Below are 52830 nucleotides of genomic sequence, written 5' to 3'. Positions count from 1 at the left end.
TAGCTCTAGAGTCGAGTTACTCAGGTCAACGGTAGAGGAGACAGTGTTACCGTCCATTATCCAGAGTTGGTTATCTCCAGAACTATTGCGCCAAAGAACATCATCTTTGTTGTCAGCGTTGAAGTCAGCCGTAGCAGCAACTGTCCAGGTGGTGTCTTGGCTTTCAAGAGCAGCAGGGTTAGCAGGGGTGACCGGTTCTATTCCCTCGGCATTAAGATTAAGCTGGTAGGATGCATCGGTACCCGATGAATAGACTCGCAGATAATAATCTCCCGCCTCCAAATCACCAGAAAGGGTCACCGTTTTATTGTAAGTAGAGGCATTGTTTCCACCAACAATAACATTTACTCCTCCAGTAGTCTGAGTTTGAGTCTGGGTAACCGTCTGACTGCTAGACCCTCCACTATTTTGATTGTTATTCTGATTTTGATTCTGGGTGACAGAATAGTTTATTCCGCCATTATTGTTGCCAACAATCTGATTCGCACCAACTTGAATTTGACTCTGGTGATTAACCAGAGAACCTCCACCACTCTGACTATTGTTGAGGTTAACGTTTTGGCTGACTGAAGAGTTAACAATGCCACTATTATTAGTATTGCTATTCTGACTCCCATTAATGACAACACTTGCGCTCAGTCCACTACTATTAGTGATGGTATTGCCATTGACATCGGAAGATAGCAATGTTTCTCCCGCATCGATCTGCCCATTGTTATTCACATCGCGGTAGAACTCAAAACCATACTGACCGCCTTCAATGGTTAGGTTGAAATCCTTGGTTGTATCAAGATCGAAACGATAATAATCATCCGAGTCAGTTGAGCCGACCAGATCGTTAAAAACCCTCGATCCATCAAGAGTACCAAGATCGAGTGCCGTGTTGAGAGTATTGTCAGTTCCATTTGAACCGTTATTTTGTAACGTATCAACGGTTCTATCTGAAAATTGCAGCGTTTCAATATTTTCTAGGGTATCTGTTCCTAATGAACCGGTTACCGTGACCATTGTTCCATCAATAGTAATGGAGTAGTCATTGTAATTTCCGTCATAGATTGCTAGGTCATATCCAGTTCCACCATTTACGGAATTTTGGGAATTGAATCCGTCGCCAATATTTATTGTGTCGTCACCATCACCTGTGTCTATAGAATTGACTCCATTGCCAACCGTTATCACGTCATTACCATTACCTGTATCTATAGACTTTACTCCATGTCCAACCGTTATAATGTTATTACCATCACCGGCATCTATAAACGTGACTCCATCGCCGACCGTTATAATGTTATTACCATTACCGGCATCTATAAAACTGACTCCATTGCCAACAGTTATAACGTTATTACCATCACCGGCATCTATACGATCGGTTCCACTACCAGCATTAATTGTATCATTACCTTTATAGCCAAAGATTGTATCATTACCAGCAGTTCCATTGAGAAGATCGTCCCCATCAGTCCCATGAATATTGTTTGTACCTCCAGAACCTGGTGTTGCTTCAGCACCAAGATTAAGTTGGTATGATGCATTACTACCAGACGAATACACTTGCAGATAGTAATTTCCTTCTCCTAAATTTCCCGCGAGATTGAGTGTTTTTCGAGAAGTCTGCACGCCGTTAATGCTACTATTGCTATTACTCAGTGAAGTGCTCAATCCACTAGATGTCAGAGACCCATTTTCTAGAGAGACGATCCTCTCCCCAGCATCTGTCTGTCCATTGTTGTTAGCATCTCGATATAGCCCAAGATTATAATTTCCTCCATCAATTTTTAAATCAAAACTGCTATTTGATTCCAGGTTAAAGCGATAGTAGTCATTCGGGTCACTTGGCCCTACAAAGTCATTGAATTGTCGAGATGTACTCAAATTTCCTAAATCTCGTGCTGTGCTTGGAGTATTGTCAGTCATAATGAAAATTCCTCATATCTCAGAGTATCCAAAACAATTCTGAGCTTTAGCTCTAGTTGGAAGTTGGATACTGTGATTTAATCAAATACCAATTAGTTTATCCACTCATATCTCATTGGTATTTTTTGGAAGCCAACCTAGTTTTTGTAGGTTGGAATTACAGATGTCCAAAGTATTTCTGAGCTGTAGCTTAAGTTGGATACCGCAATTCAATCACATCCCAATTGATTTATCTACGCATATCTCATGGGTGTTTTGTAGAAATAAACCCAGTTTTCATAGGTTATAATTACGGGTATACTGAGTTTCAGTTCAATCAGAGTGCAAGCTCATACAAAACCTAGTCTTATGCTTTCTGCCTGTCAAGAAGCCATTAATGCACAACCGACCTTAGATCTCGATGCACTTATCGAACACATGCAGAAGATTAAGGGCAAACCTTTATCTAAAGCCGAGCAAGAATACTTGGGTTGCTTAATTTGTGGATATACTGGATACGAAATGGCGTTTCGTCGTAGATATAAGCGCAACCCAAAGCTTGCAGAAGATTTTGGTCAGAAAGAGATTCATCAAAAATCTAAAACCATCACGAGTGATACAGCATCTAGGTTTATACGTGACGTGCTTAAAGAAATTCTTAATCTTGATTCACAGCAGGAGAGATTACCTAGTAGTAAACACTTAATCGCTTGTCTCAAAGCAGCAGGATTTGAGAAACAAACATCTCAGTCTCTAGAAGATAAAGATAGCCAGATCCTTAATATTATGTTACAAATCCCCCCTGGGGTTACCCTAAGCCGACAGCAGCTTGAAGAGGCTGTAAAACTTCTAGAAAAAATGTTACCTGGAAAATTTATCTGCTTTCTTAAATCACTGGAAATTAAGGAATAAATTACGTTTATGTCTGACCTCAACTCTAACTCTAATGTCAATTCAACGGCTTTGGTCTTCCAAGGCGACAATCGTGCCTATGAGAAACTGCAAGCTCTCTGGCAATCTGGCAAGCTGGAGCAGATGCTCGGTTTTCCTGTTGCTCAAGTCGGACTGTTACCAGAAATTCCCAACCTTAACTCTCAACCTCACAATCTTGGCCAGTGGCTCAAGGGTTCTCTCTTCAGGGATGGTTGGAGAATGGCTCAAGGGACTCTAGTTACTTTGCTCAATCTTTATTCTCCCCTGGCTTCTGCCTACCGCAGTCCAACTCAAGCTCGGCTGAACGAACTTACTTCCAGCCCAGATTCGCCAGCTAATCGAACAGATTTGGAGGAACTTCTTCAGCAAGCTGCATCAGATCGAGTGAAATTGGCGGTTATTGGAAAAATAATCGATCGAGACCCTGAGAATGCAGTAGCTCTAGAAGCTCTTAAGTTACTGTTGGCTAATCGTTCTGAACACATTCGTCGCTTGGCTGCTTTTTATTTAGGGCAATGCACTGATGAAGATTCTGGTATTCTAGAGGCTCTAGTTGAGCAAATTCGGCAAGAAGAGGATAGCGAGGCTTGTTGGCAAATGGCAATGAGTTTGGGTCAAATTGCACCAGAACACCCAGAAGCGGCGATCGCACAAACCAAAGCTATCCAACTTGGCAGTTATCCCCTTGTACTTCTAGTCGCTCTTAAATTGAGCCAAGCACAATCCGATCAAATCGATATATTTCTACAAGTTAAACAACAAGGAGAAGAACCAACCAACTTACCTGAAGGCTTAGAATTAGTGGTGTTAGACAGCAATGGCAATAAAGTCCCCAGAGACTCATCTTCATCAGAATATCTAGAAAAAGTAGCTCTCGCTGATGATATTTGCTTGCCTCTAGAACTTTATGGCTCTCCTGGAGAAGAATTTACAGTCAGTCTCAAGTATCAAGAGGACAGGATCGCTGAAACGTTTATCATCTAGTCTTCCGCAAGGTTCTCCTGCAAGAGTTGTACAATCTCTGGTAACATTCGGTTCAATGCTAGAAAGGTGGGACTATTTTCAGATAATTCCACCATCATTCCTAGCAATTGTCGGACTGCATTTATCGCCAACTTCTGAGCTTGTTCCTCTTGAAGATTTTGTCCCGCAGATGCCAGCATTTGAAGCTTGTCTAAGGCTTCTACACGATCTTCATCATCTAGAGATGGATCGTAGAGGACCGTAGCCTGTAGTTGTTCCAATAGCTCTGTAACTCTAGGTTGACCAACACCTCGAATATCCTGCCAAGTCCAAGGAATTTCAGCAGGATTTTGACAAATTATAGGTAACCAACTGGCACAGAAAAATTGATTGTCTAATTCCCTTAACTTTTCTCTTGCTTGGCGAACCGATAAGTAAAGAGATTCACCCTGAGCAAACGTATCCATAAAATATTGCAGGAATTTATGAGCAACAACATCGGGTACTGGCTCTCGCATCACAATAATTTGCGGGATCTGTAATCTGGCTAATTGTTGAGCTAAACCCAAACCATCACAGGAGTTAAAGATGGCTAACTTTAGACCTTGCTCAATTCCTATTTGCAGTGCATCTTGCAACTGTTCAATCGTTAAACTGTCGGTTGAATTAATGTAGATACATCCCGTATCTCCTTGACTTTCGCTGTGTCCGGCAAAAAAGAGAATATCCCATCCTCTGATATCTTGCAGGGTTTCCTCTAATTCAGATTGCTGAGGTTCAACTAAGCAAACAGTCTCTGCGGTTTCAATGCCTTCTAGTAACCGCCGGTCTCGCTCAAGATCGATACCTTCAGAGTTACCAAGAACAATTAACACTCGAACATTATGCCTTGTATTGGGAGATTTTTCAACGAGATCGTAGGCTGTCGTACTCAGAGCAACTTCAGCCTTTTCATATTTTTCAAACCAGTTCCATAGCTGCCAAGGCAGTTGCCGCAGTAGAGGATCTTCAGTTTGAATCAAGACTCGAATCTCATAGTTATAGGGGAGCTGGGCCTGTAATTTTTCTCGAACTGGAAGAAATGCTTCTGAATTTAGCCATTCATTGATAGCTTGTGATAATCTCTGAGCAGATTCATCTAATTCTCGCTGAAATGAAGTGTTAGGAATTTGTTTTCTCCGGCCACCTAACCTCAAATTTTGTCCGACGGTGCGGTAAGTATCTTGCCAGGTTAATAATGCAGTAGGTAACTCCGCAGAAGGGGGAAGCTGACCAGGCATCTCATTGGAAGGCAGTGCAGCATAATCACCAACTTGCAAGATCAGAGGAAAGCCTGTCTCAAAATTGCCTGCTCCAATCTTCAGCATTACTCGTTTACCTACATAAATTTTATTCTCCAGCACTTGGGAATCTTTAAAAGTTGTTGCGATCATTCCCATGAATACCTGAATTTGACGATCTTTATCAGCAAGTATCGATAAAAGCTTCTGATCTGGAGAAGATTGAAGACGTTTGTACTCTCTAAAGTATTCGGCATGAAGTGGCGATCGGTCAGTACCGTTTGCCACTTTTGCTCTTATAAGAAGGTGATCTTGATTTTTACCTCGCCGTTCGATTGAAACAATTTCAATGTTTGCTTCTGGATGATTATCCATTAATTGATCTAGTGAAATTGCAATTGCCCGTGGATCAATATCCTGACGATGGTAAAGATCGAGAGTCTCTTTGAGAGGAGTGATAAAATCAGCAAAATCGCCGGGTTCAAATCTGTCGTTACGATTATCGGGTTTACGCCCTGTATCCGGGTTATCCTCAGTTGGTAAATGAGTAAAGATAAATTCACATCTTATATTATCTAACTTGGTTTCAGCACTAATACGCCAGTCTTGAATAAAAGCACCGGTCAAACAAGCACCTGTTAAGTCAGCTCGATCGAGTTGAGTTTGCACAAGCTTGGCAAGAGATAGGTCAGCACCCTGTAACAAGGTGTATCCCAAATCAGCACCAATAAAATTTGCCTTTCTAAGATTAGCACCGATTAGGTTAACACCCCTCAAAGACATTCGTTCAAAATTTTTATCTTCCCCATTTCGAGTAACAAGCAACTGTAAAATTATAGGAACATTCAAATAACTTTCACCGACAACAGCATATTCTAATTCTTTAGCATTAGTCCAGTTTGTATGGACTATAGTGGACTGAGTAAACCAAGAATTCTTAAGCTGTGCATAAGAAAAGTTAACACCCGTTAAGTCACTACATTGGAAGCTAGTTCCGCCTAATGATGAAATTGATAAAATCAATTGTCGAACAACGGAAAATTTTGTCGATCCACAAACCGCTTGCCTACCTATGTAGTTACCTAAAACAATTAAAATCGTTAATATTAGAGCAGCAAGTAAGATCGCCCACCCTCTTTCACTTTCAATGACCGTAGCAACTATTGCTCGAGAAAGGTTAAGTGCGCCAAACTGCTGACGGAGTTCAGATACTACAGTATCTAAATCATTGCTATTTTCTATAATATTGGATGAATATCTAACCAGTTGCTGGATGGCTCCAAAGCCAACAAAGCAGCCCAAACTTCCTAAACTAAAACTAATATGGGTAGCATACTTAGAATTTGTAACCACAGCCCCAACTCCTGTAGCGATCGCCTGCAACAAGCTGGCAACTACGATTAATGCAGAAACTAGGGCAGTGGCTCCAACCCCTGGTAGTATTCTCAGAGCTGTACCGACAATGGACAGCACAGTGACAACACTAGCAGCTAATGTGAGAATTCCTGGAATATATCCTCGCCATACTGTAACCACAGAGAACGTTACCAAAACTAACCAAGCAATAACGCCAGATATTAGACGGTAATCTTCAAAGTTAATAAAGTAAGGTTGCAACATGCCTGCTGCGATCGTACCTGTTAAACCACTCACAAGACCTGCTAATATTGCTGTCGCAACTGAAGTGAATAGCCAGAAAATAATCCAATGATTTGGCAGTCCACAAATAACATGGCTAAAGTCAGCTCCATTGAGTTTTGCATTTTTGAAGTTTGCACCACGTAGGTCTGCATGACTAAAATTACTACCTTCTAACTTTCGATCTACGAAGGATTTGCCCTGGAGATTAGCACCACTGAAGTTGTAATTCATATTATCTTTAATTTAAAACGATCGAACATATAGCTAAACACATTTAATAAATAGCTGTAATTATTTTAAATTAAAGTAAGCATCAATATCTTCCAATATCTCGATCGCTTTAGGTGATAATTCAGATTGAGATTGCACCTCTAGAAATATCCCTCTTAACCATTGAACAGATTTTCTCACTTTCCTAACAAAATGTACTTTCCCCAAAATGGCACAGTCTAATATTTCTCTCAATTGAATTATTGCTTCTATTTGGTCAGACTCTGATAGGTCTAGATTAATAATCAATTGTTGAAGTTCTAAGATTAATTGACTTAATCGATTTAAGCTGAACTCATTAGAAGATTCAATTATCATAATTGCCTTTTCCAAATCAGCGTTGGTTGACTCTAAACTTCCATAAACTCCTTGAATCATACTTTCGATGCTCTTAACTCTCTCATTAGGGATGTCTATTAAAACCCTCGGATCGTTATGAGGTAGAGATTTGAGTAAATTATAATCCCGAAAATATTCTTGGCTTAACCTGGAGAAATCAACCCCTTCACTTGTTTTTGCTCTTAATAGCAATTTGCCTTCTCCTTTTCTCTCCATTGCCAGTAGTTCAATGTCCGATTCAGGATGGTTTTCTATTAACTTTTGAAAGGCAAATGCTACGGCACGGGGATCGACTTGCTGGTTGTGATATAGATCTAAAGTTCTGACTAACGGAGCAATGAAATCAGCAAAATCTCCATCTTTAAAATACTCCTCTCGATTGTCCGGTTTACGGAAACAATCGCGATTATCGGGTGTTGGGAGTCTCATATAAATATATTGACACTGAATATTATCTAGCTTAGTGTCAACAGTTATTCCCCAATCTTGAATGTATGCTCCGGTCAAACAAGCACCTGTTAAGTCAGTTTTATCTAAGTCTGCTTGGACTAGTTTGGCATCAGATAAGTTAGCATATCTCAACCATGTATTACTTAAGTCTGCACCAATAAAGCTTGCCTCATGAAGTTCTAAGTTGCATAGATTCAGACCCTGTAAATTCATGCGATCGAAGTTTTCACTTCTGCCTTGGCCTGTCAACAACAAATTTCTAATTTTTGGATTGTCTAAATAACTAGAACCGACGAGTGATGTATTGAGATGTTTAACTTCTAACCAGCAAGTACGATCGATTTTTGCTTGTCTAAAATTACAGTTTCTCAGTACAGATCCTGTTAAATTCGCATTTGATAACTCGGCTTGACTAAAATTTGTACCTCCTAATGCGGCCATTGTTGCTGCCAAACTTCTAATCAATGTAAATCGCTGGTCTTCAGCTATTGTCTTTTGACCAATGTAGCCACCAAGTCCCAAAATTAGACCTGATATAAGAATAGCAGATAGTTGACCTAGTAATGGTTGATTCGTTGCCGTAATTGTAAGAGCTTTCGCGATCGCTCCATCCCCTGATTCTGTAACAGTTTGAGCAATAGACCAAACAACAAAACTGAATATCAATCCAGATATCGAACTCATTACAGCAGTCAGTATCCTTAAGGGTCTAGATCGATCGATTAGAAGACTAATTGCTACAGAAGCTGACATCGTTATGTTGCCCACTAAAAACCAAGCAACAGCAAGAGCTACTGCACCAGTACCTGCAAGAATTGGTTGAAATAAATTACTTAATGGGACTAATGTAGAAATTGTAATAGTTGTTGCTACACCTCCTATAAGTATTCCGGAAGAGAGCGTCATTATTGTAAAAACACTTAGGGAGATTACAATAATGACTGATGGAATCAACGTAAACTCATCTGTAAATCTATTAGTGGCTGTACTCACTATCGTAATTCCTGACTGTATAGCAGCAATCGTGGCTATTGCTGCTAGAGTAATCGAAAAAATGGTGAGACCAATAATCCAACTATATGATTGTCCTGCCTCAACCTTACAAAACTGAGCATTATCTAATCTTGCTTCTTTGAAATTTGTACTACGAATATTAGCACCATTCAAATTTATATCAGGTAACCCTTGGCTGGCTAGGGATTGACCCACCAGATTAATGCCCTGAAAATTTCTTCTTCCTAATGAATATAACTTGATCAATTCTTTAGCTTTCATCTCTTATTCAACTCAGGGTTGACAATCAACTAGGGTTTCACAAAAATCTAGTAATCGATTCATCCCCCAAAAATGATCTTCTAAATCATTTGTTTTACTAATGTGGCTGATATGCCCACCTTTTTTTGTTAGGATTAGATGAGCATTTCTATTTTGAGCCATTCGCTGTTTCATCTGCGGCCATATGCTGGGTTCAAAGAGAGGGTCATTTTGGGAATAAATAATTAGATAAGGAAGAGCCAACTGATCTAAAAAGTAAAGAGCGCTAGTTTGGTGATAATATTCAAAAATGCTGTTAAATCCGTAGTAGTCAATAACCATTTCCCGATCATAATTATCGATTGAAGTGATGCGTTCTACAGCACCTGGTTTTAAGGTATGGGGAAAAAGTTCTCGGCGTTTTTCCCCTTCAGCGCGGAAGTTACGAACAAAACTCTGCTCAATCTTTCTACCGATTGATGTTTTTCGTAAATGAACCAGAGAAAGGTTAGACTCTAGGTGGGTTGAGAGAGTTGCTGCACCACATATTTTGGAACACTTTGTTTCCATTGCCGCTTTCAATCCCCATAATGCTAATTGTCCTCCCATTGAGACACCAGCGAGAATAACTGGGGCTGGGTAACCCATTTTTGTCAGTTGTTCTGCCAGATGGATTTGGTCTTGTCCTTCTCGCCAGCCGTAGGAGGAAGGAACGGGAGAAAGTTCTGCCGTTTTTCCGTGGCCTCGCCAATCATACAGAAGAATTGCAAAATTGCGGTTGTAAGCTTTGCGAGCAAACAAGTTAGCATACCAGGCTTTTTTGACAATTCCATTGAGACCTGTATTGAAGATGATCGTGCCTTTGGCATGGGTAGGACAACTCCATAATCCCCAGAGGGGAACCCCTTCAGCACCAGTAAATATCTGTTCTTGCCAAGCAGAGATTTGGGGCAGGTGACTTAACCAAGGAACATGATCGCCCCACCGTTGCCAGGTTTTTCCATACCAGTATTCTGTGGCGAGGGTTTGGATTAAACCATCATTGAAATATAGGGGAGGTTGATATTTAATCATTCTCTGTCCTAATTCCATTGTTCTGTTTCTTTTCTCAGATACCACATTGACCAACGCCAAACACGCCTACTCACTACAAGGGAGGCGATCGCTAGAGCATACTGTGGTGCAATCAATCTCATCAGCAGAAGCAAGTACATTGTAGCTTCCTTGCTGGATAGCGATCGCCTGGTCTAGGGGCGAGAGAATCATAAGGAAACACCCGTCTACCTAGCTCAACAATTGGAAAGTGAACAAAGAAAACCGGCCTTAAATCCTCTAAAATGAGGCCAGTCAACGACTACGCCCAAGCCCTGAGTCAGTTCAATTGCAACGCGAAAAGATTACCCTCTCCCAGCTAGAAACCTTTCTATTCAAGGCCGCTGATCTTCTGCGCGGCAACATGGACGCATCTGAATTTAAAGGGCATTTCTATTAATTGACTATAGCCTAAATTTATGAGAGAACCAAATTTGTATTCTAAACTACAAAAAACTAACAAAAAAGCGTGTAATATTCCGTGAGGAAATAATCTAACCTGTCAAACCCTTGGCACAATTATTGTCACTCCCCCATTTTCCGGCTCGCACCCTAAAACTAGACAGTGGCTTAACCCTGATCCATCAGCAAATGTCAGCCACCCCCGCAGTGGTTGCGGATGTGTGGGTAAAAGCAGGGGCAATGCAAGAGCCAGAAGACGCACCTGGACTCGCCCACTTCCTGGAACATATGGTGTTCAAAGGAACAGCTCGCATTGGCCCTGGGATATTTGACCAAGTCATCGAAAATCGAGGTGGTGTCAGTAATGCGGCCACCAGTTATGATTATGCTCATTTCTATATTAATACCGCTGTTCATCATCTGGCTGATACCTTACCCTATTTAGCCCAAATTTTACTCCATCCGGCGATTCCGGAGGAGGAATTTTTGCAAGAACGAGAAGTGGTGATGTCAGAAATAAGACAAGTCCAGGACGATCCAGACTGGCTAGGATTTTCTTCGTTACTGGAAAATTTATATCCCGATCATCCTTATGGACGGTCTGTACTGGGAACGCAAGCGCAAGTCTTAACCCATACTCCGCAACAAATGCAGTCATTCCATCAGCAGTGTTACCAACCCGAGAATATGACTGTGGTGTTAGTTGGAGATATTACTGAAACTGAAGCGATTCATTTAGTCAGTAAAAGTTTTGTGGGGTTTAAAAAAGAAAGGAGCAGTGAGAAAAAAGGGCGATCGCACAAGCAATGGGTCGCATTATCGCCGCACCATCTCACCCCAGACAATGGCAAAAAAAACCGAAAAGTGCCTTTGATTTTTCCTCTAGAAACGATTCGCAGAAAGGAATTCAAGTACCCTCGCTTAGAAGAAGCCAGATTAATGATGGCATGGCTAGGGCCAGGAGTCGATCGCCTCAGTGACGCTTATGCTCTGGATTTAATTTCCGTACTTTTAGCCAGTGGACGGACTTCCCGTCTCGTGAGAGAATTACAACAAGAACAGGGTTTAGCTTATGGGGTTGGCAGTGACTTTTCTCTGCAACAGGATTCTAGCCTGTTTACAATTACAGCTTGGCTAGAGCCGAAATATCTGAACGATGTAGAATTTTTGATTCGCGATCGCCTGGATACCCTCCGCACAACCCCCATCTTGGAGACTGAATTGCGATCGTGCCAGCGTCAACTGTGTAATGATTATGCCTTCTCTACGGAAACCCCTAGTCAATTGGCCGGATTATATGGATATTACAATACCGTCGCTCAAGCCAGGCAAGCGGTGAGTTATCCCCATCGGGTACGATCTCTAACTGCCGAAGAAATTCAGCGTGTAGCTGGAGAATATTTACACCCCGATCGCTATGTTGTCACCCAGTTGAAACCGTTGTGGCGATCGGGGAGTGGGGGAATGGGGGGATAGGGGGACTCGGAGATCGCCCATTACCCATGATTTTTAATTTTTAATTGACATGACAGTTACTCTTCTCTCTTCACTTCAATCGAATCGAGCCTCTCGCTTGCAACTGAGCAATGGTATTGTGCTGTTAGTGGTGGAAAATGCGATCGCCGATATTGTTTCGAGTCGTTGGTTTTTGCGCTCTGGATGCAGTTGCGATCCTCCGGAAAAAGCAGGTATCGCTAACTTAGTCGCCTCCCTGCTCACCAAAGGAACCCCAGACTTTTCTTGGTCAGATATTGCCGAACAAATTGAATCGGTGGGAGCAAGCTGTGGTGCAGATGCAGCCGCAGATTATTTTCTCATGAGTCTGAAAACAGTTTCTGGGGATTTTGTGCCCTTATTTAAGTTAGTCGCCCAGTTGATGCGATCGCCCACTTTTCCCCTAGAGCAAATACAATTAGAAAAGCGCCTGGTTTTACAAAGCATTCGCCAATCCCAAGAACAACCGTTTTCCTTAGCCTTCAAAGGCTTGCGTGAAGCCATGTATGGGGATCATCCCTACGGAAAATCCACCCTGGGAACCCTAGAAAGTGTTGAGCGCATTACCCAAAACGATTTACAAGCCTTCCATAAAGCCTATTTTCGTCCCGATAACTTAGTCATTAGCATCTGTGGACGGATTAATGTATCAGAAGCTGTTTCTCTAGTTGAGGAGATCTTAGGCGATTGGGAAGTCCCAGAAAAACCCATCCCTCAAGCGCCTTTTCCACCCTTGAATCTAGATCGGATGTCTAGAATATCTCCTGTCATTCAACCCCAGGACACCCAACAATCCATCGTTATGGTCGGCTATCCAGGCGCACCAGTCAAGAGTCCAGATTATGCCGTGTTGAAATTGCTCAATACTTATTTAGGTAATGGCTTATCGAGCCGCTTGTTTGTGGAGTTGCGGGAAAAACGGGGATTAGCCTATGATGTTTCCGCCTTTTATCCCACTCGTCAAGATTTATCCCAATTTGTTGTGTATATGGGAACTGCTCCGAGTAATACGGGAATTGCCATTACTTCCCTACAAGAAGAAGTCGAGCGCTTAAGTGAAACGTTCCTAACCTTAGATGACTTGAGTACGAGTAAAAATAAACTGCTGGGGCAATATGCATTAGGCAAACAAACCAATTCCCAGATTGCCCAAATTTTGGGATGGTATGAAACCATTGGGTTAGGAATAGAATTTGATGACCACTTTCAAGAAACGATTGCTCAAGTGACCATTAACCAAGCCCAGGCTATTTCTCAAACTTATCTTACTTCTGGCTGTTTGTCGATTGTTGGCCCTCAAGAAGTCGTGGGTGAACACAAGTTGGGTTAATAGGTTGGAGATCGCGTTTCATTCCCGGTCTGATTTCCAACTCTTCTAATGACTTATGCATTCCCAAATTTTCGGCAATGAAAGCGTCTTTCTTTTGACGGAGGACAAAGTCTACACCTTCTAAGCTGAACCAATCTCCCAACTTATCCCTCTTCTTCCACTCTTGGAAATTCTGAGGAATTTCCGTCATTACAGCCCGCGAACTCCAAGGAAAGAATCAGGGTTTCACCCCCCTTTTTTGGAAAGTGACAGAAGAGGGATTAGCCTTCAAGCTGTACCTCATAGAAGAGAGAACCGCTATAATACTCTTATCATCTTCGCTTAATTTCGTTTCAATCGTAATGCGATTGGGAGCTTTTTTGATTTCTTCAAATGTTTTTCCAGCATGACTTTCATCCAGAGCATCGAGCGCATTAGCCAACCCATTCATAAACACTTGATTAATTTGCCCGTCATAGCATTTCACGGCGGGAATCTCCCCATCTCTTTTTACAATTTTAATGGCTGGGCGTTTTTCGTTAGCTTTGAGGCGATACTTTAAAATTAATAAAGTTCAACATTTTCATTAGACATCTCCTAGAATTAGGCTGAAACCTTAATGCTGTCGTTTAAAAAACGAAGTTTTAGGAGATGTCTATTGTATTCAAACCATACTTTCGCCTGTAACAAGGAGCTTAGAGTAACTGCTCTCTTAAGGTAAGCCCCTTGTCTCTTAAGGAGAGATCCTATCAAGTCCAGTTAGGCAATTTATAATTTATTCAATGAACTTGATATTACCCTAATCCTTCGATCGCCGGATGGAAGAAGAACGCTAGCCCTAAAACTACATAGGTTGCCAGTAACAGAGAGCCTTCCAACCAATCAGAACGACCATCGGAACTAACCGAGTTAGCCAACAGAACAGCGACAACCACGGCGACTAACTCGAAGGGATTGAAATCGAGATCCATGGGTTGGTGAAAGAATACTCCAGCTAAGACCAAAACGGGCGCTACAAACAGGGCAATCTGCAAACTCGAACCCATCGCTACAGAAACCGACAGTTCCATTTTATTTTTCATCGCCACAGTCACTGCGGTGGCATGTTCAGCCGCATTACCAATAATGGGAACTAGAATAACCCCGGTAAATAGAGCGGTTAAGCCTAAATAAGAAGTGGCTTCTTCCAAAGAAGCCACTAATAGCTCTGATTCTACGGCAACCACCAGAGTTGCTGCCAGCAGTACTAGAGACCACAAGGTGATATTGGGCTGTTCATGGGTTTCTTCTTCGCCTTCCTCCTCATTTTCTGCCAAGCCCACATCATAGAGATAGGAATGGGTTTTCATGGAAAAGAGCAATGTGAGTAAATAAACCACAATTAAAACGATGGATACTGCCCCCGATAACGTTTGCATGGTTTCTTCCGCAATCCCATCAGAGGTGACATCGACGGCGGTGGGAACCAAGATGGCAATTACCGCCAAATTCATGGCTGAGGCATTCAGACGCGCTACCACTGAGGTAAAGTTTTGTTCCTTATAACGAATACCGCCTAAAAACATGGCAAACCCCATTACCAGCAGCAAGTTACTGATAATGGAGCCGGTGATACTAGCTTTCACCACATCGACTAAGCCAGCATTTAAGGCAACTAGACCAATAATCAATTCAGTAGCATTACCGAAAGTAGCGTTCATCAAGCCCCCCAAATTGGGGCCCAGCACCACGGCAATTTCTTCGGTTGCCGTTCCCATCCAAGCCGCTAAGGGAATAATGGCCAAAGCAGAAGTAATAAAGATGGTTGTCGATCCCCAGCCCAGAAAGTGGCCGGCAATGGAGATAGGTACAAAGACTAAAAGTAGAGAAATGATCGTATTCGTTTTCAACATGGCGATCGCATCCAGGTTTACACCCTACCCATGCTACTCCCATTTTTAGAAAACTATCTGTTCTCAAAAACTTAGAGCCACTATGACACGTTCTAAACTAAGCTGTACACTGGTTTTCAAACCCCTATATTGGCCATTCAACCTTGACTTATTCTTGTGGTAAATTATTAGTCATTCACGGCAGCCGAGACCCTCGTCCCCATCAGGGTGTTTTGGACTTGGCGCAACAGGTTCGTACCTGTTTAGAGTGCCAACATAGTCGCCCCACTCGAGTAGAAACGGCAACTCTAGAGTTGGGTGAACTAACGTTAGCTGAACAAATTCAACAGTTTGGCGATCGCCTGTTGGCAGAACATATCGATTATCTACAAATCATTCCCCTATTTCTACTTCCTGGAGTGCATGTCATAGAAGACATTCCAGCTCAAGTACAGCAGGCGCAAACCCTCTTGGGAGAAAAGATGACTTTAGAGATCTGTCCCTATTTAGGAAGTCATCCCCAACTGCACAACCGATTAGCAGGAGAAATCAAGACCACCGATCGCGAGATTTGGATCGTTATGGCCCATGGTAGTCGCCGACCTGGTGGCAATCAACCCGTCGAAACCCTAGCCCATCAATTGGGAGTTCTTGATGCCTATTGGTCAGTGATGCCATCCTTAGATTGGAGACTCAGCCAATTAATGGATTTGGGATATCGTCGGATTGGAGTGTTGCCCTATTTCCTCTTTCCTGGCTATATTACTGATGCGATCGCCGAAACCCTAGCTGCAAAACAAGCTGCCGATCCTCAGTTGGACTATATCTTCCGCTCTCCCCTCAATCAAAATCCCCATTTAGCCCAAATGGTACTGGATTTAACAGTATCTTCCTCTCTTTCCACCCTAATCTAAAGTTTACATAACCCAACCGAACCCCTATGACCTCTTCATCCTCTCCCCTCGGTAAAGTCTATCTTGTTGGTGCAGGGCCTGGCGATCCCGGATTAATGACGCTCAAAGGAAAAGACCTGCTTCAGATGGCCGATGTGGTCGTTTATGATGCCTTGGTCAGTCCTCCCATTGTAGAGATGATTAACCCGAAGGCGAAAAAAATCCATGGGGGAAAACGACGCGGAAGACATTCACTCAAGCAGGATGAAATTACCCAAATTTTAATTGAAGAAGCTCAAAATCAGGCGATCGTCGTTCGTCTCAAAGGTGGAGATCCCTTTATCTTTGGGCGCGGTGGGGAAGAAATGGCCGATCTGCTCGCTGAGGGAATTCCAGTAGAGGTGGTGCCCGGTATTACTTCCGGAATTGCCGCTCCAGCCTATGCAGGTATTCCTTTAACCCATCGGGGGTATAGTTCTTCCGTGACGTTTGTAACTGGGCACGAATCCGTTGGCAAATATCGACCGAAAGTGAATTGGCCGGCGATCGCCCAAGGTTCAGAAACCATTGTTATTTATATGGGGATTCATAATTTATCCCAGATTATCCCCCAACTGCTCGAGGCGCAGTTATCTCCCCAAACTCCGATTAGTCTGATCCGTTGGGGAACTTGTCCCGAACAAGAAACCCTAGTGGCAACCTTAGAAACGGTTATTCATGAAGTAGAAGAAAGCGGATTTAGCTCACCGGCGATCGCTGTTATTGGTCACGTTGTGGGAGCTATAGGGGATAGGGAGATAGAGAGATAGGAGGATCTTTCAAGGGAATGATTTTAAGATTCGAGTCAGGAAGACACGGAGAAACGGGGACACGGGGACACGGAGAATAAGATGACTCTATGAAATTTAGGGCACTCTGAGGGTCTATGGATGCACAATCATGAAAATCATTCACTTGTCAGGATAGGGGGATAGCTTGCACCCTATTGCCTATTGCCTATCCCCCACTCCCCATTCCCCATTCCCCATTCCCTCAAAGTGGCCATTGGGTTAAACTTCAATTAAATTCAGCCATTGCCAGAGCTAATCGCTATACTGATGGAATTCAAGGGCAATTATTCAGCATTTAGTTGGTCGAGGATACTGGTGGATATCCCAACATCAACCTCAAAAATCACGAGAACCTATTTTCAACGGCAGCTTCGGAGCTTGCAGCGGGATGTGCTACGGATGGGCGCTCTAGTAGAAAATTCATGCTGCCTAGCTCGTCAAGCCCTATTTGAACAAGACCTAGAAGCAGCCAATCAGATTCAACCCCAAGACAAGCGTATCGATCAACTCTATCGCCAAATTGAACTCGATTGTGTGACCACCATTGCTCTTCAATCACCTGTCACCCAAGATTTAAGATTACTCAGTTCTATGATGCAGTTAGTTAAAGATTTAGAGCGCATTGGGGACTATGCCAAAGACTTAGGAGAGATTGCGATTAAACTCTTTGCCTATCCTCCCCATCCCATGATTGGCGAAGTGCAACTGATGTACGATCGCACTCAATCCATGTTAGCTATGAGTTTAGTTGCCTTATCCAATCTTGATGCTCAGGGAGGCTTAGAGATCAAAATAAAAGATGATGTGGTCGATGCAGACTATGAATATCTGTACCAAAAATTAGCCAATCAACGCCATATTCAAGGGGAAATAGAACCGATTTTATTGCTCGTTTTAATCATTCGTCATTTAGAGCGTATGGCGGATCATTCAACCAACATTGGCCAGCGCGTGGCTTATATTGTGACCGGTGAGCGTCATTAAATCAGCGATCGCCGATCTACTCGATCCCGATTAATGATAAACTCAAAAGAGTCGATTTTATCCTCGGATCAATTGACCAGCAATTCACCAAACGTTAACAGGTGGCAGCAAGTTAAGGGAAATGTACGGGTCTACTCTTTCCGGTTTACCCTAACGCAAGCTTATTCTTCAGAAGAAGGCTTGATCGTGCTCTGATAATCTTTGGGTCTGAGTTGAGACTCTTATCCGCAACTCATCATTTCCGTTAGTGCGGATAAACCTTAGCAAAAGACCATAGGAATATCTACCTGATTCCCGATTGGGTTGCCCTTAGCTCAAGGCTGAATTGTTTCCATACGGGTAAGAGTCTGCATCGCTCGGACTCTTGTTAAGAAACAGCCCCACCCTAAAGGCAAGGATTGGATTAAGATCGTCCCCATAAATTAACCCGATCTAATCCTAATTTGAGAGCTAGGCTGGTTCAATCTCCATGAACCGCCTCGCCCTATCCAGATAGCCAACTGGCTGTAAAGACACAGACAACTAAGGACGTATCGCTACATGGAATTCACGATCGCCAATTTGCTCTCCAATTTCACTGATGATAAACTGATTGCTCCTAAAGTCCTAGAAAAAAAACTGGGACTTTCGAGTGATATCAGTTTACGTCAACTACAAATCGCTCTGGACGCTCTAGAGAAAATGGGGATACTGATCAAAGACCGAGGACGGTATCGCCGGGGTCCAGGAAATGGACTGGTAGAAGGGAAACTGCGCTGTTCGAGTAAAGGATTTTGCTTTGCCATTCAAGATGATGAAGAAGCTGAGGATATCTATATCCGAGAAAGTAATCTATCCACTGCTTGGAATGGAGACCGCGTCTTTGTGCGTGTCCTCAAAGAAGGCTCCAGACGGCGATCGCCAGAAGGAGAAGTTTTCCTGATTATCGACCGTGCCATTACCTCGGTTCTCGCTCGGATCAAATGGCAAGATGGGGACTATAAAGCGGTTCCCCTCGATGACCGTCTACTCTTTGAACTGAGCTTACCCAACAATGGAACCCTAGAATCGGCCATTGAACATTTGGTGCATGTCTCCATTGAGCGCTATCCCCTCGGGCCTTATCCCCCCATCGGAGAAGTCACCCAAGTGCTGGGACTCAACGCTGAAGAAGCAGCCGATACCGAAATTGTTCGCTGCAAACACGACCTTCCCAAGATTTTTTCTCCTGCGGTTCTGGAAGAGGCGGCTAACTTACAACCCCAAGGAATAGGGCCAGATGATCGCCAAGACCTACGCTCGATCTTGACCTTCACCATCAAACCAGGAGAATATGCAGATCAAACCGATACCTTTGATGATGCGATTAGCGTAGAGCCGTGGGAAGGAGGGAATTGGCGCTTAGGCATTCATATTGCCGATGTCTCGGATTGGATTCCCCCCAATTGTGCGATCGATCAAGCGGCTGCCAAACGGGGCGTTTCCGTTTATCTGGGGCACAAAGTGCTACCCATGTTACCCCCAGAAGTAACCCAACACTGCGCCCTGATTCAAGGACAAGAGCGGCGTAGTCTCTCGGTTTTGATCATTCTCGATAGTCAAGGTCAAGTTCAAGAATATACGATTGAACCCACGGTCATTAGCGTAGATCATCATCTCAATTATCAACAAACCCAAGCTCTTCTGGTGGCAGAAGAACCCGTTGAAGACCTACCAGCAGTTCTGGGAGAAACGGTTAAACAGCTCTACCGCCTCACCCAGCAACTGCGCCAGCATCGTCTAGCACGAGGGTCTTTTGAGCTGAACTTACCCGATCAGAAATACCACTACGATGATGAAGGCTCCCTAGGTGCTTTGGTGGTTCCCTTCTCCTTACCGGCTAGAGGAATGGTGACGGAACTGATGATCTTAGCCAATCAACTGGTCGCCAAACATCTCAGAGAGCTACAAGTCCCAGCCCTCTATCGGGTTCATCAAGCCCCCCATGTGGAAGAAATCCATGAACTGATTAAACTGGCTGCTAATCTAGGGATCGGCTTAGAACTCGAAGATGAGGAAGAGGTGAAACCGAGGGATTATCAGAACTTTACTGGGCAGTTTGATGGCACGTCAGCCCAGAAAGTGCTGACCTATTTACTCCTAGGGGCACTCAAACCAGCCTTTTATAGTATTGCGCCCAAACCTCACTTTGGGTTGGCGGTGGATGAAGGGTATACCCACTTTACAGCTCCCTTACATCGATATTCTGACCTGTTAATTCATCGAGTTCTGCATGAAGTGTTTACTCAAGGTCGCGATCGCCGGAATGCTCGTGCTAAAGAAGGAGTAAACTTAACCAGCAGTAGCTGTCATGGCAAAATTAACTGGAATGTACTGCCCCCAGATACGCAAGCCGATTTAGAAGACCACTTTAGCGCCATGGTTGCCCATCTAAGTGAAGCCGAACGCATCGCCCAAGAAGCCATAGACGACTTAGATGGCCTACAAAAAGCTGAGTTCATGAAATCCCACACCGGAGAAATCTTCCACGGAGTGATTACCGGGGTTCAATCCTATGGATTTTTTGTCGAACTCGAAGATGCCTTAGTCGAAGGACTCGTGCATGTCAGCTCCCTGAAAGATGACTGGTATGAATATCGAAGTCGTCAACAAATGCTGATTGGGCGTAAAAATCGCAATCACTATCGCTTAGGCGATCGCGTCGAAGTCCAAGTCAAGAGTGTAGACTACTATCGTCAACAAATTGACTTAGTCGCCATTAGTGGCGGCAGCTATAGCCCCGATAGCTTTGATGATGAGGAGGAAGAAGACGAAGATTACTATAACTAGGGAATGGGTAATGGGTAATGGGTAATGGGTAATGGGTAATAGGGTCTTAGCCTCCCTATCCTCCCCATCCTCCTCTCCCTATCTCCGCGTCCCCGTTTCCCAGCGTCTGGAGTGTCCCCCCATCCCTGTATCCCTGCGTCTGGAATATCCCCCCATCCCCCATCTTGAAATCATGAACTTACCCTTAATCCTGGGGGTCTCTGGAGCCTCTGGCCTCATCTATGCTATCCGCGCCCTTAAGTACCTATTAGCGGCAGAATACACCATTGAGTTAGTCGCCTCCAAAGCGACATATCAAGTTTGGCAAGCCGAACAAGGGATTACAATGCCTGGAGACGGGCAAAAACAAAGTCAATTTTGGCGAGAACAAGCCGGAGAAATGGACAAGGGACAATTAATCTGTCATCCTTGGCAAAATGTGGGGGCGGCGATCGCCAGTGGCTCCTTCCGAACTCAGGGTATGTTAGTGATCCCCTGTAGTATGTCCACAGTCGCTAAACTAGCAGTCGGATTAAGTTCCGATTTACTAGAAAGAGCAGCCGATGTGCAGCTCAAAGAAGGACGAAAACTGGCGATCGTTCCTAGAGAAACTCCCTTAAGCGTCATCCACCTGCGGAACTTAACCACCCTCGCTGAAATTGGGGTTCAAGTTGTACCCGCGATTCCTGCTTGGTATCATAACCCTCAAACCATTGAAGACTTAGTTGATTTTGTTGTCGCGAGGGCACTCGATCAATTTGGTATTGATTGCGTTCCTCTCAACCGTTGGCAGGGCGGGTTAAAATAGGCAGATGAATCAAAAAAATGTGCTATTGGGAGTTCTAGGGATCGGTCTTGTTGCCGTAGCGCAAAATCTGACCCTCTCAATGTCCGTGGTGTTTTTGGGAGGGAAGTTACCCTCTCTGCCCCTGGGCATTTGGCTCTTTATTGCCTTTACCCTAGGACTCATCAGCTCTCGCCTGATTACCATCATTTTACAAAGTTCTGATGGAGTGATCGAATATACAAGCGAGCAAGAAATCTCTTCAACCCGTAAGACTAACGTCGCCTCGAACCCAGTCACTGATAGCAGTCGAAGTGAGCGCAGTCGAAGTGACCGGAGCGGTTCATCTCCAAAGGAAAGTAACCGCTCTCCAGGTAAGAATTTCTTTTCTAAATCTAAACGCTCTGTTGATTCAGAAGACGATTGGGAACAAACCCCTAAACCCCCCAAGGAATGGGAAGAAGAGCGCCTTAATCCAGTAACTTGGGGCAATGGAGAACAAGAGAGCCAGAATACTTATCGTAGTGTCTCAAAACCTCCAGAGCGCCCTACCGAAAAACCGAAGGATACCGTTTATGATGCCGACTACCGGGTGATTATTCCCCCTTATGAAGCATCCGCACCCTCTCCTCCTACTCCGAAGAAAGAGAACGACACAACCGACTGGGATACTCAAGACTCCAACCCTTCAGAAGATCGAGATTGGATTTAGAGTGCCACGCGCTGTAAAGTAATAAGTAATATTTTGTCGTTATAAATCACTTCAGCTGAATTAAGAATCGTTTCGCGACGCAGAATATTATGGCTGTGCATAATAGTTTAAGGATTGGCTGTATCATTCTTATATTGTTAATTGTTAATCCTTTGAGCCATGAACAACACCCTTAAACACTGTAGCCTTTTCCTCGTGGGTATGATGGGGGCTGGTAAAACTACAGTGGGCCAGGGTTTAGCTAAACAGCTCGATTATCGTTTTTTTGATACAGATACGTTGATTGAACGGGTGGCAGGTACTAAGATTCCCCAATTGTTTGCCACTCAGGGGGAGGAAGGCTTTCGGCAACTCGAAACCCAGGTACTAGCCCAATTATCTGCTCAAGTGCGCTCTGTGATTTCGACGGGTGGTGGTATTGTCCTAAAACCGGAGAATTGGGGCTATCTGCGCCATGGGATTGTGGTTTGGCTTGATGTTCCGGTACAAATCCTCTACGATCGCCTAAAAACCGATGATACTCGTCCCCTTTTAAAAACGACCAATCCCCTGGAGACTTTACAGACGTTGTGCGATCGCCGTCAAGATCTCTATGCACAAGCCGATTTACATCTCACTCTAACTGGAGCTGAGTCTCCCAAACAAGTCGCCGATACCGTTCTGAGCCAACTCCCTCGGATTTTGAAATCCGATTCTGTTCACAATTAACAGTTGAGCCACTCGGCTTTCATCCACAATCAGGTGTAGGGTGGACAGGACAATAGAGAAAGCAGTAGCGATCGCGAAGTAGTCCTCACTCGCTACCTGCACGCCAAGCTGAAGGAGTTTAACCCTAGCTTACCTGACAAAGCCTATGATGTTTCTTGGTAAAACCATTCGTAGCACACCAATTGTATATCTTCAGCTTTAATGACTTTCCGGATTGACTCTAAATTCGGCGCATCTAAGTCTTGATAAAGTTCATTTTCAATCAAGAGTTCATCGAGCTTGTAAAGCAAGTCCTTCTCATTTTGATGATTTCGATAATCCTCCCAGAGTTGTTTCGTTTCTCGCTTATAGCTCTGTAACTCTCGATTTTCTAGAACTTGCAAAACCCGATCCTTAGTCTCTTGTTCATCACTTGTCCATTCAGTCCCCAAAGTAGTTTGAATAAGAACTTGATAAATTTTCTGTAAAATCCCTGTGAGCTTTGGCTTAAGCTTTGAACTGGTACTGTGACGTTGGAAATATTGCAGTAGATTTTCAGTTGCACCTTGTACTACATCAAAAATTGAGCGATCAAAGGATACTGGAGCTAGGGTGTCAGGGGGTGGGAAATCTGATTCTTGACACTTCAACCAGTTAAATAGTTTCCTCAGATCAGTTATGAGTAGGTTGGTATCAAGACAAATCTGCCCATCTTGACGGGGATAAAAGTACCAGAAGTGACGATCGCTTGCTTTAAATGCCAGGAAGACCCCACCCTCTCGATATTGTGGATCGTTGATAGTCAAGTATTTGGTGCTGTGAATTCCCATGGGAATTTCTGAGACAACCTCTTGACCAATCCGTTGCATGAATTCCAACAATGGCAGACGCATTTCATCTAGAGAAACTAAATCAGAAACTTGCTCTAGTTCTTCCAGAATCGCTTGCTTTTCGGCTTCACTATCGGCTTGCTTGAGTCTCTGCAACTCTTCTAAAGAACGGTTAGAGATTTCTTCACCTAAGACACTAGCATCTAAGCCCACATTGTTGTCAATATCAGCAATCCGTTTTTGAAGCCGTTCGACTAGGTGTAGCAGGGATTCTAATCCTTCTTCTGGAAAACAGTTATAGATATAGAGTGTTTCATAGTCAGTTCCTAAACGATCAATTCGTCCAGCCCGCTGAATCATTCGTACTGGGTTCCAATGTAGGTCATAGTTGACTAAAATCCCAGCATCTTGCAGGTTCTGACCTTCTGAGAGAACATCGGTACAGATGAGAATATCAATGGGGTGTTGGGCGATCGCTTTTCGCTCTTCTTCTGATTCTGTATTGGCTTTAGGAGCAAAACGCTTAACTTTGATTTCCCGTTGCTTCCCTGGTGTGTTGCCAGTAATCAGGTCAATGGTGGGAAAACCCACGGCTTCACACCAATCCTTATCGTTCTTTAATTGAGCATGGATATAGGTAGCAGTATCTTTGAAATAACTAAAGACTAAAATCTTCTGGTTCTTGAGGGTGAGTAACAAATCTTTGAAGGCAATCAGTTTGCGATCGCTGTCTTTCCCTGCTTCTACAGACTGATGAATTTTTTGGAGGCGCTCTAGGATCTCATTAAGCTTCTGAATATCGGCTTCAATTGCTTCGGTCAATTTGCCAATGTCATAACCTGCTGGATCAATGTCTTCCAACTTATCTATAATGTCTACGAGAACATCTTCTCCATCATCAAGCTGAGTTGCTAGAAGAAATTTACGAAAGTTCTTACTATCAAGTAGTTTGTTTTCTTGGGTCAGCAGTTCATAAAACCTGGTTTGGAATTGGGCTTGGTTCGATACCGTATTCTCAAAAGCAATCAGAGAGCTTTCAAACCGCTTAAAATAGAGAGTTTTCTGTAAAGCAACGAGGGCACGATTACGCTCAACTTCAATCTGCTCCGTTTTCCCAAGACGTTTTTTGTAAGATTTAATATTGTAAGGAGCTAGGTTGAGTTGGTCAATAATATCAGCAATACCAATATAGAGTCCAGCAAAACTTTCTTCAAAGTTATAAGTAAAATTTTTAAGTTCACGCTTAGGAAAGCGAATCAGTTGACCTGCTATTCTGATTTCTTATCCTGCTTCCAGGCGTTTGATTACATCTTGGCGACTACGGCGTACCATGGTCTGAAAGAGTAGGGTAGTAATTTCGTCTTTCCCCTTGACTAAATTCTGAAAATATGTTCTGAGGTTATTAATTCCCCACTCCCGATAGTAAGTATCATTGTTTCGAGTCAGGAGTAGAATTTGATGGTAGAGGTCAAAAAGACTATTGTTAATCGGAGTTGCTGTTAGCAACAAAACTCGTTTGTATCGTTTCCCGCCGCCCAAAAGCTTGGTAAGATTAGCATAACGATTAGTAGCACTGTTTCTGAAGTTGTGAGATTCATCAATGACAATCAAATCGTAGTTTCGGTATTTCGTTCGGTCAAACTCCGAGCGCCCCATTTCTTCATGAGAAATAACATCAGCTTTTAAGCCAAATTCATCAAGTTTTTTGCGCCAAACTAAATCTCGTAACTGAGCTGGACACAAAACTAAGGCTTTAGGCACATAACGGGGACGGCGCAATTTAATCAGGTAGTAGTCAATTACGCGCAATCCAATATAAGTCTTTCCTAAACCTACTGCATCAGCTACCATACAACCGTTATGGCGTTCGAGGAGTTTGATCGCTCTCTCAAATCCTTCTTGTTGGAAACTGGCCAGTTCTAAGGTGGTTTGTTCTCCGTCTCCAACGATTGAGTCATCCTTAAACAGTTCATAGAGAGCCTTGAGAAAGACTTGATAAGGAGTGTAGGCTTTACTGCCAAACTTGGAAGCATTGAGGGCTTCAATTAGTTTAGCCTTATAGTCTGGGTCAACACTGGAATCATTCCAGAACGTCTCAAACCAGTTTTGTCTGAGGTTACTAGCGATCGCCTTATTTTTGTTGACGATGTTCAGTTCCTTATTTTTTCTGATTCCCGGTACAGTAAAGTTACTCGATCCTACAATGCTGTGGGAATCGAAGATATAAGCCTTGGCATGAAGAAACTCTCCTGTGGTCGCTCCGTAGAGTCTAACTTGAATATGTTCCTGCTCCAGATAAGCAATAATTCGGTCAATTTGTTGCTTGTAGCTGAGTGTAAATTGCTTTTGGTTGAGTTCCTCTCGTAAGTCCGTGCGGAAATATTTGAGTAAGTCTAGGCGATCTCTCTCAGCAGGACGGATCGTAGGGTCACGTCCAATGAGAAGCCGCAGGGAAGTAAGACGGTTCATAGCCTCTTCCAATTCTACCCAAGCTTCAATCCGAAAGAATCCAGTAGCGATATCGAGGTTCAGTTGGCGATCGCTAAGGATAAGCTGTTCAAGGACTAATTTAAGGATGTGTTTTTCGTTGTCAATATAGTCGGGGATAGGCATAGCTCAACTAATTATGAGTGGGATTCATCAATTTCTGATACTCTTGTTTTGCTCTGCAAAACTCTGGAGAATCTTCTGGTACTTTCCACAGTATGCTGATGATTCTATCGTCACTAAACCCAGAACACTTGAATATTCTAATTTTCTGGACTTTCAGTTCATCATAAATGAAAGGTAATGAATTGTTATTTGAATCATTTACTTCATTGGTTTTTCTGGATAGGCTGGGTCTTCTTGGTGCTGGTGGTGGTTCTGTTGATGAGATTTTATTTTGGTTCAGACTCTCCGATCTCAAAGAGTCTGAATTTTTCATATACTCATTGGAGTATGCTGACATTAGATGTCTTAATCTAATTAAATTTATGTTCTCAATTTGTCTAATTCTTTCACGGCTTACACCATAAATATTTCCAACTGTTTGCAAAGATTTGTAGTCTCCATCGTCCCAACCAAATCGCTGCTTCAGTATGTCTACTTCCTTTGGTTTCAGTGTAGATAAAGCTTCCTCTAAGTCTTCTCTAATTAGACCTAGATTTAATTCTTCTTCTATTTTTGAATCATAAATCAACTGTTCAAGAGAAGTGTCTTCGCTGTCCCCTACAAATATATTCAATGAAAGTATTGGTTCAAGGTATTGAATGATTTCTTGAATGGATTGAACGCTCTTTTCTAAATAAGCAGCTATGTTCTCCATTGAGCAAGCTATTTCTGCTTCCTTGAATTCAGATATAGTTTTGTCAATCTTTCTCTTGTTATCCCAGATATAAACCGGAAGTCGAATAATGGACGAATAGTTTTGTATCGCTCTTGTAATTGCTTGACGAATCCAGTGGTAAGCATAAGTTGAGAAACGACACCCTTTAGTGGGGTCAAATTTTTCAACTGCTATCATTAAACCTTGGTTGCCTTCTTGAATTAAATCAATTAAATCTAGGCAATAAGAAGATGATTGATATTTCTTGGCAATTTTAACTACAAGCCTTAAGTTAGCTTGAGTGAGTTTATCACGAGCGAATTTACCTAGATAAAATCTTTGATAGAATTCAGGCAAGCTTAAATCTGATTTCTGTGCCCATTCTAAATCAGTTGGTCGAGTTTTATGCTCTTTGAGCCAATCATCATATACTTGTTTTAGTTGAAACCATAACTGAGCTTGTCGAGAATATAATATCTCCTGCTCTGGAGTTAGAAGTTTCGTTTTACCAATTGTATTTAAATATAAGCCTAGAGAGTCTAATTCTGGTTGTTTATCTCTTGTCCTCTGAGATGCAAAGGTATTAAATTTATGGTGGGTTTGATAAAGTTGACGAACATCTTTGCCAGATGCAGCAAGCTTAGTAAATAAATGAACATCAAATAGTTCTGGGGGCTGTAAAAAAACTTGGCTGAGTTTAATGATTTTTTCTAAGCTCATTTTTGTCTTATCAAAATGGGTAAGTGTAGTGACGACAAATAAACGCTCATAGTCGGTAGTTCCTAGAATCAAGAATAAATTCGATCGCTGACTTAGGTTATTAGCAATAGCTTTAATATTTTTCTTTAATACAGTATCTGAGTCCCATTTCAGTTCAAATAAAATCACTTGTAATTGGGTCTCTTGGTATGAAGCGAGTAAATAGGAGCGATAAATTGATTCTTCTAGAACGGGTGATAACTGTAGATTTTCTGTGTTTAATTGACCAAAGCAATTTTCGTAGCCTAGTCTCACAAATAAGTTAGCGAGATCTGTTGCCTCATGAATTTCAGACAAATCATTGAGTTTAAGCATTACTCTCCTCTAATCATCTTCATCTAACGGCTACTGGCTGCACTGGGAGTTTTCCATTTCTGGGGATACAACTCCAGCATAATAGCTGTGTGAGCTAAGAATTCATCCTAAGCCACTAGCAACACTTCAAGTGTTGATAATTCTTAGTTGCCAGTAAATTATTGATCTTGATTCTTTCCTTCAGTATATTGTGTTCAGTCATATTGCCTAGTGGATCTTAGCATTGGTTAACGTTATACTCTACACTCTGATACATAATGAAATAACGCGAATATTATGGTTTATAATATTACATATCTATGAACCTAAGATAACCGTACTGATAGCGATCGCCTATCTGCCTCAATGCATTCTGTAAGAGACAACGATTTGTTGTTGCTGTATCATTACTTATATTATTAGCCGATTGACACCTCACTCTCACTGGAACGGAGTCCTCGAACAAGTAACCGATACCATTCTCACCCAACTGCCTCGGATTTTGAAATCCGATTCTGTTCACAATTAACAGTTGAGCCACTCGGCTTTCATCCACAATCAGACCTTTGTTAAATCAAGGAATCTATTCATGTCTACAGCAGCAACTGACCATCTAGATGAACCCACTCGGGTTCGTGTCTTAAGTGAAGCTCTTCCTTATATCCAGAAATTTGCCGGTCGGACAGTCGTGATTAAATACGGGGGAGCAGCGATGAAAGATAGCACCCTCAAAGACCAAGTCATGCGCGATATTGTGTTTCTTTCCTGTGTGGGAGTGCGTCCGGTGCTAGTCCATGGGGGAGGGCCAGAAATTAACACCTGGCTGGGCAAATTAGGTATCGAACCCCAATTCAAGAATGGATTGCGCGTGACTGATGCACCGACGATGGATGTAGTAGAAATGGTGTTAGTCGGTCGGGTAAATAAGGAAATCGTCTCGTTAATTAACCAAGCTGGGGGCCAGGCGATCGGCCTGTGCGGTAAAGATGGTAACTTGATTACTGCTCGCCCCCAGGGTCAAGAAGGGATTGGATTTGTGGGAGAAGTGAGCAGCATCAATACTAAAGTTCTGAAGCCATTGTTGGAAAATGGTTATATTCCCGTAATCTCTAGTGTTGCCTGCGATCCCCAAGGACAAGCCTATAACATTAATGCCGATACCGTAGCTGGAGAATTGGCTGCGTCCTTATCGGCGGAAAAACTGATCTTGTTAACCGATACAGCCGGTATTTTGAGAAACTATAAAGACCCCTCGACCCTGATCGATAGCCTAGATATTCAGGAAGCTCGCAATCTCATTGAGGTGGGAATTGTCGCTGGAGGAATGATTCCAAAAGTGCAATGCTGTGTCCGAAGTTTAGCTCAAGGAGTCAGAGCGACCCATGTTATTGATGGCCGGGTTCCCCATTCCCTGTTGTTGGAGGTGCTAACTGATGCTGGAATTGGTTCGATGATTGTGGCTTAGGGAGGAAGGATGGAACTGTTGGAAAGAGGTAAACAAGCCTTTGAGCGTGGAGACTATCGGGAGGCGATCGCCGATTTAGAAGCTGCCAAGGGGCAAGTGGCTGGCTCTTCTGCCTTGGGAGGTGAAGTGCAGATTTGGTTAGTCACCGCCTATGAAGCAGCCGGAAAGCGCGACGAAGCCTTATCTTTATGTGAAACCCTGGACAATCATCCCGATTGGCACACTCGCAAACAAGCACGCCGGTTATTAGAGATTTTGAAGGCTCCCCAGCTCAATCGCCGTTCGGAATGGAATACTACGATTCCCGATTTATCTGCTATGGAGGAGAGCGATCGCCTTTATCGTCAAGGAACAGGAACCACCCAAGTTAAGCCTCCAAAGTCCAAAGAGGAGTTAGAACCGATGGATTGGTCCTCCGTAGAAACAGAAGATAATCGGTTTCTTTGGGTGGCTTTAGTGGCGATCGCCTTAATTATTGGCGGGTGGATTGGCTTCGGATAGGGGGATAATGGGAAGGCAGCCAACACGAGATAGACCAAAATCATGGGAAAACATCGATCTAGGGTTCGGATTTTCTGGCCGTTATATTTAATCGTGGCGATCGCCCTCACGGGATGCGTTAAGTATGATGTGGGGGTCAATTTTCAAAGCCAAACCTATGGAGAAATGGTGCAACGGGTGCAAATTTCCGATCGCCTGCACGATTTCAGCCAAGTGGTGGCCGAACAATGGTTAGAAAGCTTGCAAGAACGTACCCGAAAATTGCGAGGCAAAACCCAACGGATTTCCGACCGGGAACTGCTCGTCACCATTCCCTTTTATAATGGTGCAGACTTAGCCTCCAAGTTTAATGAGTTTTTTAACCCCACTCATCTCCAAACCCAAACAGAGGATGAAACCCTACCCCAACTCACCTCCGAACTCAATATTGCTCAAAATAACTTTTGGATCGCCATTCGCAACCGTCTAGAAATGGATGTAGACTTGCGATCGCTCGCCGTTCTCTCCTCCGAAGGCAATGTTCTCGTCAGTCCCGGTTCCCTATTCAATCTAGAATTTGCCCTTACTACCCCCTGGGATGCCCAACCCATTACCGAAGCTGAAAATAGCCTCACTCCCGTCTCAGACCCCGAAAATCATCAATTAATTTGGACACTTGAGGCCGGAGAAATCAATCACTTAGAAGTCATTTTTTGGGTTCCCAGTCCCATTGGTATTGGAGCCTTAATCATCCTAGCTGCTGTTTTTGGTGGCATGACTCTCAAAGATTGGTTACCTCAAAATGGGTAATGGGGAGATGAGGAGATAAGGGGATGGGGAGACACAGAGATATCCTATTCCCTATTCCCTATTCCCGACTCCCCACTCCCCACTCTGTACACTATCGTTTTGTAGAAATCCCTATGGAAGCCTTAAAAGGAAGAAACATATTAAGCGTTGCCGATTTAACCGTTGACGAACTGCATGAGCTATTAACCTTCGCTGCCCAACTCAAATCAGGAGACATCAGTTGGACTTGCCGTAAAGTTCTTGGACTTTTATTTAGCAAAGCTTCAACCCGTACCCGCGTCAGCTTTAGCGTTGCCATGTATCAACTGGGCGGTCAAGTCATTGACCTCAATCCCAGTGTCACCCAAGTCAGTCGTGGCGAACCCGTTACCGATACAGCCAGAGTTTTAGGCCGGTATTTAGATATTTTGGCTGTTCGTACCTTTGAACAAAAAGAATTAGAAAACTATGCCCAATTTTCTGGTATTCCTGTCATCAACGCCCTCACCGACTTAGAGCATCCTTGCCAAATATTCGCTGATTTACTCACTATCCAAGAATGTTTTGGCAGTTGCCAAGGTAAAACCCTATCCTATTTTGGCGATGGCAATAATGTTGCCAATTCCCTCTTACTCGGCTGTGCAATGATGGGCATGAATGTACGCATTGCTGTCCCTTCTGCTGAATATGAACCCAACTCGAAAATTGTCGCCAAAGCCAAAGAATTTGCGGGGGATAAAACAGAAGTGATTGTTACCCACAATGCCCAAGAAGCCGCCAAAGGATGTCATGCTTTATATACTGATGTTTGGGCAAGTATGGGTCAAGAAAAAGAAGCCAGAGAACGGATTCCACTCTTCAAACCTTATCAGGTGAATACAGAGCTATTAAAATTAGCCGATCCTGAAGCTATTATCCTCCATTGTTTACCCGCCCATCGTGGTGAAGAAATTACCGATGAAGTGATGGAATGTCCCCAATCTCGCCTATGGGATCAGGCAGAAAACCGAATGCACGCCCAAAAAGCCCTCTTAGCCAGTATTCTAGGCAAAGATGAATAGACTTCGTGCAGAAGTACTAAGGTGCGTTAGCGACAGCCTAATGCACCCACTCAAAGCTATAGCAGAGAAAGAGTCGGTTAGCACAGTTAGGTTATGGTTTGAGGCAAGAGGCAATAGAAAATGTCCTAACTCTCCTTTTCTTTGCTATAAAAGCACAAAAATTCCTACACCTCTTTTCCTCATCCCTTGAGAAGCGAATCCATCTCCAGTAGGAGAGAGTAAACTTTGTTAGTTTTCATTATTAATTACTATGTCTAATTCCGATCAACTGAATCTCTTCGATGACTCAACTATTGCCGGCAATTCTGGGTTTTCTTCCCTAGAATTAATTCCCAAAGATCCCAAAATTCCCATTCCTCCAGGAACCTATGAAACATTAGAAGCCCTGACCAAACATTGCCAACAGTGTCAGCGCTGCGAATTAGGACAAAACCGTACCCATGTAGTAATTCACCGGGGAAATCCCAAAGCTAGCTTGATGATTGTGGGAGAAGCTCCCGGACAAAATGAAGACGAAAAAGGATTACCATTTGTCGGGAAATCCGGTCAGTTACTCGATAAAATATTGGCATCGGTAAAATTAGATAGCGAGCGTGATGTTTATATTTGTAATGTCAACAAATGCCGCCCTCCAGGAAACCGTAAACCCACGTCCTCAGAAATGGATGCTTGTAAGCCTTATTTATTAGAACAAATCCGTTTAGTGAATCCAAAAATCATTTTATTGACTGGTGCAACAGCCGTTCAAGGGATCTTAGCAGATAAACGAGGCATTACAAAAATTCGCGGTCAGTGGTTTGACTGGCAAGGGCGCTTCTGTATGCCTATTTTTCACCCAGCTTATTTACTGCGAAATCCCTCCCGCGAACCAGGAAAGCCGAAGTGGTTAATGTGGCAGGATATTCAAGAGGTACGGCGCAAGTTAGATGAAATTAGTTAGAGCATATAGAGAAAATTGGGTCATTAACTATAGTTGGGGAAGTCCGTATAACCTTCTCGGTCAAATGAAAACCAAATGTTCATCTCGGCTTCGGGGTTCAGCGGCCAGCTATTAGTAAAACGCTCTACTAAATCGGGATTGCTAATAAATGGTCGCCCAAAGGCAATTAAATCGGCATGTCCCTCTTTAATTGCAACTTCAGCAGTTTCTTGAGTATATCCACAATTTCCCATTAGCGGTGCTGTAAATACTTCTCGAAATTCTGCCAACGTCATCGGTTCTCCTAATTCGTGAAAACCAAAGCCTAAACCATCCATTACATGGAGGTAAGCTAATCCATAAACATTTAACTGTTTAGCAATATACAGAGAGTTTTCGCGAAAGTCTGGCGAACCCATATCATTAAAATTCCCATTTGGGGCGAGTCTAACCCCGACTCGATCTGCTGACCAAACGGTGAGAACGGATTCAACAATTTCTTGGAGAAAGCGATATCGGTTTTCCACACTCCCACCATACCTATCAGTCCGATGGTTGGTTTTAGATTGCAGAAATTGGTCGATTAAATAGCCATTAGCAGCATGAATCTCTACCCCATCAAATCCTGCTTCTTTACCGCGTTCTGCTGCTCGACGATAGTCTTCTACAATTGTGGGGATTTCCTCTGTTTCTAAGGCGCGAGGGGTTTCGTAGGGTTGTTTGCCAATCGGAGTATGAACATATTCTCCATTGAGTTTAATTGCTGAAGGGGCAACGGGTAATTGACCATTTTCCTGAAAACTACTATGGGATGCTCGTCCGCAATGCCAAAGTTGCAGAAAAATGAGTCCTCCTCGAGTATGAACGGCATCAACAACTTGTTTCCAGGCTTCAGTTTGTTCCTCTGAGTAAATCCCAGGTGAATTTACCCATCCGTTAGCCTGTTTAGAAATAACTGTTGCTTCGGTTATAATCAAACCCGCAGAGACCCGTTGAACATAATATTCAGCCATCAAAGCGTTGGGAATGCGTTCTGAACCTGCGCGTGAGCGGGTCATGGGGGCCATAACTACGCGATTTTTTAGGGGCAATTCTCGTAAGCTAAAAGGGCTAAGTAATGTTGGCGATACTGTTGATGAAGTCATCTATTTGTTGCCTCTCAAATGAACGGTTACAACCCAGGATTGGTCTGTAATTCTGATTGCGATTATAGCATCAAAAAATGTTTGCGACAATTGATACTTCTTCAGTGTATGTATCTAGGAAAATGATATAATCATAATGAAAAAAATATCAATGAAGATTTTTGCAGACTACCATCTTATATTTTTAAGTGATGCCAATAACAATGATGATATTTCAGGATACATTTCTGATCATTCTATTAAGGATAAATTAGTATATACATCTAGTAAAATTGCAATTGTTACTGCAAGAAATATGGAAGTGCCTGTGGGCTTGGAAATAAGTGAAAAGAATATTCCTGTATCTTTAGATTCTTGGGATCATATAGTTCAGTGTAGTATTATGATACACTCTGGGAAATTAGCTGTTTTTGGTGCTGTAGATTACCAACCCGATACTTTGCAAATACCAGTTAACCCAGGGATATATCAAGTAACAGTTTTGTATGGAGGACTTGATACTATAAGTAAAGATGGATTAGAAGGAGAAGATTTTTATAAAATATTATTATATCCTACAGATAAATTAGAGGGTACAAAAATTTTAAAGCAAACAGTTGGATAAAAAGCTTCACTATCTTATAATCCTCGCAGGGTTTTGAGTTGGGTGTAAGCTTGCTGGAAGTCGTCACTGGTAATATAGAGTTCGCTAACGGGTTGGTTTAGGGTGCGGAAACGGCGGATCGCTTGCAGGGCGGCTTGGTTGCTCAGAAGAGCTAGATCTGCGCCACTCCATCCGAAGGTGAGTTCGGCGTAGTGGGAGAGGTCAATGCCGGAAAGGGGACGGTTGTGGTTGTGGACTTGGAGAATGGCGAGGCGACTGGGGGTGTCGGGGAGGTCGATTTTCAGTTGCAGATCGAGACGGCCGGAACGCAACAGAGCGGGATCGATCGCCTCCGGACGATTGGTTGCTGCAATCAGAATCAGGTTTTTGGAAACTGATAACCCGTCAATTTCGGTCAGAAGTTGCCCCACCACGCGATCGCCCACTCCAGAATCACCGCTATACTGACCTCGTGCGGGCGCTAGGGTATCGATTTCATCGATAAAAATCACGCAAGGAGCCGCTTGTCTGGCTTTGGCAAACAGTTCTCGCACGGCTTGTTCTGAGGCTCCGACCCAACGACTGAGCAGCTCTGGCCCGGAAATGGCGATAAAGTTCGCCTGTGCTTGGGAGGCGATCGCCTTAGCCAACAGGGTTTTACCCGTTCCTGGTTCTCCCATCAGTAATATGCCTTTGGGCGCTTTCGCTTGCGTTTTTTGATACAGTTCTGGATAGAGCAATTGCCCTTCGACGGACTCTTGCAACAGTTGTTTGGTCTCCTCTAACCCGCCAATATCGTCCCAAGCGACTTGGGGAGATTCCACTTCCACCGAGCGCAATACTGCGGGTTTAATCGCACTTAGCGCTTGCTCAAAATCATCGGAATTAATGGTTAATGGGGCAGTGGGTTGGGTGTCTGGGGTGGGGACTTGGCGACGCAGAGCATGATGGGCGGCTTTTTGACACAGGGCTTTTAAGTCTGCGCCCACAAATCCGACAGAGCGGGAGGCGATCGCCTCCAAATCCACCCCAGACTCTAAGGGCATCCCTTGGCTGAGAATCTGGAGAATCTGTACTCGTTCCTCTATTCTGGGGACTCGAAACACAATTTCGCGATCGAATCTTCCCGGTCGTCGCAAAGCCGGATCGAGGCGGTTGGGCAGGTTGGTGGCGGCTAAAATGACGACTGAATCACTGACCGAAAAGCCATCCATCAGCCCCAAGAGTTGACCAACCACGCGCTTTTCCACTTCTCCTTCCACTTGGGAGCGATCGGGCGCTAAACTATCAATTTCATCAATAAAAATCAAGCAAGGAGCATTACGAGCCGCTTTCTCAAATAAATCCCTTAATCGACCTTCCGATTCTCCATAATATTTCCCCATAATTTCCGGCCCCGTAATGGCGATATAATTCACCCCTAATTCGGCAGCCAGAGAGCGAGCCGTGAGGGTTTTTCCCGTACCAGGGGGCCCCACTAACAATACTCCCCGCGTCGGTTCTAGACCCAATTGCGCCAGTAATTCAGGACGTTTGAGGGGTAGTTCCACCAGTTCTCGCAATTCCTGTTTCACTTCTTCTAAACCGCCAATTTGGTTTAAGGATAAGTTGCCAGAATTTGGCGCAGTTGAAATATTGTCCCCAGTTTCCGATGGTGGCGGCGTAATAATCACCTCTGATGAAGGTTTACTCGGGGCACGTTTGGGAATATTTCCCCCTTGGGGGATATTACTCAAAGAACGAAACTGAATATCGGTTTTCAATTCTCCTTGTTCTGCTTTTTCTTCTAGCCGTTTGGCGAGTTCTAATAGGTCTTCAAATCCTTTAAATAAATCATTCATCATGAAGTATGGATAGTTTTTATGGATCATTATACCCATTCTTAAGGTAAAAGTAGGATATAATTGCATTAGAGAGTCGATTTTACTTTGAGAATTGGGTATCCTCTAGAAAATATTATCATGCCGGCTAAAGATTTGTTTCATCAAGCTGTACGCCATGCTTTAGAAAAAGATGGATGGATAATCACCCATGACCCTCTGATGCTACGATCCGATCTCGGAAAACTTTATGTCGATCTGGGTGCAGAAAAGTTTTTAGCGGCAGAACGAGAAGGAGATAAAATTGCCGTAGAAATTAAAGGCTTTATTCAAAACTCTACGATTTCCGAATTTTATACAGCCCTTGGTCAATTTATTACCTATCTTAGTCTCTTACTCAAACAATATTCAGAGCATATTCTTTATCTCGCCATTACTCTCGAAACCTATAATTATTTTTTAGTATAGAATTAGTTCAAGAAATCATTAACACTCAACAATTGAAGATCATTCTCTATGAACCGAAACAGGAGAGTATTAACCGATGGATAAACTAGATCGCTATCGCCAAGCCATTCAAAATCTCTTAGAAACCTAGGCTCATTTGGGCACCGATCCAGAAGACGGAGTAGACACACAATTAATTTTCGATCTAGTTAGAGATCATTACCAGCTTTTTCATGTGGGTTGGATAGGGGATTACCGGATTTATGGCTCTATTTTACATTTTGATATTAAGGATGGAAAAGTTTGGATACAGCACAATGGGACGGAAAATGATGTGGGTCAAGAATTGCACGATTTAGGTGTGCCGAAAACGGATATAGTCATTGGTTTTCATTCTCCATTTAAACGACAGTTTACTGAGTATGCTGTAGGGTAATTCGTGGCCAGAAATCTAGTTTCTTAATCCCAAAAACCGTAGGGGCAGGTTTACAACAGCGATCGGTGGGCATTGAAGATGTTGGTAAACCTGCCCTCCAACCCTTCGCAGTGGGTTTCCCTGGGGGTGGGGCGGGTTTTGGGAATCGATTTGTGGGTGGCCTAAATTTGGGTTAAACCCGCCCCTACAAACGCCATTGTTCATTGTTCATTGTTAATTATTGTCGAAAAATGCATTTGTTTTAATTTTTCATCCATCTACGAAACTCATTCGCGGCTTCTAAGCGTGACGTTTGTGCCATCAACACGCAGCGAGTGAGCAGTTCTATATCCAAGTCGATCAATTCCGGGATTTCACTGCGAGAAATTTGACTGTAATTTTCCCCTTGCAGTCGATAGAGGCTAAATACACCATCTTCCCAAAACCATACTTCTGGAATACCTAGGACGCGGTAGCGTTGCAGTTCGTTGGGGCTGCCACTGGTAAAGATGACTTCGATGACTAAATCCGGGCTAGGCTTAGATGTACTGAAACAATAGGATTCGTCTGGTTCGGCTGAAGCAGTACCTTCGCGCTCCTGCGTAGTCGAACCAAGGGGTTCAAATTCAATTCCCATTTCCAGACAAAATAACCCAATCAGAAATCCAATTAAGCGACTGAAAAATTCGTGTTCTCGTCCCGGCATGAGAATTTCTACAGTATTTTGGTAGTAAAAAAGCCGCAGATTGCGGCGATCACCAAATCCAGACTGAAGGAGTTTGAATTGCTCCCAAGTAATCCCAGAATGGACAATACGCTGATCCGACGATGGAGACTTGACTTGTTTGGATTGCAGTTGAACCATAGGTCTATCGCGCTTCGTAGGAGAATAAATCCATGTTAACGAACCAATCTGGAATTAATGCAGTTATATCAAGTCCGATTAAACAGTTGTCATTGCGAACGGAACGCAGTGGAGTGAAGCAATCTCATAATCTCGCTAATCTTGGCGATTGCTTCCCTGCGGTCGCAATGACAAATCATAGCTGATTATTCGGACTTGATATTACTCCCATGTTTTGGCTCTCGCCGACATGAACATTGTTAATTGTTCATTGACCTTGACTTTTCCCTCATTCTTTGGTAGCCTAGGAGCTATAGTCAGGGAATGTGTCCGCATATATATAAGAGAAGAACAGACCCCCATTTTTTCAAAAAAATTTCCGCCTTTGGGGGGAGACGGACAACCCGCAGGCCAATGATGCCGTCGTTCCGACTGACGGGACTGTTGAAGCTCCGAATCGCAGAGCGACAGTCCCTAGGAGATCCGATCCAAGAACCACCGCGCAATACTCTTGAATTAATCCATCGCTAGATAGCCATATATTCCCATCTGTAGGAGCTAGATTGTAGTTATCATGCCAATGATCGGCACACCACTCCCACAAGTTGCCGTGCATATCGTAGAGTCCAAACTCGTTCGGCTGAAAACTTCCTACCGGCGTAGTTTTCTCACGATACTCACCCTTGGGGCCATCAGCATATGTAGAGTTCCCGTTATAATTGGCGAGGTCAGTAGTCAGGGTGTCGCCAAAACGGAGTCGTTGTTCCAGCGCGACAGGCATATTCCCACTCTGCCTCAGAAGGCAAGCGATAGGAGTTTCCCGTATACTGGGACAGCCGGGCGCAGAATTCATCGCAATCATACCATGAAACTCGTTCTACGGGCAAGTTATCGCCCTTGAAACGAGACGGATCGGATTTTAGGGTACGATTCACTTGCGGAAACGACGCTATCCTGCGCCATTGAGCCTGCGTAATCAAGAATTTTTCCATATAAAACGGCTGCACCGTCACCGAATGCTGCGGCCCTTCATTATCTCGTCGTTCCTCTTCATCTGGTGGCGACCCCATGAGGAACGTTCCCCCCGGAATAGCCACCATATCTAAAAAGATTCCTGCTCCCAAGTTCTCTTGGAAATATTGCGCTTGCCGATTTTCCCGTGCAATAATTTCTCCCCGTCGGTTCACTGTCACGACTTCAAACCGGAAGATGGGCAGTTGGGGTTCCTCTGGTTCTGGAGGCGGTTCGGGTTCTGGCTGTGGTTCCGGTTCGGGTTCGGGTGGCGCTTCCACTACCGGTTGCGGTTCTGGACTTGGTTGCGGTTCCACCTCTGGAAAGGGTTCTACCGTGGATATATTCCTGAACCAGATAAAATTGTCCTCCTTCTGCCACAAATGCCAACAGGCGCGGGGTTTGATCGTGATTTCCCAATTCTTCTAAAATTTCCCCTTCCTGGTCAAATAACCGTTTCGCCACTTTCAGACCTTGGGGGTTATTAAACTGGAGCTTGAGCTGTTTTACCACACAGAGAGGATGTCCCGGACGGTGGCTATCTCTGGCGAGGTACGTTATGCCAAATCCTCCCTCGCTCAGTTTCCGTTCTATCTGGTGATGACCCGCAAGCACTTGTGGCATGGTTCAATTAAAAATTAAAAATTAAAAATTAAAAATGATTGGGTGGTGGGTGGATATGCCCCACTTTAGTATAGTACCCAGTCCAATTTTGGGGACGGTTGGCGGGGGAAAGAAACCGGGTTTCTGCCTAGGTGCAGGAGACTGACGCAAGGAGAAGGAAGAAACCCGGCTTCTGGTTTCCCCTGGGGGTTTGGGCTATTCTAAAATGTTACGGTATGTAACAAACCTATTCCCCTAGAGGGCAATTTAAGCAACAGTGTTGAACAAACCTATGTTTAACAGGAGTTCTTGATCATGGCTTTATCAGATACTCAAGTATTTGTGGCTCTAGTTCTGGCTTTAATCCCAGGAATCTTAGCTTTCCGCCTCTCTACCGAACTGTATAAGTAAGGTTGAAGTCCCTGTTAATCAAGGGTCTTTGAGAATTCTGGGGGGAATACGGAAAAAACTTTTGAGAATGGGCGGTTAGGGTGAACTCTAAGGTGTATTATCAGGGCATAAATTTTTGTTGCGCTGTAATCCTCTAAAACGCCCATGCTTGCTAGTGAGCCAACCCCCCAGAGACCCCCTCATTCCGTTAATCCATTGGATCGTCGTCGGATGCGGAACCAGCGCCAAAGATCGCGTCGTCGCTCCTCTCCCTTAGCTGCAGCGATCGCCTGGGAAACAATGATGAAGTTAAGTGTGAATCTGGTTTTGGTCGCGATCGCAACTGGGGCAGTGATGCGCCTGATTCCCTATCATCGATCGGTAGAAGAAAAGTTAGAAATTGTCGAGATCCAAGTTCAGCAAACTCAAGACCGAGTCACTCAACTACAACAAGATTTTGACCGATCTTTCGATCCCGAGCAAGCGAAGCAAGTGATGGCTGAACAAAGTCACCGGATCGATCCGCAAAAACGTTCTGTGGTTTGGAAAAAGGAGCGGGTAGATCGATAATTCATTCTGGAAATCCCTTATTCTGCAAGGGGTTTGAGCAGTTGGTCTTTCCAATGCAGAACCCGTTGATATTGGCGTTGTTCGGCTCCTGAGAGCTGGGGAGCATTTTGGAAGGAGTCGATCGCTCTTTGGTAGTCGGCGATCGCCCAATTCCAATCTCCCATCAGATGATAGGTGCGTCCTCGTTCGGCATAAATATAGCCTTCTAAACGACCCAGACGCAGGGCAAAGTCCAGGTTATCGAGAGCAAGTTCATAAATCTGAAGTTGTCTAAAGGTAATGCCTCGGTTAATCCAAGCTTGGATTTTTAAGGGATTTAAATCTAACGTTTGATCGTAGTCGAGCAGAGCAGCGTAGAGATCTCCTAGGCGAGCGTAGGCATTGGCACGATTATTATACGCTCGATCGAGTGTAGGATTCAGTTGGATCGCTTGGCTATAGTCGGCGATCGCCTCTTCCACCTCTCCATCCTGAAAATAGGCATATCCGCGATTATTGTAGTGATCGGCACAAGTGGGATCGGATTCAATCAGACAAGTTAACAGGTCAATCGCTCCTAAATAGTCCCCTTGTTCTAAGCGAGTTTTAGCTTGTTGGCTCAATTTTCGATTAACAGGGGGTCTTTCTGTTATCGGTTTAGGTTGCCTTAGATATAAACCTCCGAAAGAATCAACACTAGAAGTAGAAAGATTGATGCCCATGAACTGTACCTTAATGACTGACTGTACTTTATCTTTGATACCTTCACTGTAAGGGGGAAATCCTGACGGAAAAAGTGCGAATGTACCAGTTACTCAGGTGGCTAATGGTAAGATGCAACATATGGAATAGCGGGGTGCGCCGATCGAGGTCTCTGTTACTTTCGGTTTGGGAGAGCGCTTAAACTCTTGCTTCCTCCTAGTTAGGTTGATATCCAATCCATTGATTTATATCCCTCACCCTTATGACTGCTGAACAAACCTATCCCAATGCCCCCGATGTATCCGGGGATGATTATTTAGTCGTTGGCTTGGCCACTTGCTTTATTAAGGAAGATGGAGAGGTCTATCCGGTCAAAGTAATAGAACCGATCCCTTCAGCCGCTCTAGAAGCTTTATTTAAGGGAATTCCCACCTCCTATGAAATGGCCTTGGGAACCACATTAGGTACGGTACTGATCCATCAGACCCCCCAAAAACCGACCGAGTTCCCAGAGAAGCCCCAGTTCTGTGACGAGTTTGTGGAACGGGCGATCGCCGCTGTTCGCAGTTATAAGGTTCCTAGTCATGAACGTGCTAAAGCTAAAATTCCCATCGGCACTTGTCATCAGGATTTTAACTTTTCCACGGAGCGCAAGCGAGTTTTAAATATGACGAATGTGGTTCGCACAGAAGATAATGTAAAACAACACGAACATACCCATAAGGTACTTTAAGGAATGATCAAACTCTATGGTGGCCCGCGAACTCGTGGAACTTTAGTTCAGTGGTATTTAGAGGAACTGGGTGTTCCCTATGAATTGATTGCTGTGGACATTCAAGGGAAAGAACATAAGAAACCGGACTATTTAGCAATTCATCCCATGGGGAAAGTGCCTGCCCTCGTAGATGGCGACTTTACCATTTGGGAATCTGGGGCAATTTTAATGTATCTGGCTCTCCAGTATGGCAATGCTCAGGGATCGGTGCAAGAGATCGCACAGATGAACCAGTGGACGATCTTTGCCAATGCTAGTTTGGGCCCAGGGGTGTTTATTGAAGCATCCCGCGATCGCGCCTTGGCGGATTTTATGCCTCCCCTGAATCAACGTCTACAAGCTCAACCCTTTTTACTCAGCGATCGGTTTACCGTCGCTGATGTGGCAGTCGGATCGCTTCTCTTCTATATGCCTGTGATGCTCAAGCTTGATTTGAGTGAGTATCCAGCCATTACGGAGTACATCCAGCGTTTATCCCAACGTCCCGCTTTCCAAAATACCCTTGGTAAACGCTAGATGCATAAAAATGAGACAGGCTTAAAACCTGTCTCTAGGGAAATAAATGTTTCTGATATTACATTTATCTTAAACTCTATTTAAACCCAACTGCTGCTTGCCAAACAAAGGCCAGCAGTAAGAAAAAGATAGGAATTACAGGCAAAACATCGATTAGTGGGCTAAAGGCTGAATAGGCTTCAGGTAATTTTGCCAACAGCAGTGCTGCTTCCATAAGTGTGTTTTCCTCTCCAACAGTACGGGGCATGATTTTCAGAATTGAAAAAAATATTAACATATACTGCCGCACCAGGGAATAGGGCATGAAGTCAATGCTCAGGGCTGAATAGCCCATGCAGGAAAAACAATAGTTTTTTTAGATACTATTTCATAATTAAATTTGCTGAGAATGACCAGGTGGCAATCGGCTTTGATATTACCAAAGCCGAATAATCAGTTACAGAAAGTTTTCGCTATTCTGTTTGGCATTACGCTGCCAACACCAGGAACCCCATAATTCCCAGGGATAAGCTCCTTTGCTCAAGATAAAATCGATCGCGAGTCGATATAATCGAAAGTGGGTTGGTGGCGATACTCCTGTGGAGTCGCTTTGTGCGCAAAATTGCCGAATCTGAGTGAAAGAAGGTCGTTTATCTTATGTCCATCACATCACGAAGTTTGCAAAAGCTCCTCCGGGAGAATATATCCGGGACAAAACCCCTTAGCGTTAATCTCGAACAGGCTAAAGATCTAGCAGAAGACTTGTTGGCGCGAGTTGAGCCTCTCGCCGGCGCAGAGCGGCATAATAACTGTCACCATTACCATCGTTTTCAAAGAAGATCAAGTACAGAGCAGACCCCCAGCAATACCCTCTGTTGTTGTATTTTACTCGAAGAATCCAGCGAGCGTTGGTATCGAAATCACACCCATTTACATCTGTTCATGAGTCCGGAGCAACAGCTCTGGGTAGAGTTAGGGGGAGAGCGATCGCCCGCCCCCGTTTCAGACCTGAGTGAGATGGTTGCCCTGATCCAAGCATTTTTCCAGAGGGTTGACCGGCAAAAAGCACAAGCTGCCAAGCGCCAAAAACAGAAAGACTTGAAAGTGCAAGCTATCTTGGCTCAGGTGCGTAAAATTGCTAAGGAAGATCAATTTGACTTTGCCACCGAAGTCGATACCGTTAAGCTCAAGCTGATTATTCGTCTGTCTGACAACAACGACTATTTTGCCATTTTGATTCCCTTTAACCAGTTCAAGGAAGTTTTACCCAAATTGCGAACCGCAATTCAGGCTCTGCGCGAGACTTACAACAGTGGTGTTCGTTTTACAACTCGTCTTAAGCGGGGCTACGGCCGCTCTAGCTGGATTCGTCATCAGGATTTGTAGTGAAAGGGTAAAGGTCGAAGACAATGATTCGTATTGATGCGAGGGAACTCTATCAAGTTCTGGAACTAACTCCACCGGAGCAAAATATCCTCCTGGTGGGCAAGCATGGTATTGGCAAATCGGAAATGATTAGCCATTTCTACAGTCAGCGCCAGAATCTGCCAGTAATCCCGTTCTTTTTGGGTCAAATGAGCGATCCGGGGGATTTGATTGGCTTGTTGCACAAAGACGAGAAAACTGGGCGATCGGTGTTTTTACCGCCCTACTGGTGGCCGGAACCTGATCGCCCCGTGGTGCTCTTCCTAGACGAGCTTAACCGCGCCCGACCCGAAATTTTGCAAGCCGTTCAAGACCTGACTCTGAACAAAACTTTAGCCGGTAGAGCGCTACCTTCTGGCAGTATTGTGATTGCTGCGGTGAATGCGGGAGAAGAATATCAACTGACAGAACTCGATCCGGCGCTGGTGTCGCGGTTTAATCTCTACGAGTTTGCGCCGACAGTGGAAGATTGGCTGCTCTGGGCTTCCGATCGCAATATCGATGCGCGGGTGTTAACCTTTATCCAACAGCATCCAGACTATCTCGATGGCGACAATCCCGATGCGGATATGGCGATCGCCACCGCCGGACTCGTCAAAACCCCCGATCGCCGCGCTTGGGTGAAAGTTGCGAATTTTGTTCGCAATCATACAAAGCTGGAGGACATTCACTTCAAACTGATTGCCGGTATGGTGGGGACTCGCGCCAGTATCACCTTTCGCCAAAGCCTGGCTACCCAAAGGGGTTTGACTCCCGAACAACTGCTGTTGCAGTTTGCTAAACATTCCAAACAGCTTAAAGACCTGGAAATTCAGGATTTTGCCAGTTTGAATGAACGGGTTTTACTCTGGCTCAATGCTGGCCATTGCCCCAACAATAAAGCAGAGAATGCCCGCAAGAATCTGTTGAAATATCTCCAGTATCTCGCCAAAGCCAAACAACGGGAGGCGATCGCTCATTTTTCCTCTCTGGTTCAGGGGCCCAAATTTAGCGATGCCATGGGATTTGTGGCTGAATCGATGGATCTGATTGACTTTTTGTCGGAGTATTTAGAGGCGATCGAGGTTTGAACCCCAATCGTTCGCCAGAAACCCGGTTTCTCCAACCTCTTTTAATCTCTGTACGATCTATTATTATGATGAAACCGATTGCCCGTCACCGTATTGCTCGAATTGTGGAAAAGTGGCTGCTCGTCGAGCCGCTGTTGCTGGCGACTTGGACGAGTCACGCTTTGGTCTCCGAGCCACGCATCCAAACGATTCGCGTGCAACGGGGACGAATTGAGTACAATCCGGAGTTTATTCAGCAGTTGAGCGATCGCCACCTAGAAGCCACCCTGCGCTTTGAAGCCCTACGGATTCTGCTCAAACACCCCTACAGTCGTCGCCAAGCCCACTCCGCAATTAGCTATGCTGCTAGCAATTTAACGCTTCAGGAATACTTGCAAACCGAGTTGCCATTTCCTCGGGCGCGGGATGTCTTTAGCGATCGCAACTATGACCAGCAATTCTTCGAGTTTTATTACCACAAATTGCTCGACCAACAGTCCTCCAATCCACAGGGAGCAGCCTCTGGAGTGCCAGGAGTAGGCATGGGGGAAGCGAATGCTGCACTTGCATCCAGCTCTCCTGGCTCTTCTGAATCTAAACCGACTTCAACCCCCAGCGATCGCCCCTCAAATTTACTCGCGATTTATACTGACACAAACTCGATCGGTGTGGAAAATACTGACCAGTGGGATCGAGATGAATTGTTGAGCGATCGCCTAGACGAGCTAGTGAGAATGGCTCAAGCCAATGACAGTTGGGGCAGCATTGGCGGCAAGTTGCGCGAACGGATTTTGGCGAATCTGCACCCAAAACTCGACTATCGGGCAGTTTTACGCAAGTTTCGCACCTCTATCCTCAGCCAACAGCGCAGGCTAACCCGCATGAAGCCGAATCGCCGGTATGGGTTCGCCTATATGGGTAGTCGTCGCGAGTTTAGCACCCGTTTACTCTTTGCCATTGATGTGAGCGGCTCCATGGGGACAAAGGAGCTACAGCAGGGGTTTTCGGTGGTGAATCGCTTTTTTAACTATGGCGTGCCGGCGATCGATGTGATCCAATTTGATACCAAGATTACCGCCGATGTGATGACGTTCCGCCGCGCCAAAAAGGAAGTGCAATTAACCGGACGAGGCGGGACAAATTTTGACCCAGTTGTGGCGTATCTGGAGGAATATCGGGATTACGATGGACTAATTATTTACACGGATGGTTATGCTCCTTGCCCCTCACCGCCACAGAATCGGCGGACTCGTATTCTGTGGTTATTTGTAAGCGAGGAGAATTACCGGAGTTGTTATCCGAATCTACAGCATTTGGGGCAGGGGGCTTACATTAAGGCTAGTGCTGCGATCGCTTAACCAAAACTGACGTTAACGAGAGTATTTATCTTTTGAGGCAAATACTGTGCAAAGAGAAGAAATGCTGAATAAAGTATATTAACTTTTGTTACGCGATCGCCCTGTTGACCCAAGAGAAATCTTAAACTCGCCTTGATGAGTTGCTCGATAAGAACACCTTTTATGGCTTATTTTTGGTTTAAAGCATTCCACCTGATCGGTGTTGTGGTCTGGTTTGCAGGCTTGTTTTATTTAGTTCGTCTCTTTGTTTACCATGCTGAAGCCTCAGAACGAGATGAACCGGCACAAACCATTCTCAAGGCACAATACGAAATTATGGAAAAGCGCCTCTATCATATTATTACCATGCCTGGAATGGCCGTTACAGTGGCAATGGCGATTGGTTTGATCTCTACAGAACCGGAAATTTTAAAGTCGGGTTGGCTACATATTAAACTAGCTCTGGTTACTGCGTTACTGGCCTATCATTTCTATTGTGGACGCATTATGAAACGGTTAGCATCTGGTGAATGCAACTGGACAGGTCAACAATTTCGCGCTTTAAATGAAGCCCCAACAGTGTTGTTAGTTGTTATCGTTCTTTTGGCTGTATTTAAGGGAAGTTTACCTTTAGATTTAACAACTTGGCTAATTTTTGGGCTGGTTGTGTCGATGGTAGCTGCGATTCAACTTTATGCGAAGAAACGTCGCCAAGATAAGGAAAAAATGTTGGAACGGATTGAACAAAAAACATCGGCTTCATCAGCAGGTTAACCTAATCTTAGATGACCCGAAACCCCCTAAAGACAAGAGATGCCTTGTCTTTAGGGAAATGGGAAGAGGCGATCGCGATCGACGATTGTAATTGACAAAAAACAAACAATGTGATATAACGTGTAAAGCGCTAGAAAATCGATTATGATTGACAATCGTATTAAAAAAGCCAACAAAAAAGCGATGGGTTGGCTTGTTTTTTTATTGTTATCAGGCAGTATTGTTTGTTTTCTCCTGATCAAACGAGGTTATCTTTTTCCGCTCAATAATTTGTGGGGAATTTTGGCTAATGTGGAACATTCTCAACCTCTGCATTCGACTCCTGATTATAGTCAATTATTAAACTATAATCGTACTATCTTTGATATTCTTAATACTGGAACAATCGACACGAGTAAAACCTCAATTCTTATTGAAAAATCTCAAGGCACTCTTACCCTTTATTACGATCGCCAACCCATTAAATCCTATCCCGTTGTTTTGGGGGGTAATCCGACTGGAGATAAGCTTCGAGAAGGCGATCTCAAAACTCCTGAAGGCATTTTTAAGGTACGAGATCTGTATCCTCATTCGGATTGGTCTAAATTCATTTGGTTAGATTATCCTAATGCCAACTCTTGGCGCAAACATTTACAAGCTAAACAACAAGGACTTATCCCAGTTAGCGCCACAATTGGCGGAGAAATTGGTATTCATGGTGTACCATCAGGCCGTGACGATCTCATCGATCGCAAAAATAATTGGACATTAGGCTGCATTTCCCTGAAAAACAAAGATGTTGATGAACTATATCGTGCAATCCAACCTGGAACAACGGTAGAAGTTATACAGTAAAATGAATCCGTATTGCAGAATAATTCCCTCAAGCAGAATAGGTTCTAGAACTTGTGGTCTAACACCGAATTTCTACGTGTAACTCTGTAAATACTAGCATATTTGTCAGATTTGGGTGCAAGATTTGAACCAACAGTTAATTTTTGTTAAGTTACGATACATATCTGTCTTATTCGAGGCAAAACAACATCAATAGTAAAACGCATCTAGTCCGCGATCGCCTTGGATCTATACTTGATTGCCACATCCCATGGCTAACCTCCATTGAGTTAAAACCCATGCGCCCTGTTAATTTCAACAAACCTTACATTCGCGCCACGATCTTTATTTTCATTCTTCTCATGACGGCGATCAGATGCGCTAAACTCAGCGCTGCACAACATTCGCCGATGATCGACTTTCAACCCGGGGCTGCGGCAGTCGCATTGATGCTTGGTTTCGCTATGACAACTCCCCTCAAAATTCATCCAATCCCAATAAACCGCCGCTCGATGTACGCTGGGGTTGGCAATCGACCGATGAAATGAGTGAAATTTACTTGGGAGTTGTCTCGAAAAACTGGCGCGATAGTCCGAACACTCTAGAAGCTGCGCGCTTGTCTTGGTGGCAGTCCGCCACTCGCGATCGCATTCCCGAATCTTGCCGATAATTTCGTGGGAACTGTATCGTACCACTGAAAAATATCAAATGGCCAGAACAAGATCCCAGTAGATAAAGATTCAAGGATGAATTGAGTTAAATTAGCCTTGGTATGCCCCATTTTCACCAAGAACAGCTAGATCATTGGTTAAAAGAAATTCCCAATAATATGATTCAATAACCCATACCCAACCCCGATGAAATATACAGCGCAAAGCGCTGTGATGGGAGGATGGGGGCATAGGGAGAGGGAACAACAGACTCGAGAGCAGCCGATGAGCAAAGTTTAATTAAATCTGTTAAAAGGCTAAAGGGCCTTGCTATAATCAACTGCCGTGACCCTGCCAAAGAAATCGCCATCATGAGCCGTATTATCGTCGTTACATCAGGAAAGGGAGGAGTGGGTAAAACCACTTGTACCGCAAATTTAGGAATGGCTCTGGCTCAACGGGGACGACGAGTCGTCCTGGTTGATGCCGATTTTGGCTTGAGAAATTTGGATTTGCTCTTAGGTTTGGAAAACCGTATTGTCTATACAGCAGTAGAAGTAATAGCTGGAGAGTGCCGTCTAGAACAAGCTTTGGTACGAGATAAGCGCCAGTCAAAGTTGGTGCTGTTACCAGCGGCCCAAAATCGCACCAAAGATGCCATTACTCCCGATCAAATGGCCAAGTTGATTCATCGCTTGAGTCCCAGTTTTGATTATGCGATTGTGGATTGTCCGGCTGGGATTGAAATGGGATTCCAAAATGCGATCGCCGCGGCGCAAGAGGCTCTGATTGTAACGACTCCGGAAATCGCGGCTGTGCGGGATGCTGACCGGGTGATTGGTCTTTTGGAAGCCAATAGTATTCGCAAAATTCGCTTAATTGTCAATCGCATTCGCCCGAATATGGTGGAAGCCAATGACATGATGTCAGTTCAGGATGTGCAAGAAATCCTGGCTATTCCCCTATTGGGTATCATTCCGGATGATGAACGGGTGATTGTCTCTACGAACCGAGGGGAACCCCTAGTACTTTCTGGTGCTGGAGAGTCGTCTTTACCCGGAATCGCCTATGGTAATATTGCTCGCCGTCTAGAAGGTGAAAAAGTACCATTCTTGGATTTGGCTCCCCCCCAAGGAAATTTTTTCAGCCGCTTGTTTCAGATGTTCCGCAAGGGATGAGCTGGGTGAATTTCGGTTTCCCCATTTCCTATTGCCCATTTCCTACTGCCCACTCCCTACTGCCCACTCCCTATGTTAAATGATCTTCTAGAACGCCTTTTCCCCTGGAAAACTCGCCAGTCCAGTCGCGAGGAGGTAAAACAGCGGTTGAAGTTGGTGCTGGCCTATGACCGAGCGGGGATTAGTCCAGGGATGTTGAATGCCATGCGCGATGATATTTTGGCGGTGGTCTCTCGGTATGTGGAGATTGATGACGAACAACTGGAGTTTGCCATTGAAAATAGCGATCGCTCTACAGCTTTGATTGCTAATTTTCCCATTCGCCGGATTAAAAGTACGGCTGACCCGGAACCGGAAACTTATGCCTCAGAGGAACAAAGCGCTCTCATCTTTTCTTCTCAAGAAGAAGAGGCTGAACTCGAGGAGTTATTTGTAGAAAACGCTCCCCTCGAATCTTCTGAACCCCTTGCTAGTTCCTCACCTGCAACGGAAAAGGAGGATAAGGACGTACACTCTTGTGCCCCCCCTCCTCCGAAAGAATCCCCTAAAAAATCTGATTTATCACCAAAATCTAGCCAAAAACCACGAAAAACGACCAAATCTGAGTAAGATAAAGTTAATCGTGTTACTCTGTCTTACGAATGAACTTGGAATCTGATGCTCAAAAACCCACTCCTGACTCCTTAAGTGCTTGTGTCAAGGCACTAGGTCTAACTCAGATTGAGCGCCATGTCTTTATTTGCGCCGATCAGGGCGTTCCTAAATGTTGCGATCGCCAACAGAGCCTTGAATCTTGGGATTATCTCAAAAATCGCTTGAAAGAGTTGAAGTTGGATCAGCCCACTCTAGAACGGCCAATGAGTATTTTTCGCTCTAAGAGTCATTGCCTACGAGTTTGCCAGAAAGGGCCTATTCTAGTCGTTTATCCTGATGGAGTTTGGTATCATAGCTGCACTCCAGATGTGATAGAGCAAATTATTCAGGAGCATCTCCTGGGCAATCAGGTCGTTGAAGACTATGCCTTCCTTGTCCATCCTTTGCCCGGTTCTTCCGTAATTTCATTATGAATTCTCCGAAAATTCTGAGAGACAGAGAAAAAAGATCAGTAAATTCCGAAAATTTTTAATGAGATTCTCTGATTATTTCCGCAAAAGTACGCTATAATCAAAAAAATCCATCCAGCCAATATAAGTATATTCACGAGTGTTCTCCTAGGATACCCTGAGTTTCAGAGCCTCGGAAAACTCTAAGATATTTTGGGACAAGGAGGAAATTAGATTATCCTCCCTATTGATTTTCCAAAAATAGAGGAATATGCTGAAGAAATGGTAGTTTATAGTCAATTCACATAGGGGATACGGATATGACGACCGACCACAAGCAATTACTTCTGATTGACGACGATCCCAACCTGATTCTGTTGGTACAAGATTACTTGGAATTCCGGGGATACGAAGTCACCACTGCTGAAAATGGGCAAAGAGCGCTCGATATCTTGGATGATCAAACTCCAGACATGATTATCTGTGATGTTATGATGCCAGAAATGGACGGTTATGAGTTCGTGCAAAAAGTGCGTGAAGATGAGCAAACCGCCTGGATTCCCGTTCTGTTTTTATCGGCTAAAGGCCAAAGTCAAGACCGAGTGAAGGGATTGAGTAAAGGTGCTGATGTCTATATGGTCAAGCCCTTTGAACCTGAAGAACTGGTAGCTCAAGTAGAATCTTCTCTCAAGCAAGCATCCCGAATGATGCATCATCAGTATAAAGGGGGAAATACCGAAGTGAATTTCCCCAAAGTTCCTGAAGATGTGACCTTAACTCCCACCGAGCGAAAAGTAGTACAAAAAGTGGCCCAAGGCAGCTCTAACCGTGAAATTGCTGAGATCTTAAATGTGAGTCAGCGCACAGTAGAGAGCCATGTTTCCAATATGTTGGGTAAAACCAATTTGCACAACCGCACCGAATTGGCTCGCTGGGCGATGGAAAATAATCTAGCTTAAGAGCGGATCGGGTTCACCAAATTGATTCCATAGGGTTGCATCTTTATTTTAGGTATCTTAGGTGTTCCAAGTAACGTTCGCTCTTGCACTCAATTATTCTACTCCTCAAAACCACTTAGAAACGCTTGCTCTATCAAGATTGTCCTTCTTTTCTGTACTTAGGGCGTGACAAGGAGATATCATTTCTGATATAATATTATCATCTTGAGTATGCTGGTGTAACTCAGTTGGTAGAGTAGCTGATTTGTAATCAGCCTGTCGGGAGTTCGAGTCTCCTCACCAGCTCTTCAAAGAAATACTTATTGTTCGGGACTCGAACTCAGCACAAGCTGATTTGTAATCAGCTATCTGCACACATTCAACACAAACTCACCATAACACCCCAATATGGGGTATGGAGTAAATAGGTCATGCAAATAGAGAAAATCTATCCATGAAAGCATTGCCATAGAATTTCATCAATACATCAATCACATGACCATCACATGACCATCACATGACCATCACATAAGCATTGTCTATGGATAAGTAGAGAACCATAAGGTGTGATAGAATAGATATACATCCAAGCTGGAAACCCAACTAGGGTAACCAAAGAAGATATATATCCATCGGCACTCCATGGGCTGGCATGATCGGAGAAGAAAATTAAGGGTGACAAGCAGGACATATATCAATTGACTCGCATTGACCCGGCATGATCGGAGAAAAAGAGCCAACAGACTCCAGCCAATTGTATTCCTCCAGGGGTCATAACTTTGGTATTACCCTTCCACTCAGAAGGAATATTCTTGACATAAGTGGTTCTATTTTTGTGGCCAGAACCAGGATAGAGAATAGCCACAACATCTGTTGCCACTGTTACGGGTGAAAGGAGTATATGCATAACCAGTGTCACTGTAATTGAGGGTGATGCCGATTATCAGAAAAATGGGTTGAAAACCCCGTCCTAAAAGGACGGCTTTTCTTGCTTTCTAATCTATCGGATTCTCCTATTTTACAATATTTGTGATCTAATGTAAGAAAGAGTTTAACTAAGCTTCACTTC

50 protein-coding genes, 1 tRNA gene and 2 pseudogenes are annotated in these 52830 nt (G+C 44.0%); 35 read left to right on the top strand and 18 right to left on the bottom strand.

The features are described from left to right. A pseudogene (locus tag J7545_RS18770) lies at positions 1-1917 on the bottom strand (hypothetical protein); the annotation flags it as partial. Between the two features lie 348 nt (positions 1918-2265). Here J7545_RS18770 and J7545_RS18765 point away from each other — a divergent pair. Both J7545_RS18765 and J7545_RS18760 read left to right on the top strand, forming a co-directional pair. Then, positions 2266-2808: a hypothetical protein gene (locus J7545_RS18765; RefSeq protein WP_318719994.1), complete on the top strand. Its 543-nt coding sequence runs from the start codon at positions 2266-2268 to the stop codon at positions 2806-2808. 9 nt (positions 2809-2817) lie between these two features. Beyond that, complete coding sequence (locus J7545_RS18760) at positions 2818-3813, top strand: DUF1822 family protein (protein ID WP_318719993.1); 996 nt, start codon at positions 2818-2820, stop codon at positions 3811-3813. Here J7545_RS18760 and J7545_RS18755 read toward each other — a convergent pair. The 4 genes from J7545_RS18755 to J7545_RS18740 form a co-directional block, all read right to left on the bottom strand. Next, on the bottom strand, positions 3810-6944 hold the full coding sequence (locus tag J7545_RS18755; protein WP_318719992.1) for a pentapeptide repeat-containing protein: 3135 nt from the start codon (positions 6942-6944) through the stop codon (positions 3810-3812). The genes J7545_RS18760 and J7545_RS18755 overlap by 4 nt on opposite strands. A 60-nt stretch (positions 6945-7004) precedes the next feature. Continuing rightward, positions 7005-9047: a pentapeptide repeat-containing protein gene (locus J7545_RS18750; RefSeq protein ID WP_318700893.1), complete on the bottom strand. Its 2043-nt coding sequence runs from the start codon at positions 9045-9047 to the stop codon at positions 7005-7007. 12 nt (positions 9048-9059) lie between these two features. Beyond that, positions 9060-10100: a YheT family hydrolase gene (locus tag J7545_RS18745; protein ID WP_318700891.1), complete on the bottom strand. Its 1041-nt coding sequence runs from the start codon at positions 10098-10100 to the stop codon at positions 9060-9062. 66 nt (positions 10101-10166) lie between these two features. Then, positions 10167-10292, bottom strand: coding sequence for a hypothetical protein (locus J7545_RS18740; protein ID WP_318700890.1), 126 nt, complete (start codon positions 10290-10292; stop codon positions 10167-10169). A gap of 336 nt (positions 10293-10628) precedes the next feature. On the opposite strand from J7545_RS18740, the gene J7545_RS18735 reads away from it, so the two are divergent. Next, on the top strand, positions 10629-11996 hold the full coding sequence (locus J7545_RS18735) for a pitrilysin family protein (RefSeq protein ID WP_318700889.1): 1368 nt from the start codon (positions 10629-10631) through the stop codon (positions 11994-11996). A gap of 49 nt (positions 11997-12045) precedes the next feature. Beyond that, the gene (locus tag J7545_RS18730; RefSeq protein WP_318700888.1) at positions 12046-13344 is read left to right on the top strand and encodes a pitrilysin family protein; all 1299 of its coding nucleotides are present in this window, start codon (positions 12046-12048) and stop codon (positions 13342-13344) included. 217 nt (positions 13345-13561) lie between these two features. On the opposite strand, the gene J7545_RS18725 is transcribed toward J7545_RS18730, so the two are convergent. After that, positions 13562-13810, bottom strand: a complete 249-nt coding sequence (locus J7545_RS18725) for a hypothetical protein (protein ID WP_318700887.1) — start codon at positions 13808-13810, stop codon at positions 13562-13564. A gap of 307 nt (positions 13811-14117) precedes the next feature. Beyond that, positions 14118-15215 carry a calcium/proton exchanger gene (cax, locus tag J7545_RS18720; protein ID WP_318700886.1) on the bottom strand — a complete coding sequence of 366 codons (1098 nt, stop codon included), beginning with the start codon at positions 15213-15215 and terminating at the stop codon, positions 14118-14120. Between the two features lie 143 nt (positions 15216-15358). Here cax and J7545_RS18715 point away from each other — a divergent pair, with 143 nt between their 5' ends. From J7545_RS18715 to J7545_RS18685, 7 genes are all read left to right on the top strand, one after another. Continuing rightward, positions 15359-16108: a sirohydrochlorin chelatase gene (locus J7545_RS18715; RefSeq protein WP_318700885.1), complete on the top strand. Its 750-nt coding sequence runs from the start codon at positions 15359-15361 to the stop codon at positions 16106-16108. 26 nt (positions 16109-16134) lie between these two features. Then, on the top strand, positions 16135-16896 hold the full coding sequence (gene cobA, locus J7545_RS18710) for a uroporphyrinogen-III C-methyltransferase (RefSeq protein ID WP_318700884.1): 762 nt from the start codon (positions 16135-16137) through the stop codon (positions 16894-16896). A gap of 333 nt (positions 16897-17229) precedes the next feature. Then, positions 17230-17901 (top strand): phosphate signaling complex protein PhoU, encoded by a 672-nt coding sequence (gene phoU / locus J7545_RS18705; RefSeq protein WP_413038668.1) that lies wholly within the window; start codon positions 17230-17232, stop codon positions 17899-17901. Positions 17902-18441: 540 nt separating this feature from the next. After that, positions 18442-20709, top strand: a complete 2268-nt coding sequence (locus tag J7545_RS18700) for a ribonuclease R (RefSeq protein WP_318700882.1) — start codon at positions 18442-18444, stop codon at positions 20707-20709. 172 nt (positions 20710-20881) lie between these two features. Further along, positions 20882-21496 carry a flavin prenyltransferase UbiX gene (locus tag J7545_RS18695; RefSeq protein ID WP_413038669.1) on the top strand — a complete coding sequence of 205 codons (615 nt, stop codon included), beginning with the start codon at positions 20882-20884 and terminating at the stop codon, positions 21494-21496. Between the two features lie 4 nt (positions 21497-21500). Beyond that, positions 21501-22184, top strand: coding sequence for a hypothetical protein (locus tag J7545_RS18690; RefSeq protein ID WP_318700880.1), 684 nt, complete (start codon positions 21501-21503; stop codon positions 22182-22184). A 159-nt stretch (positions 22185-22343) separates the two neighbouring features. After that, on the top strand, positions 22344-22892 hold the full coding sequence (locus J7545_RS18685) for a shikimate kinase (protein ID WP_318700879.1): 549 nt from the start codon (positions 22344-22346) through the stop codon (positions 22890-22892). Positions 22893-23035: 143 nt separating this feature from the next. Here J7545_RS18685 and J7545_RS18680 read toward each other — a convergent pair whose 3' ends face one another. The 3 genes from J7545_RS18680 to J7545_RS18670 form a co-directional block, all read right to left on the bottom strand. Next, positions 23036-24562, bottom strand: a complete 1527-nt coding sequence (locus J7545_RS18680; RefSeq protein ID WP_318719991.1) for a C-terminal helicase domain-containing protein — start codon at positions 24560-24562, stop codon at positions 23036-23038. 420 nt (positions 24563-24982) lie between these two features. Then, positions 24983-26314: an SNF2-related protein gene (locus tag J7545_RS18675; protein ID WP_318719990.1), complete on the bottom strand. Its 1332-nt coding sequence runs from the start codon at positions 26312-26314 to the stop codon at positions 24983-24985. A 7-nt stretch (positions 26315-26321) separates the two neighbouring features. Next, complete coding sequence (locus J7545_RS18670) at positions 26322-28082, bottom strand: sigma-70 family RNA polymerase sigma factor (RefSeq protein ID WP_318719989.1); 1761 nt, start codon at positions 28080-28082, stop codon at positions 26322-26324. Positions 28083-28650: 568 nt separating this feature from the next. Between J7545_RS18670 and argB the strand changes: the two genes are divergently transcribed. The 5 genes from argB to J7545_RS18645 all read left to right on the top strand — a co-directional run bounded on the left by argB (position 28651) and on the right by J7545_RS18645 (position 32796). Then, a complete protein-coding gene (gene argB / locus J7545_RS18665; RefSeq protein ID WP_318699025.1) occupies positions 28651-29526 on the top strand; it encodes an acetylglutamate kinase in 876 nt (291 codons plus the stop codon). 9 nt (positions 29527-29535) lie between these two features. Continuing rightward, positions 29536-30027: a hypothetical protein gene (locus tag J7545_RS18660; protein ID WP_318699026.1), complete on the top strand. Its 492-nt coding sequence runs from the start codon at positions 29536-29538 to the stop codon at positions 30025-30027. Between the two features lie 42 nt (positions 30028-30069). After that, positions 30070-30816, top strand: a complete 747-nt coding sequence (locus J7545_RS18655) for a DUF3153 domain-containing protein (RefSeq protein WP_318699027.1) — start codon at positions 30070-30072, stop codon at positions 30814-30816. Between the two features lie 113 nt (positions 30817-30929). Then, entirely contained in the window at positions 30930-31856 is a 927-nt protein-coding gene (gene argF / locus J7545_RS18650; protein ID WP_413038670.1) for an ornithine carbamoyltransferase, read from the top strand. A gap of 250 nt (positions 31857-32106) precedes the next feature. Continuing rightward, the gene (locus J7545_RS18645) at positions 32107-32796 is read left to right on the top strand and encodes a uracil-DNA glycosylase (protein ID WP_318699031.1); all 690 of its coding nucleotides are present in this window, start codon (positions 32107-32109) and stop codon (positions 32794-32796) included. A gap of 23 nt (positions 32797-32819) precedes the next feature. Here the strand turns inward: J7545_RS18645 and J7545_RS18640 are convergent, their stop codons facing one another. After that, positions 32820-33920 carry an alkene reductase gene (locus tag J7545_RS18640; protein ID WP_318699032.1) on the bottom strand — a complete coding sequence of 367 codons (1101 nt, stop codon included), beginning with the start codon at positions 33918-33920 and terminating at the stop codon, positions 32820-32822. Between the two features lie 136 nt (positions 33921-34056). On the opposite strand from J7545_RS18640, the gene J7545_RS18635 reads away from it, so the two are divergent. After that, the gene (locus tag J7545_RS18635; RefSeq protein WP_318699034.1) at positions 34057-34524 is read left to right on the top strand and encodes a hypothetical protein; all 468 of its coding nucleotides are present in this window, start codon (positions 34057-34059) and stop codon (positions 34522-34524) included. Positions 34525-34538: 14 nt separating this feature from the next. On the opposite strand, the gene J7545_RS18630 is transcribed toward J7545_RS18635, so the two are convergent. Continuing rightward, complete coding sequence (locus J7545_RS18630; RefSeq protein WP_413038671.1) at positions 34539-36344, bottom strand: AAA family ATPase; 1806 nt, start codon at positions 36342-36344, stop codon at positions 34539-34541. A gap of 120 nt (positions 36345-36464) precedes the next feature. Here J7545_RS18630 and J7545_RS18625 point away from each other — a divergent pair, with 120 nt between their 5' ends. Beyond that, a complete protein-coding gene (locus J7545_RS18625; RefSeq protein ID WP_318699036.1) occupies positions 36465-36791 on the top strand; it encodes an element excision factor XisH family protein in 327 nt (108 codons plus the stop codon). 136 nt (positions 36792-36927) lie between these two features. Then, positions 36928-37206, top strand: coding sequence for a XisI protein (locus tag J7545_RS18620; RefSeq protein WP_318699037.1), 279 nt, complete (start codon positions 36928-36930; stop codon positions 37204-37206). A gap of 241 nt (positions 37207-37447) precedes the next feature. Here the strand turns inward: J7545_RS18620 and J7545_RS18615 are convergent, their stop codons facing one another. From J7545_RS18615 to J7545_RS24180, 3 genes and pseudogenes are all read right to left on the bottom strand, one after another. Continuing rightward, on the bottom strand, positions 37448-38050 hold the full coding sequence (locus tag J7545_RS18615) for a Uma2 family endonuclease (protein WP_318699038.1): 603 nt from the start codon (positions 38048-38050) through the stop codon (positions 37448-37450). 346 nt (positions 38051-38396) lie between these two features. Continuing rightward, positions 38397-39099: pseudogene (locus J7545_RS24185) on the bottom strand (formylglycine-generating enzyme family protein). Between the two features lie 127 nt (positions 39100-39226). Continuing rightward, positions 39227-39664 carry a hypothetical protein gene (locus J7545_RS24180; RefSeq protein ID WP_318699040.1) on the bottom strand — a complete coding sequence of 146 codons (438 nt, stop codon included), beginning with the start codon at positions 39662-39664 and terminating at the stop codon, positions 39227-39229. A 294-nt stretch (positions 39665-39958) separates the two neighbouring features. On the opposite strand from J7545_RS24180, the gene psaM reads away from it, so the two are divergent. Both psaM and J7545_RS18595 read left to right on the top strand, forming a co-directional pair. Beyond that, positions 39959-40054: a photosystem I reaction center subunit XII gene (gene psaM, locus J7545_RS18600; protein WP_271940292.1), complete on the top strand. Its 96-nt coding sequence runs from the start codon at positions 39959-39961 to the stop codon at positions 40052-40054. A 144-nt stretch (positions 40055-40198) separates the two neighbouring features. After that, positions 40199-40603, top strand: a complete 405-nt coding sequence (locus tag J7545_RS18595) for a hypothetical protein (RefSeq protein ID WP_318699041.1) — start codon at positions 40199-40201, stop codon at positions 40601-40603. Between the two features lie 17 nt (positions 40604-40620). Here J7545_RS18595 and J7545_RS18590 read toward each other — a convergent pair whose 3' ends face one another. Beyond that, entirely contained in the window at positions 40621-41205 is a 585-nt protein-coding gene (locus tag J7545_RS18590) for a tetratricopeptide repeat protein (RefSeq protein WP_318699042.1), read from the bottom strand. A 341-nt stretch (positions 41206-41546) separates the two neighbouring features. Between J7545_RS18590 and J7545_RS18585 the strand changes: the two genes are divergently transcribed. Together J7545_RS18585 and J7545_RS18580 are read left to right on the top strand one after the other, a co-directional pair. Further along, positions 41547-42017, top strand: a complete 471-nt coding sequence (locus J7545_RS18585) for a hypothetical protein (RefSeq protein ID WP_318699043.1) — start codon at positions 41547-41549, stop codon at positions 42015-42017. Between the two features lie 3 nt (positions 42018-42020). After that, a complete protein-coding gene (locus J7545_RS18580; protein WP_318699044.1) occupies positions 42021-42575 on the top strand; it encodes a glutathione S-transferase family protein in 555 nt (184 codons plus the stop codon). Positions 42576-42651: 76 nt separating this feature from the next. Here the strand turns inward: J7545_RS18580 and J7545_RS18575 are convergent, their stop codons facing one another. Next, positions 42652-42789: a photosystem II reaction center protein K gene (locus J7545_RS18575; protein ID WP_271940287.1), complete on the bottom strand. Its 138-nt coding sequence runs from the start codon at positions 42787-42789 to the stop codon at positions 42652-42654. A gap of 422 nt (positions 42790-43211) precedes the next feature. Here J7545_RS18575 and J7545_RS18570 point away from each other — a divergent pair, with 422 nt between their 5' ends. The 12 genes from J7545_RS18570 to J7545_RS18515 all read left to right on the top strand — a co-directional run bounded on the left by J7545_RS18570 (position 43212) and on the right by J7545_RS18515 (position 52067). Next, the gene (locus tag J7545_RS18570; RefSeq protein WP_318699045.1) at positions 43212-43940 is read left to right on the top strand and encodes a hypothetical protein; all 729 of its coding nucleotides are present in this window, start codon (positions 43212-43214) and stop codon (positions 43938-43940) included. A 23-nt stretch (positions 43941-43963) separates the two neighbouring features. Continuing rightward, complete coding sequence (locus J7545_RS18565; RefSeq protein ID WP_318699046.1) at positions 43964-45049, top strand: AAA family ATPase; 1086 nt, start codon at positions 43964-43966, stop codon at positions 45047-45049. Between the two features lie 65 nt (positions 45050-45114). After that, positions 45115-46386 carry a DUF2201 family putative metallopeptidase gene (locus J7545_RS18560; protein WP_318699047.1) on the top strand — a complete coding sequence of 424 codons (1272 nt, stop codon included), beginning with the start codon at positions 45115-45117 and terminating at the stop codon, positions 46384-46386. Between the two features lie 162 nt (positions 46387-46548). After that, positions 46549-47139 carry a protoporphyrinogen oxidase HemJ gene (hemJ, locus tag J7545_RS18555; protein WP_318699048.1) on the top strand — a complete coding sequence of 197 codons (591 nt, stop codon included), beginning with the start codon at positions 46549-46551 and terminating at the stop codon, positions 47137-47139. Positions 47140-47283: 144 nt separating this feature from the next. Then, on the top strand, positions 47284-47973 hold the full coding sequence (locus tag J7545_RS18550; RefSeq protein WP_318699049.1) for a L,D-transpeptidase: 690 nt from the start codon (positions 47284-47286) through the stop codon (positions 47971-47973). 278 nt (positions 47974-48251) lie between these two features. After that, on the top strand, positions 48252-48500 hold the full coding sequence (locus tag J7545_RS18545; protein WP_318719987.1) for a hypothetical protein: 249 nt from the start codon (positions 48252-48254) through the stop codon (positions 48498-48500). Further along, complete coding sequence (locus J7545_RS18540; protein ID WP_318699050.1) at positions 48497-48622, top strand: hypothetical protein; 126 nt, start codon at positions 48497-48499, stop codon at positions 48620-48622. The genes J7545_RS18545 and J7545_RS18540 overlap by 4 nt, the downstream gene beginning before the upstream one ends. 351 nt (positions 48623-48973) lie before the next feature. Then, the gene (gene minD / locus J7545_RS18535; RefSeq protein ID WP_318699051.1) at positions 48974-49780 is read left to right on the top strand and encodes a septum site-determining protein MinD; all 807 of its coding nucleotides are present in this window, start codon (positions 48974-48976) and stop codon (positions 49778-49780) included. A gap of 72 nt (positions 49781-49852) precedes the next feature. Next, positions 49853-50389, top strand: a complete 537-nt coding sequence (minE, locus tag J7545_RS18530) for a cell division topological specificity factor MinE (RefSeq protein WP_318699052.1) — start codon at positions 49853-49855, stop codon at positions 50387-50389. A 32-nt stretch (positions 50390-50421) separates the two neighbouring features. After that, positions 50422-50847: a ferredoxin gene (locus J7545_RS18525; RefSeq protein ID WP_318699053.1), complete on the top strand. Its 426-nt coding sequence runs from the start codon at positions 50422-50424 to the stop codon at positions 50845-50847. Between the two features lie 296 nt (positions 50848-51143). Continuing rightward, positions 51144-51782 carry a response regulator transcription factor gene (locus tag J7545_RS18520; protein ID WP_271938349.1) on the top strand — a complete coding sequence of 213 codons (639 nt, stop codon included), beginning with the start codon at positions 51144-51146 and terminating at the stop codon, positions 51780-51782. Between the two features lie 212 nt (positions 51783-51994). Next, a tRNA-Thr gene (locus tag J7545_RS18515) sits at positions 51995-52067 on the top strand. Positions 52068-52455: 388 nt separating this feature from the next. Here the strand turns inward: J7545_RS18515 and J7545_RS18510 are convergent. Next, a complete protein-coding gene (locus tag J7545_RS18510; RefSeq protein WP_318699054.1) occupies positions 52456-52668 on the bottom strand; it encodes a hypothetical protein in 213 nt (70 codons plus the stop codon). Positions 52669-52830 lie beyond the last annotated feature (162 nt).

This window comes from Roseofilum sp. SBFL (assembly GCF_017746885.1).
GTDB lineage: Bacteria > Cyanobacteriota > Cyanobacteriia > Cyanobacteriales > Desertifilaceae > Roseofilum.
The sequence above is the reverse complement of the archived record's forward strand: the minus strand, read 5'-3'. Positions and strand labels throughout refer to the sequence as shown.

Bases quoted from the DNA above. Each gene is read 5' to 3' on its own strand.
- J7545_RS18660 (WP_318699026.1), top strand. From the start codon at position 29,536: ATGGAACTGTTGGAAAGAGGTAAACAAGCCTTTGAGCGTGGAGACTAT.
- J7545_RS18655 (WP_318699027.1), top strand. From the start codon at position 30,070: ATGGGAAAACATCGATCTAGGGTTCGGATTTTCTGGCCGTTATATTTA.
- J7545_RS18750 (WP_318700893.1), bottom strand. From the start codon at position 9,047: ATGAAAGCTAAAGAATTGATCAAGTTATATTCATTAGGAAGAAGAAAT.
- J7545_RS18570 (WP_318699045.1), top strand. From the start codon at position 43,212: ATGTCCATCACATCACGAAGTTTGCAAAAGCTCCTCCGGGAGAATATA.
- J7545_RS18575 (WP_271940287.1), bottom strand. From the start codon at position 42,789: ATGGAAGCAGCACTGCTGTTGGCAAAATTACCTGAAGCCTATTCAGCC.
- argF (WP_413038670.1), top strand. From the start codon at position 30,930: ATGGAAGCCTTAAAAGGAAGAAACATATTAAGCGTTGCCGATTTAACC.
- minD (WP_318699051.1), top strand. From the start codon at position 48,974: ATGAGCCGTATTATCGTCGTTACATCAGGAAAGGGAGGAGTGGGTAAA.
- argB (WP_318699025.1), top strand. From the start codon at position 28,651: ATGTCTACAGCAGCAACTGACCATCTAGATGAACCCACTCGGGTTCGT.
- cobA (WP_318700884.1), top strand. From the start codon at position 16,135: ATGACCTCTTCATCCTCTCCCCTCGGTAAAGTCTATCTTGTTGGTGCA.
- J7545_RS18625 (WP_318699036.1), top strand. From the start codon at position 36,465: ATGCCGGCTAAAGATTTGTTTCATCAAGCTGTACGCCATGCTTTAGAA.
- J7545_RS18560 (WP_318699047.1), top strand. From the start codon at position 45,115: ATGATGAAACCGATTGCCCGTCACCGTATTGCTCGAATTGTGGAAAAG.
- J7545_RS18645 (WP_318699031.1), top strand. From the start codon at position 32,107: ATGTCTAATTCCGATCAACTGAATCTCTTCGATGACTCAACTATTGCC.
- J7545_RS18760 (WP_318719993.1), top strand. From the start codon at position 2,818: ATGTCTGACCTCAACTCTAACTCTAATGTCAATTCAACGGCTTTGGTC.
- J7545_RS18635 (WP_318699034.1), top strand. From the start codon at position 34,057: ATGAAAAAAATATCAATGAAGATTTTTGCAGACTACCATCTTATATTT.
- J7545_RS18565 (WP_318699046.1), top strand. From the start codon at position 43,964: ATGATTCGTATTGATGCGAGGGAACTCTATCAAGTTCTGGAACTAACT.
- cax (WP_318700886.1), bottom strand. From the start codon at position 15,215: ATGTTGAAAACGAATACGATCATTTCTCTACTTTTAGTCTTTGTACCT.
- J7545_RS18520 (WP_271938349.1), top strand. From the start codon at position 51,144: ATGACGACCGACCACAAGCAATTACTTCTGATTGACGACGATCCCAAC.
- J7545_RS18670 (WP_318719989.1), bottom strand. From the start codon at position 28,082: ATGCTTAAACTCAATGATTTGTCTGAAATTCATGAGGCAACAGATCTC.
- psaM (WP_271940292.1), top strand. From the start codon at position 39,959: ATGGCTTTATCAGATACTCAAGTATTTGTGGCTCTAGTTCTGGCTTTA.
- J7545_RS18630 (WP_413038671.1), bottom strand. From the start codon at position 36,344: ATGAATGATTTATTTAAAGGATTTGAAGACCTATTAGAACTCGCCAAA.
- J7545_RS18740 (WP_318700890.1), bottom strand. From the start codon at position 10,292: ATGATTCTCTCGCCCCTAGACCAGGCGATCGCTATCCAGCAAGGAAGC.
- J7545_RS18540 (WP_318699050.1), top strand. From the start codon at position 48,497: ATGAGTGAAATTTACTTGGGAGTTGTCTCGAAAAACTGGCGCGATAGT.
- J7545_RS18745 (WP_318700891.1), bottom strand. From the start codon at position 10,100: ATGATTAAATATCAACCTCCCCTATATTTCAATGATGGTTTAATCCAA.
- J7545_RS18615 (WP_318699038.1), bottom strand. From the start codon at position 38,050: ATGGTTCAACTGCAATCCAAACAAGTCAAGTCTCCATCGTCGGATCAG.
- J7545_RS18550 (WP_318699049.1), top strand. From the start codon at position 47,284: ATGATTGACAATCGTATTAAAAAAGCCAACAAAAAAGCGATGGGTTGG.
- J7545_RS18580 (WP_318699044.1), top strand. From the start codon at position 42,021: ATGATCAAACTCTATGGTGGCCCGCGAACTCGTGGAACTTTAGTTCAG.
- J7545_RS18765 (WP_318719994.1), top strand. From the start codon at position 2,266: ATGCTTTCTGCCTGTCAAGAAGCCATTAATGCACAACCGACCTTAGAT.
- J7545_RS18700 (WP_318700882.1), top strand. From the start codon at position 18,442: ATGGAATTCACGATCGCCAATTTGCTCTCCAATTTCACTGATGATAAA.
- J7545_RS18730 (WP_318700888.1), top strand. From the start codon at position 12,046: ATGACAGTTACTCTTCTCTCTTCACTTCAATCGAATCGAGCCTCTCGC.
- J7545_RS18585 (WP_318699043.1), top strand. From the start codon at position 41,547: ATGACTGCTGAACAAACCTATCCCAATGCCCCCGATGTATCCGGGGAT.
- J7545_RS18685 (WP_318700879.1), top strand. From the start codon at position 22,344: ATGAACAACACCCTTAAACACTGTAGCCTTTTCCTCGTGGGTATGATG.
- J7545_RS18695 (WP_413038669.1), top strand. From the start codon at position 20,882: ATGAACTTACCCTTAATCCTGGGGGTCTCTGGAGCCTCTGGCCTCATC.
- J7545_RS18675 (WP_318719990.1), bottom strand. From the start codon at position 26,314: ATGCCTATCCCCGACTATATTGACAACGAAAAACACATCCTTAAATTA.
- J7545_RS18595 (WP_318699041.1), top strand. From the start codon at position 40,199: ATGCTTGCTAGTGAGCCAACCCCCCAGAGACCCCCTCATTCCGTTAAT.
- minE (WP_318699052.1), top strand. From the start codon at position 49,853: ATGTTAAATGATCTTCTAGAACGCCTTTTCCCCTGGAAAACTCGCCAG.
- J7545_RS18525 (WP_318699053.1), top strand. From the start codon at position 50,422: ATGAACTTGGAATCTGATGCTCAAAAACCCACTCCTGACTCCTTAAGT.
- J7545_RS18545 (WP_318719987.1), top strand. From the start codon at position 48,252: ATGCGCCCTGTTAATTTCAACAAACCTTACATTCGCGCCACGATCTTT.
- J7545_RS18690 (WP_318700880.1), top strand. From the start codon at position 21,501: ATGAATCAAAAAAATGTGCTATTGGGAGTTCTAGGGATCGGTCTTGTT.
- J7545_RS24180 (WP_318699040.1), bottom strand. From the start codon at position 39,664: ATGCCACAAGTGCTTGCGGGTCATCACCAGATAGAACGGAAACTGAGC.
- J7545_RS18510 (WP_318699054.1), bottom strand. From the start codon at position 52,668: ATGCATATACTCCTTTCACCCGTAACAGTGGCAACAGATGTTGTGGCT.
- J7545_RS18755 (WP_318719992.1), bottom strand. From the start codon at position 6,944: ATGAATTACAACTTCAGTGGTGCTAATCTCCAGGGCAAATCCTTCGTA.
- J7545_RS18640 (WP_318699032.1), bottom strand. From the start codon at position 33,920: ATGACTTCATCAACAGTATCGCCAACATTACTTAGCCCTTTTAGCTTA.
- hemJ (WP_318699048.1), top strand. From the start codon at position 46,549: ATGGCTTATTTTTGGTTTAAAGCATTCCACCTGATCGGTGTTGTGGTC.